Origin of the sequence: Ohessyouella blattaphilus (assembly GCF_024721265.1) — a bacterium.
Classification (GTDB): Bacteria; Bacillota; Clostridia; order Lachnospirales; family Lachnospiraceae; genus Aequitasia; species Aequitasia blattaphilus_A.
Map to the genome: position 1 here is coordinate 1 of NZ_JAMXOC010000023.1, position 52294 is coordinate 52294.

Here is a 52294-nt window from a genome sequence, read left to right on the forward strand (position 1 = left end):
GTTTTCGGCCTAGCATATTTTCCGGCGTTGTATGATTTAGCATCTCCGACATAATATCTTCCATATTGTAAAGACAGAAAGTGTTATGAGCGTGGTTATTTTGAAGCGCGATATTATATACTTCATCAAAGCCTACACCCCATTTTTCTAGTAGAGAATTTGTGACTTTAATCTGTCCGTAATTATCGTTTCTGTCGCTTATAATTAAAGTGCAATAGGCTGCTAAGTCTTCCATTCCTCGGTAAGGAATGTCACTTAACATTTCCAGACTTTTTGTAGCGTTTACAACTCCTAGGCCTAGATTATTCTTAACCTTCTCGAACTCATGAATATTACTGATGTTTAACTTTTTCTGGGCGTCTTTATTGGTTTCGTAGATTTGAATCAACTCCTTTACAATAGATTCTATATCTTTCCCTTTTTGGTAATCATCAAAGTAGGGGTCTAAGTAGATGACAGGTGCAATCTCGCTTTGCGCGTCTCGAATTATTACTCCTTGGCGACTAACATCGTTTCTTTTCAAAACATTATTTAAATGAACAGTTGCTGTTATGCCGTGGTCCGCAATATAGTCCCTTAACTCTTCCTCAATATCTTTCGCAAACTGATTAAACATGCTTCTTTCCTCCTTCCTGCTTTAGTCTCTGGTAATAGGTTTCCAAGTTCGTTTGTTTCTTTTTGCTGTCAATTTCCAACATTATCATTTGACTTCCTCCATCTTTGTGATTAAATTTAGGGCAAAGCGCATATTCTCGGCCGGCAGCTCTGGCCTTGCAATTCTTTTTAGTTGCTTTAAAGGTACGTCTTTCAAAGTAATCTCGCTTAACACTTCCATCTGCTCTTGATTAAAAGCACCACTTATAACATACTCCAACAACTCCTCAGCACTAGCTATACCTGATATCTTTCTTTGCTCTGCTTTTTCTATGGGTTTCTTTTTACCTTTTTCCTCGTATGCGGATTTTAAAAACAGAAGCATCTGAGCTTCTGTCTCACTTTTACTCTTTGAAAAATCAAAACTTAGAAATGACGCTCTGCTCATCTGATAAATCTCTAACTTTTCTCCGTCCCGTTTACAAGCCTCGTAATACTCTCGACTCTTATCATTTAGGGGCGTGAAGCCTTCGTATAGCTCCTTTGTTACTAAACGGTTATCTTCCCGCTCAATCCAAACATCTTGATTATACTTACCAAAGGACATAACCTTTTCTCGTATCTTTTTATGTTTGCCATAGTAGTCCCACTTTTTGTCCTTGACGGAATACTCTCCTTTTATCCGAACCAGGCACTCGTCTTTAAGCATAGATACTTCTTCTGGTAAGATTAACCGTCGACCCATCACATCGTAGTTAGCATTACTTGATCCATGGCCGCCTTTACTTTCTCCTTGGCTTCTTTTCTCAATGGTCTTTTCACCTGCCTGTTCGCTCATATGCTTATGGGAGGAGGGCTCGTTGCCACCTAAAAAAACCACCGTATCGCAGTTCCCGTACACACCTTCCCACTTATCTTCTCGGTACGCCACCTTCAGCTGAGCTAAGGATTGTAAGAGAATGGCACAATAGATGTCCCGGCTCCGGCAAGTGGCTAGAATCTTTTCAAAGGCGGCGGGCATCTTGATATTGGCAAACTCGTCTAACCACAGGCCCACCGGTATTGGACACTTGCCCCCATTTAGCCTAGCTTGCCGGTAGAGCTCTTGAAAGAGCTGGGTATAAAGAAGCCCAGGGATAAAGTTATAGGTATCGTCATCGTCTGGGATGCAGCAAAACAGACTTGTCTTAATGTCGGTGTTTCCGTGAAGCCCTGCTGCTAGTGACGGCAAATCAATATCATCCCCATCAAGAATCCGCAATAGTTCTTCATTATCAAAGGGATCAAATCTTGCATTAGCGGACACGATAATACTGCGAACAGTGTCCCCAGCACCTCTAATACAACGTCTGTAACTACGAACTGCGGGATGGTTCTCCCCCTTTTCTCTGGCTAGTTTGTTCATTCGCACGTCAAGGGGCGACTTAACCTCGGGATCATGGTGTACCCTCGCTTCGTCTAGTAAGTGAAGAACGCTACGGAAGGTTTTCTCTAGATACACATCTTCAATGACTCCGTTTTCTAGGCGTCGTTGTTCTTTTCGTGGACACTCCGTCCACACATAAAAAAAGATGCTAGAAAGGTACATTTTTTCAGCTTTTTCCCAAAATGGGTCTGAATGATTAGCATTCTCCTGGGTAGTATTGGCCATTAGATTGGTTACTAACTTATTCACGTCACTGGCCTTCCTTAAATATCGAAAAGGATTATACCGACAAGACTTGTTCATCTCCACAAGATTTAGCGATAGCACCCGGCGTCCTATGGCCATAAGATAGTTCCCACACTCTTCTGCTAAAGTTCCCTTGGGATCTGTATACACGTTACTTCCATAATTCGTTAACAGGTTGGGAATTACCACATAGGCGGTTTTGCCAGAACCTGAACCACCGATAACTAGCAGGTTATTATTTAGTTTTGTGTGTCTAGTATCATAAGAGACTCTTAAGGCCTCCGAGAGGACACGATTTTCTTCTCCTGGTCTTTTGTAGGAAAAGCACAAAAAATGACAAGTCACAAGACTTGCCAAACTTCGATTTATTTTCTTTATACTCCCCCACTTACTGGTGCCGTGCTCTTCTCCAATGCGCAAATCATGAAGGGTGGTATAGTGCCAAATCGCTACTAGAAACCAGATAAATACTGCCACCAGTATGCAGTACCCGCTTTTATCGTTCCAGTATAGCCGTTCCAGTGGGTGAGTTAATACATGCAGGGCTATCCTATCGTAGGTGCTTAAATTCACACCAGGAACGATAAATAACCCCGATAGACAATAGGCAACATAAAAAAATAGTAGTAAAATAATTCCCCAGCTAATCCCCCAGCCTATCTTTTGTCGTTTACTTGGTGGCATTTATCTCACTCCCTTCCCCTTTAATATCACCTCCTTTCATGAACATTCTCATAACTTGTTCCATGCGACGAACTTCCATCTCTGGACTAGCTAGCTTTAATAAAATGCTCCTTTTTAGTCCGGCTTGATAAGCTTCCGTCAAGATGCCAATCTGCTCTAAGGAAAATCTTGGGTTTACTAGAACCTCTAAAAACCAATCCGGGATGGACTCCCGCTTCCTGTGAAAGGAAAGGCTCTGCCGCTTTCTTCTGGGCGTATCCTCCCTTGCTCTTTCAAGGACTTGGTTTCTGGACTCCAACGCGCTTAGCTGTTCTTTTAAATGATTACATTTTCTTTCATAGTCCTGTACTTTTAGGCTCTCCTCTCCCTTTTGCCGGTCACTGACTAATAGCTGCTCTTTCAAGGATTTATTCTCAGTAGCGACAACTTGCAGCTCTTCTTTTAACTGAGTATTCTCTATCTCCAACCGCTGGGATATCTGGTCGAAGAAGTTCTGCTGGGTCTCGATTCTGGTTTCTAAAAGGGATAATTGGGCATGAATCTTCTGGATATAAGCACCATTAACAACCTCTGGATTTTTAACACCTGCCTTACTGTTAAAATATTGAATCTTAGCTTCTAGCATGGCTTCCGGGCTTTTACTTTTTAAGGCAATCTTTTCTAGAATATAAGGCTTAGGAATCCCTTCTTCGATGGCTACACGAATTGCCTGCATCTGCAACGAGCTATAGTCACTGGTAGCATAAAGTAATATCTGCTCTTCACTTAGCCCGTGCTCAAAACCGGTACGGATTTCTCGTTTAATAGCTTCTCGCTCTTCCTCAGACTTTCCTTTAAAAAGGTTACCCTTAGTTTTAAGAAACCGTCCGGCTTCCGTTTTCACTTCTATCATAGGCTAATTCCCTGGCGGAAGTTGCGATTCGGTAACTCAATATCCTTTTCTCTTTTCGTTGCCCTTTCTACTTCTTTTACCTGATCCCTAAGTGCTTCTTTCTTTGCCGAGAGCTCTTCTACGTATTTTATGTACTCCGAAGTGAGCCCTCGTTCCTCAATAAACTTCTCCATATATACAATTCTGTCTTGTATCCTTCTGATTAAATCTTCTAATTCTTTCGTTGTTGCCATAACTTCTCCTTTCACCTAACAAGTTCCTTTTCCACCTTCCACTCCTTAAATAGACTTTCTTCGCTTACCGAGTAGGTGTCACTAATAAACTGGATGGTCCGAAGCTCCTTTCTCACTTCTTTTAATTTTTGCAGGCGCTCTTTCCTTTGCTCCTCACCTCCTTTCTTCTTAAGCTGCCGGCAATCTGCATTCAGCATTTTCTTTTTTAATTCAAAGCTTTCCTTTAGCTGTATAAGTTGCTCTAGTGTTTGGATTTTATATTTATCAGTTAATTGCAGACTGTCCATGTGCTTATCCAGTTCCTTTATGTCCTGCCGGTACTTCCAAGGCTTTATCTTTGGGTAGGTAGCAAAGAGACGATTATTCCATGTACATAAAAAGATGCACTTTCGGTAATAGTAGCTCGCTAACCTTGGCATACGCTTTCGATAATACCGGGAATGCAAAAGCTCCCGGTACGTAGTAACGTCCGAGAGCATCTCTTCAATATCCTTTAATAATTCCTTGTCAGCAATTTGCTTCTTTATATCCTCTACGCTGTAGCCTGCACCTAACCGGTAGTTCCGTCTAGCTTTCCCCATTCCTTCACACTGGATAGAAAAGTAGGGACCATACCGGCTACTATTTCCTTCCCGGATTTGGTAGCCATTATCCCTTAATATCTTTAAAAACTCATTATAATCCCCTGCTGCCTGCATCGCCTCTTGAAGGTTTTGGCGGATTAAATTATCCCAACTCTTATGTCCTTGTTTCTTCTGCCACTTTTCTTTTCCCGTAGTGCGCCTATTTAATCGTCCCTCTTTATCTTGAAGAGTAATGTAACTTAAACCGTTCGCGATACAGATATCATTAAGAATCGGCAGAATATCCTTTTCCCAGTCGCCGGCTTTATAATGGTATTTATAGCCATTCCTAGAAAGGCTGTTAAATAGGATATGGCTATGCTTGTGCTCCTGGTCGTCATGAGTGGTAAAGACTACATCGTAACGATCGCCAATGTAACGGTCTACAAACTGGCCCGTTAGCTCATGAGCTTCTTCCGCCGTTACTTCTCCTGGAGGAAAAGAAAGGACAAAGTGATAAGCCACTCTGCCCCAGTTCTTTCCATAAAATTCTTTTGTTTCTATCATTAATTCATAAATTTCATCAGCGGTGATTCCCGCGTTGCCGCCGATGAGTAATCCGCCTTTGGTCTTTTCGCCATTGTGTCCCGGCTGCATATCCAAGATGTAGAGAATGGCACCATAGAGACCGGCGGATGGGTTTCGACCTTTTCCTTCTTTAAGGTGGTCTAGTTTGATGATTGCCATATGTCACCTCCATGTCATGAGTTTCGATTATAAACCACGAGTATAATATAATACTAAGACTTCTATACAATTTGCATCTTGGCCCTAACAGATAGTACCTAAATATGAAATTCTCACCTAATCATCTATGTCTGTTCCTATATTAACTACTGCTTTGATTTGCTGACCCCTTCCAATTACGTAAGGCTACTACATTGCCTTATGGCATTAGTTTTCCTCCTTTTGGAACAAGTTAATAGCCGCTCCTTAATAGGAACGGCTATGTAAAACAATTTATAAAATTCTGTTGTCCTTAATTAATAGGGAATTTCTATTTCCATTGTAGGCGTTGTTCGTGTCTCTATTTTAGTGATAACTGATGTATATAAGTCTGTCTCAACATTTGGAGTCTCGATAGAAACCACTAATGAATATCGTATTTTTTCTTTGTACTTATTGAGATACGATCGTTCACGCCACCAACCAATAACAGGATATACAGCAATCATATTTGCATCACATAGATTTACCGCTAAATCTTCACAAAAGTCAGAATGTATTGAACCAACATCACGATTTTGCACGCCCAAATACCAATCTCTACTACTTCCGTCACCGCTATCTTTTTTATCATCGCCACGCATCTTGACATTAATACGCTTTTTAAAGTCCTCCTCATTTTCATTAGAATTAATAACATCAAAGCGTAACCCACATGAAGGGTATCTATATTTATCCTTCCACCCCACTTCACCTGGTCCCGGCTCCACGAAATAAGAAAGTGTAACTTTAATAATAGCCTTTACTTCACCCAAAGATTCAAGAACCTCTCTTGGCCATGGAATTGTGTGTAAATCCATTTCATTCATACTGTCTTTTGTAAACGGTTGTAATGTCCCTTGAATTACTAAATTCACCGAATTACTCACACACTGTATCGCCTTAGACAAATTGGGAACCCCATATCCACATGCTCTCAACAATTGTCTACGTCCTTTTGTCTTAGTATCTTCTTTACAAAACTGTTTATACATTTTTTCTGTCCAACTCGCCGAATGGACTAGCAAGGCTCTGACTGTTTCAGGCCATATATTAGGATACTCGGCATAAATCTGCGCCGCCATCCATGATGCCTGAGCTGCTGCCGAACTTGTACCCCAGATAGTTGAAAAAGGTCGTGTTAAATGATTATCACCTGTAGTTAACAACGATAAATCTTCACACTCCGTGTAGTCCACACCATTTGTAGCCATATTACCGCCATCTAACAATATCTCTGGCTTAATTGGCCATTTACTATTCCATGATATAGAGGTAGAACTATACGGCGCTAATTCCCCCACGTCTGCAACAGGATAGAACCCTTTATAACTGGACCCTATAATATTTATATCATTTGTCATGGCTCCAACCGTTATTGCATTCCAAGCCTGTCCTGGGTTTTCTATTCCATGAACAATGCTCGCTTCTGGATATTCAAGACTTTCTAATTCATTAGGACAAACATTGCCACCACTAATGATAAACAGCCTCTTTTGTCCATTTTCATTAGCACCTGATGTTATATTGTCTATAGCTGCTGACCACGATGTTGGACTCCCATCTCCAGTATTATAGTATGGTGATGTTACCGCCATACATATAGTTCTTTCTACATGTGGGTTTGACAGTTCCGCAACGGCAACGGCTTGCTCAGTTATTGCACCATATAATTTAATTGGATTTTCTCCATGAGGTGGCAAAATCTTTACAGATTCAATTTTATGATTTATATTTACGTCCGATCCATCAACCAGTGTCTCTTTCAAATCATTATATAGTGCTATCCCGGCCATTTCTGTTCCATGTCCATAATGATCATCACTTCCCCATGATTGAATGACGCTCTGTACAGTGTCTGAATCTTTTATCGCCGGAGCAAGAAGTGGATGTCCCCCATTTAGTCCTGTATCTAGCAAACATATAGATGTATTACTATCTGAATAATGTGTCCTTTTTGCAAGTTCTTCTACCCACTCCCTCTGTTCAGCCGTCTGTAATTCATTAAAGAAATCTGTTGGTTCTGGTGCCCTGCGAAATTCTGCTATATATTCACAAGTACTAATCAAATTCGTAAGTTGCGTTTTATTCGCCCTTATCAAAAAAACTATTCTTTCTGGAAAGTGAAGCTCTTTCTCGTCCCTCTCTATGTCCAAAAGCTCGCAACATTTTACTAAACTTGCTCGTGCATCCTCCATTGATGAAATAACTTTATCTTTTCGAGTTGAAATATCATAACGAATCCATACCTCACACCAGCACGGCTCCAATTCTGGAATATCCGCTTCCAAACCAATCCAAAAGGAGTCCAACATAGCAAGTCTTATATTCTCAATACTGCTAATCAGGTCATTATTCTTAGGCTTACCACTCTTCTTATTAACTTCAGTTAAATATGCTCCAGCTTTATCCAGAAAAAATGCTTCTTTTCCTGCTGGAATATATACTGTCGCCTTAACTATTTCCTTTTCATCATCTAGTTTTACATTTAAAAGACGTATCCCTTGAATTCTATTTTCCAAGCTCTTTATAGCCATGTCATGTTTGGCTGCGCCCGAAAATTCAAGGTAAACGCCTTCTTTATACCGTATAGCTGCTGCCTGCTTTTGAACATCTGATCGCTCATAACAAGCCTTTAGGCTCCTTGTAATAAATGCACCATGTGCCTTAGTGTTATCTCGCTTAGGGTAATTCGCTCCTATTACCGCCGATCTAGAAACATAGGGAATCGATACATTTGTATTATTTAGAAAAATATTCCTTTTTTCGACTGTCAATCACTATGCCTCCTTCTTGTTATATATTCTTAACCTTTCTTCTACCAAACTCAACAATTTAGACTGCGTAATTTCACAATTATCCAGTATTGATTCCTTAATAGCATCTTCACATACCCTAATTATCTCAGCATGACTTAATACTATCGATTTTTCAACCAATTTTTTAGACGGAGCAAAAGTACTCTGAAAAGATGCAATTTTATATTCATATAAATGTTTAACTTCACTTTCCGTTGGCATAGGATAATGCAGCACATCATCAAAACGCCTAAATAATGCTTGATCAAGTAGCTTCTGATTATTTGTAGCTGCAACAATAATACTATCCGACGAATCTTGTTCTATAAATTGGAGAAATGAATTCAAAATTCTTCGCATTTCTCCCACCTCATTATCCAGACTTCTATCAGCACCAATTGCATCAAATTCATCAAACAGATAAACCCCTACGGAATTTTCTACCGAATCAAATATCTGTCTTAATTTTGTACTAGTTTCACCCATGAATTTTGTTACTAGTTTATCCATTTGAACAATATAAAGAGGCAACCTTGTTTCAGATGCTATTATAGAAGCTGTAAAAGTTTTTCCTGTCCCCGGTTTTCCCTCAATGAGAATTTTCCGCCGGTTGCTCATGCCATAGCTTTTCAACTTATTTCTATTTTTATACTCATTTAAAATTCTTTGAATCCGCTCTCTGATATCGTCAGATACAATCAAATCTTCTAGTCGATCATTTGGAAAAGACATCTCCAACATTGGGTTTGCTAGTTGCTGATTAAAATTAAAAATGTTTGCCTTTTTGCTACCTGTTTTATCAGCAAGTTTTTTCAACTCGCGTGCAAAGGAATCATGGTTTAACTTTGCCTCATATGCAGCGATTTGCAATACTACTGTTTTAAATTTCTCATTGTCATTATCGTTGTGTGCTTTAATTAAACTTTTAAGCTGATCTGCTGTAGCCACTTAAACCACCTCCTTACACCACTTATTTGTAAACTTAATTATATCTATTATGCCAAAGAAAGTCAATGAATGTGCGCTTCTCCGCATATTGTATGCTAACCATTTCTCTGCTTTACATTCATATATTTTTCTCTTTTATCATTGGCAAAACTCTTTTTATAAAACATACTGTTAACATTACATATTTAAGATTTTGCACCATAAACCTTGAAAAAACAATATGACAACTTGCATTACATCATAGTCATATAATATTAAGAACTTTGTTAATTCTTTCTAGATTCTGTCTTCGTTATGTTGGATAATATTGATAATCTGGCTCTCTAGCAATCTAATAACTATTAGTAACTGCCCATCCATCGCAAATAGACGCTCTAATTCCGGCTCACAAGTTTGCAAATGCCGATCCAATCTGATTATTATTGCTCTTAACTCATACCGTATTTTCTGCAACACTTCTTTATCTTCTCTTGACAACGAAGTTTGCCTATTTTGACATATCAAATGCCGAATATACTCACTTATATTACCATACTTTTGAGATCTATGTTTGAGCAATTCGTACGTAGCCTCATCTAGTCGAAATACAATACTCTTTTTTTTCCGATTCATTTTATGATAAATTGGCTTTTCCTCCTTCTTCTCTCAATGATAAATTCTTTGCGCCCTAACTTGTTATGCTCGCCTCAAGCAAATGAAGCGCTTGACCTAAGTAAAACAGAATAGATTTAAACAAGATACGCATTATGTAATACAAATGCATCTTGCTAGGGGAGTTCCCCTAATACCCCCAGAGCGAGCTCGTCTCAATTTTTCCTTGATAATCTCCACAAACTTCAATATTCATATAACATGATAACAGGCCTTCCTTGTATCTACATCTTGAGGTACACCATCATATCTACTGATTATATTCTGAATTCCATCTGTGATTCATTTAAATCAAATCCATTTAATCCCTGTTTGACTTCAATAATTTTTCGATATCGATTCGATAAAATATCATCATATTCTATGTATATATCAAATTCTTTTCCTGGTTTAGATTTAAGCAAACTCAAAGCATATAGGCTCTGGTCATCTTTAGCTATTTGCTGAACTCTCCCCCTTCTATCGTAATTTGAACTTTCTATTTGTACACTTCTTTCCATTAGTGAAACTTCAATATTTCTAGCAATTCCCAACCCATCATTCTTCATTAGCAATGGTAAGGATAATGGCAATTCTTTATAATCCCCTAATGTCTTCGAGCTTTTAAAATCAAAATCAATCATTGCGTTCATAAGATATTCTGAGTCAAGGTATGATAAATCTGTGCTAACTGATAATATTGGCAATACGCTTAATCGCCTTTCCTCTCCGTTCCTTCTGGCCTCATATTTTAATGTAACTGCTAATGCTCCAAATGTTACAGCTCCGCCAATAATAGAACCATAAAATTCTAATGCACTTCCCGCTTCCCATTCGGCTCTTAATAGAGGATGTGGTGCTGGTATTATGAACAACCAGTTAATAAATAATGGAACCGCAAACAATGACACTATGATAATCCCAACCCAAAACAAGATTTTTTTTATCACTCTATCCCTCCTCATATTTTTTCTCCAAAATATAATATCATTCCTACTGCCATTCTACAAATAGTAGCGCACCTCTTCCTCTTGTTATTAATCCTATTTTCCGTGACTTCTAATTCAATTTACTATTCCGCTCCCTCATAATAACCAAAGACATACTCCTTCGTCTCCTCATCATAAAGCCCTTCTATTCTGGATTGTTCCTCATTGTCTATGCGCAGATAAAACCTGTGTGCTTTAATCACCTTGTCGTAGATATCCTTGCCCTCTATGCTAACTTTTGTATACTCGCCGTAATAGTCTGCTAGCTGGATATACCTTTCAAGCTCACTTTTAAATTCTTCCCGGCTGTCACTACTTTCTAGGAAAGACAAAAGACTTAAGCCTTTATAACCTACTTCCATAACCTCTTGTTTATCTACCTCTACAGGATACTCATGTAGCTCTTCGATTCTAACTTTCTGTTCTTGTTGCTCTTCTTGCCTCTTAGCCTGATTGCTTTTTATACGACCTATCATTGCTCCAATAATAAGACCAAATAGTAAGGTGACAATAATCGCGCCGGCTAAGATCTTTAAAATAAATCGTTTCTTCTTTCTTTGAATCTCCCATTCTTTCATCGGCATCGCTCTCCTATCTCTTTAACCCTTTGCTCTGCCACATGAGCCCTTATCTTTCTGGCTTTTAGTTCCTCCACATAATCATCCGCGGCCTCTTTACTCTTAAAGGCCGCCAGCAGTTCCATATGTGCTTCCCTAGTAATCCCCAGATCTATGCCCGCAGTATGTTCTTTATACACAAGATATGGCAAGCTATTTTCTAACACTCTTCCTCACCCACTTTCCTTCCACTATAATCCATCATTTTCACCTGAATCTTATCCTTATTTACTACCTGCCGCATAAAGCGGTCAGCATTACGTTTCTCTAGAAACCCAGCAATCATACGATACCTTGGGTTCTCCGCAACCCCTATATCTACCTCAAAGGTTAGAACCTCGTAGACAACATAGGGAAATAAAAGTTTGCCCATAAGCTCACCTCCTTGTTAAACCTGTTCTTTTTACTGGTTCTTATAACGGTTATAATACTCGTTGTCGTATTTATATCTGTTTTCCATAGCTGGTATGCCCGCTCTTTCAAAGGCCTTCTCGAAAGCTAGTGTCGCCTGATTTACATCCGTCATGGACTTAAGTCCTACTAGTCCCCCGTAGTCCCGATTTAGAATAAATACGGTTGTGGCTTCGCCGCCATTTAGTTCAAAATACAAGTGCTCTAGCTGAGGCTCTATCGTATCCCAAGTAGTACCCATACTCGCGGCACGACTTTCTAGATTCTGAAAGCGATTCGAACCTACTGTCCACTGCGCAATCCCTCTACCTGGTCCGCCGCCGTGCTGATAGCACTTAGGGTCTAGACCTGATTCTTGCCGTAAGTTTCCCATAATCCCGGCGGCACTTTCTGGACTAAAACCTTTCCCTCTTAAAAAGTTCCAAGTAATCTCCTCGTTGGTATTTCCCTCAAAGTCGCTTAATTCTTCAGGATAATTCGGTACGCAATATCCTGAAATGCCACCATAAGACAAAGGGTAGGTTCTCGTCGCGACGATATCACCGGTGTTGCCTTCGATAGTAATTACTTGATTGCCTTTTACGTACTGGACGATACCAATGTGACTCATTCCGTTTTCAAAGATAATCAGGTCGCCGGCTTTTGGTGTGTAGCTATCCTTTTTCATATAAAGATTACGCTTATCATACCAACTACGATACTGAGCTACCGAAGCGCTCTTAGGGAAAATGTCATTCTCTATATAATCGCACTGGTCAGCACACCAGCTTACAAAGCAGGCACACCACTCTTCTCGGCTCTTAAACCCAAACCAGGACCAGTACTTATCTCCACCTCTTTGATCTCCTTCCTTCTCCTGGGCTAAAGCTACCTCCACTAGCTTTTTACCGCCGTCACTTTGACTAGCACTAGCAATCACCATCAAAAGAAGACTAGCAGATAGCATCACCACTACTAGCACTGCCAGTAGTATCGGCACCACCGCGGCCACGGCTAGGCTAGCTTTTGGACCAGCCACCATTGCCACACCCTCTCCTAGACTGCCTCCTGCACTTACTGCCTTTTTGAAGTCATCAGCCATCATTCTTTCAATAACTTCTTCTCTACCTCGTTCTTTTCGGTGCTCTTTCTTTCTGCTATCCATAGTAGCTAGCTTCGTGGCCGATCTAGTAATCTTTGCCTCGGCACCAGAGAAGCTGCTTGTTGTTTGCGAAACAGTGCTAGTATTCTCTTTGGATAATTCTTTACCTGCTTTCTTATTTCCTGCTAGTACCATTTCTGACTTCTGGCGCCTCTCGCCTAGGTAGTTCTCTGTGGCTTTCTCTAAGTAGTGTTGTTTCTGCTGGGGGCTTAGGCGGTTCCACTGACGTCTCTCCTTCTTGTTTAAGTATCTTTGAGGCCGGTAGCCTGTTTGGCCAAAAAGTAGCTTCTGGAAGCTTTCCTCTGTTTGGGTTTTCTTTCCTTTTCCCTTATTAGCATTAAAGCGCTGTTCTTCAAATAACTTCATCAAAGCACCTCTCGTAATTTGGCGATACTGGCTTCTCCGTTTCTCTCCATCCTTTCTAGCTCTTCCTCCTCTTTTAGGCGATGCTCCTCTTCTTTTCTGGCAATTAACTCTTTTAGCTCCTGCATGCGCTTTTGTTTTTGACGACTTTCTTTAGGATCGGTAGTAAAGAGCCAGTAGAGGATATTGTCCGGGTCAATACGAGCATCAAAAATCACTTTCGTATTGCCAAACTTCATTAGCCCCATCCCTTTATGCTTAGCGTCCACATATTGCATTTCGGTGTCGGTTAAGTCAATAATCTCTGGTAAATCTTGCCGATCTGTTTTTGACAGAGAAAGAATTCCGATTACATCGGAGTTAGCCACCATGGTTTTGGCCTGCTTGCTCATAATGGAGTCGCTGATGTTCTGGGTTATTCCCGTGGTAATCCCGCCATCCTTTCTGGCCACCTTCCATAGCTTTTCCCAGGCAAGGGCAAACTCTGGATCATCAAAGACTACGTGTAGTTCATCCCCGTAGACTCTCGTTGCCTTATGATTCTTTTTGTTATAGGTAAGTCTGGTAGTCATTAGTTCAGTGATAATCATCATAGAAGGCTTCTTTAGGGTTTCTCCTAAGTCCCTAATACCAAAGACAACCATCCGGCTATTGATATCTACGTTGCTTTTATGGGCAAAGACATTAGACGAGCCACTTACATATAGCTCGAAGGCATCTAGGATGTCCCCAGCCTTCCCCCTTGGTTCCTCTGCTAAAAATCTTTGGTACTCAAGAAAAGTCGGTTCTGTCGTAATTCCTTGCTCGTCAAAGCTACGAAAGACCTCTTCGTATAAGCGACGTACAGAGCGGTCGATATAAGTGGCTTCATTTCCCTCTAGGCTTTTCTTTTTGATATAGGGAAAAAGACGCTGCATAAACACTCCCTTATCCGAGATAAAACCTTCACGCAGGGTATCGTCTAGGTAAACGTCTTCTGGTATCCATAGCGGATTGATATGCGTTTCTGTACGGTTACTAAAGTTAATCACCTGTCCGCCATAAAATTCGCAGATATCAAAATATTCATTGGCCGGGTCAAGCACCAAGACATCATCGTAGGTGTAGTTAAGCACTTGTACGATTTCTAGTTTGACAAAAAAGGACTTGCCGCTCCCTGGTGGAGCATAGATAAAGCCATTACCGTTCTTTAGGTTTTTCTTATTGGCAAAGATTAGAGTTTTGGAGCCTTGATTAATCCCATAGAACGCGGCTCCTTTCCCCCTGTCATTTAATTCTGCCACGTGATAGGGACAAAAGGCCGTTATACTACTTACCTTCATGGGACGAAGCACCGGTACCAGTCTTGCTGCCGTTGGAAGCATCGTCTGAAAGGCTTCTACTTGTTGCCCTCTTAGAACCTCTAGCTCCACATCTTCCATCGCTGCTTGTTGTTTTACTCGCTCTACTCGGCTATCTAATGCTTCTTGACTCCCAGCCTCAACATATACCAGCAAAGAGGTATAAAAATACACCTCATCATTTAGATGGGCGTTCTCTAATTCATCGGATATTTCTTGTTTTTGCTGACGCTTATCCCAGCTTGGATCTGTTAAAAAGGCGCCTCTTTGATTATTTTGTTGTTGCTGGCGGTCAATACTACCCTCTATATTCATCAGTTTCCTGCTTAGCATTTCCTTTGTATCAGACTTACTAAGCGGCGAAAAATCCATGGTAGCAATCACGGGAAAGCCTAAGCCTTTTACAAACTTCGTTAGAAAACCGCCGGGAAGTGCTTCGGGGTATTCTCTTGCTAAGAGCACGCAGCCATAACGCTCATCTAGGCGTAGCTGTTTCTTCTCAATGTTCATGGTCAGGGGCGCTAGTAAGTGCCTAAAATACTCTCGCTCTCTCCCTAGCTTTTCCCACGTGACGGGAAAACGCTCGTCTTCTGTCGCCCGGTAAATACCATGTAGTATTCGCAAACGACTCACCCCATCAATGGATATAAGCTCACTCTCTAGCTGATAAAAATAAGGCGTAATACTAGTTTCAAGGTTATTAAAAAATAGTACTGCCTCTTCCATGCTTTGTTTTACACAAGAGAGCACTAGATAGTACTGGTAATCGATGCGGTTATTTCCTAGCTTTCGCTTTTTCCCGATCACTTCGTTTAGCGCCTCGTTGGTTAGCGTGTAGATCACGCCTTCATGAAAGGGGTTTAACTGGCTCTCCTTTTTAATGGCTTCATCTGAGCGCTCAGTCCCAGCTACCATCACTTTAAAGGCGACCTTCATACCTCTAAGAATCTCCATCCAGACCTGCAACACTCTTCGCTTGCCCTCATCATCTTCTAAATCAAAGTTGATATCTGTAAAACGATACATCTTATCAAAAATCATCCCCTCTTTTTTATCAGGTTCTATCTGAAACACACCGTTTTCAGAAATCTTCGCAATCGGTATGTAAAAGCCGGTATCTTTTGGGTATTCGTTCTTCCTAATCTGATACACCGGCACACTACACTTTTTATAACTTTTAAATGTCCGCTTTCCCATTATATTTATCTCCTCTTTTCCTGAATCTTTTCTTTTTTGGTTCTATCAGCCCCTCATAGCGAATATCCTTTTCCTGCGAAAACTCTCTAGAAGCGTACTGAATGGTTGGCGTAAACTTTAATCGCCAACTCCTTTTTGCTATTTCAATAAAACCCACGCCCATACGCCTGGCTGGAAAAAAACCGATAAGTCCTACAAATACATCTAGGGGTAGGATAATGTATATCCCCAGCAGGACAGGAATCTCAAAGAGGAATAGACAGCTAAGGACACCTCCTAGATTTAAAACTAGTAATAGCCCTAAGCTTATCGTTTCCCGCTTATTAAGGCCTCTAAAGAAGTCATCTTTATATTGTTCAAAATCGCGATTTATTTCAATTTTCATTTGCTACCTCCGTTAATGCATCCCTAAGAACTTTCTAAATATGGCGCCAGAGCCTCTTACCGCACTGCTCATTAGCACCATCTTAAACGCTGGTTCAATAATAGACATCAAGGTATCTACTACTCCTGAACCTGGAAACAGTGGAATCGCCATGATAGGAACGCAAATCCCAATGGCAAGGATCATAAAGGATGCTTCTAGGATTACTGCTAAAAACTCCTGGAGCCAACTACTAGCCGTCCTAGATAGCTCTCTCCCACCGGCAATCGTCGCAATGGCTAAAGCTCCCGTAGGTGCTGCGAAGACAATCTTAACAATCCGCTGAAACACGGATAAGCAGATGGAAGCTCCGCAGGTTAAGGCGGCTATAAAAAACAGGATGCCGATAATGGTACCTGCAAACATTAGACTTCCGCTTTGTAGATACTCAGAAGATGCCTGCAAATGACCATAGGCGCTTCCTGTCGCAAAACCCATACGATTGATTATCATCCTTGAGAGCGCCTGACCAGACTGAAACATGGCCATAATAAACGGCTTTAGCCCTACAATAACCGCCTGGCAAATACCTAGACGAATTAGGATAAGAATCAAACTTTCTAACTGAATAACCTGGCGGTAGTCACTTACATCTCTATATAGTCCTAAAAAGAAAAAAGTTACTACTAGGGCTGAGCCAACTGCTAGAAAAAGCGGGTATATATTGTCCATTACTACTGTCCATAGGTTCGCGTCTATCTCTTCTGGGGTTTTTACCAGAAAAGCTAAAGAGATATCCACAAAGGCATTCCAGACATCACATCCTAATTGATAGAGTATGTGACCGTTGATTAAGTTTTGGATATGGGTCATTTACTAGCCTCCTTAATACCCCATTAGTGCGAGTAAAGTTGATATGCCTACTAGCAGACCACCGGCAGCAATCTTAAAGGCGGCGGTCTTTAACCCTCCGGTGTTATGGTCCCCCCAGCTGGTTACTAAATCTACTACTCCTAAGATAAGGACAATGGTGCCGATTCCTACCACAACTGCAATGAGCACTGTCTTAATAACATCAATCGGCTTTGTAATTGCGCCTACATCAATCGCGGCAAAGCAAGGGATGCTCATGATGAAAGAAAGCATTATTACTTCCATCACCGCTACTATTCTTTTGGTTTTCTTTCCCAGTTTCTTATGTTTATTTCTCTTCATTACTAATTTCCTCCAATCAAAAAAGCCACCATCTGATGACCTTACACGGAGGGGCGTAAAGCCCCCTCCTCTACTATTTCTTTTTCTTTTTTAAGATAACGATAACAGCGATTGCACTAATAATGGCAAAAAGCACTAGTAAGATAATATTTGAAGCATCTCCTGTCTGTACCACCTCTTGCGGTGGGTTCGCTGGTTTTTCTGGTACCTCTGGTTGTTCCTGTTCCTTTATCTTAATTGTTTGGCCCTTATCTTCAATATCCGCATGGCTTGCAATTAGCTCTCCATCTAAGTACAGCTCTTCAAAGACCACAATATCCTTTCCGCCAAGTTCGCTTCCATCAAATGTAAAAGTCATAACCTCTGCACCATCTGAAAATTTGCTCCTAAAAGTCTTGGTCGCCCTTACCTCTTCGCCGTTAATTAGAAGCGGTTTCTCGGTCTCCTTATCCATTAAGATTCCTCTTAGTTCATACTCTAGTTCTGGATTTAATCCCTCATAACGAACTTCATCCTCAAAAATCATTTCTTTCTCAGCTATTGCTTCCTGCGTTCCTGTCTTCTTATCTCTGGCCTTGGTACCAATGGTTATAGTAGCCTTAATATCATTAGTGATGGTTCCTAGCTCTATCGTCGTTAAGTCTCTACTAATGGTAATCTCAAAGGGCTCTATGAGAACCTTGTCTTCATTGGCCTCGCAAGGTAGCTCTTCTACAAGGTAAGTGTCGTAGATTAATGCTCCTTTTTTATCGTCTAGAGTGGTAAGCTCGCCAAACCAGATACCATCGGTTGGCTCTTCGCCCCGGTTGGTGTAATTCGAGTGAGGATTCCATGCAGATGAGGTGTTAAACTCTCCGTTCTTATCCGTCACTACCACATGGCTTTCCTTGGTAGTTACAGAGGTTATCCGAAATGGCACACACGCTAGTCGCTTCTGCTCTCCATCAGATACTTTGAGTCCTTTTAAATCACCCCTAATAACTTGATCTCCTTGTAAGGGCACATTGTATTCGTACACTGGTCTCCCCTGTTCATCAGGAATAATTCGTCTTACGTGAACTCCTGGAACCTTACCTGATTTATCCTTTAGTAGATAACCAAGAGGCGCTTTTGTTTCCTGTACCGTTAACGTACCAAAAGGAACTGTCGGCATGCCGTTACTTAGGTAGAGATTATCCCCACCGATTTGATAAGCACCGTGGAGGTTAGCAAAGCCATTTTCATTTGTTTTAAACACCCACGTGCGCTTAGGTTCATAGCCTTTCGTTGCCGGGTCTACATCCTTTTCCGCCTCATCTAGAAGGACATCGTAGTACTTTACCGTAAACTCACCGTCAATAAGCTTAGCCGTCCCTTGCGGTTTATTTTTATTGGTTTCTGCATCTATCTTTCCTAGTAGCACCCCTATCGGGTCACTACCTGGAACATTTTCTATTTCTACCGTAACGGTCTTTTCCCGCGTAACGGTGACAGACACCCTATCTGCTTTTGCTAAATAGCCCTTGGGACTCTTCGTCTCCTGAATCTGATAATCACCTTCTAGGACCTCTAGCTCACCGGTGTTTCCGGCAGCATCAGCAATAAGTGTCCCCACAACTTCATTGGTGCCTGCTTTAAAGAGCGTAAACTCGGCTCCTTCAAAGGTATAGCAGCCGTTACCTTCTGTTATCTCTGGGTTTGCCGATACCTTCTTAATCTTTACCTTTCCATTTGGAGTATAAGAGGAGCCTCCCATAACCTGTCCGGCTCCGCCGCCTTCGTTATAGATAAAAGCTTTAAATGTCCACGGTGCGTCGGGTAACTGATCTAAAAGCCCTACTTGATGAATCAAAGCATTGATTAGATCCTGGCTTAAGCCTACAAAGGCCGAACCGCTAGGATCGTAAATATAAGAGAGCATCACGTGAGTCATGGTGTATTCTGAATCCTCGTTATAACCAGCGCCACTTGCTCCGATTGCCCCAAAGCTTTGATACCAAATCTGATATCCTGGTCCCCCATATAAGTAATAAAGTCCCTTTGCATAGCGGCTGTTGTTAGGGACGTAGCGACTTATGCCATAAGCACCTGTAGGCGGGGTCACTACAGCCGGTTGCAGGCAATAGGCAACTCGGTCGCCAGCTGTAAAGTAATTAGTGAACCAGCTCTCATAAAAGATTGTGCGGCCAACTACATGATTTATCGTTTCTGATCGCAACAGCCTAGCTCTATTCTTGGTTTCTGATAACCCTAATCTCTCTTCACTGGGCTTTTCTACCTCCTTTCTCTCTTCACCAATAGAAGCTGCTAGCTCCTTCATAAGCTGAGTTTTCTGCTCATCTGATACAGATGTGCTTTTCATTTGCGCCTGAATGATTACCGGCGAACATAAAAAAATCACTGCAATGATACTTGCAATGACACGATGTAACTTTCTTTTATTCATATATTTTTCCTTTCTTTGCATTAAAAAAGACAGGTGCTTTACCTGCCCTTTATCATTATGCTTTTATCTCTTTGAACGTCACAATATAATTTCTTAGTTAACTATAACCGCCTTTCACTTTCAAACTAATAATATTCCCAGTAACCGAGCTCCATATACTCTTCCGTTTTTGTTCCCCATACCGCTTCATGATGTATCACTTGTTCCTCCCTCACCAGCACATTTCTCGAAGACTGATAGCTACCGCCCCCTTCGCCAGCTAACATATGAGCTTCTGTGTGAGGATTAACATTATCATTGGTAAGTTCTACATGACACACACTGCATGCCATAAAGTATTCCGTGCGATACTCTGCGGTAATTACCTCAGTTCTAGCTTCCTGGACAATCGTTGGTCTCTCTCTTATCTTCGTTTGACTTTCAATCCAACGCCTTTCCGATTGGATTTCTTGGTTTGTGGAAGTGCTCTCTCCTTGTTTATTCGCCGCTAATGTTATCGCTTTCACTGGCGACTGCAAAGTCTCAGCATCTACCTTGGTTACCTCTAGGCTCGCATCCTTCTCTGTATTTGCACTCTGCTTCGCCGATATTTCGTCCTTGCTCATGCTTTTTGCTTTTTCTTGCTCTCCTTGTAGCGCCCTCTTCACTTCTGCCTTATCAGCTGTGCTTCCTACAACCTGTGGTTTTACCTCTGTATACACAATTTCCTCTTTTGAAAATGCCTGAATCCCCAAGATAAGCAAAAACAGAAGCACGAACAATAATTTTAATATCAAGCCTGGGCGCCAGTACCGTTTTGAATATAACATCTCTCTGTCCCCCTTTTCCTTTTCTTTATATATACCATAGCCCATCACTTTTTGTAAAAGGTGCAAATCGCCGCCCATCTAGGAATTTCCGTAAAGGTCAAAATTTGCTTGTTGCTGATAGTAATGATTCATCGTCTTGGGAGCGTTAAACAATGCCGTAAGGAGATAGCTTTTGATGTTATAGATCTTCGTTGTGGTGTTTTTAAGGCAATTGAGCACATAGAGAATATGGGAAAATCTCAACTTCATAAACTGGCCTTTTACCAATGCTGCTGGATAATCTTTTTGGCCAACTCCAATCATGGCTCCTTGCTCACAAAGAACCTCTAGGATTAACTCTACGACTTCCTCAACGCTAGTAGGATCTGACCGCGTTAGCAAAATATCATATTCGATATTTTCGTGAACTATCTTTCTCATCTCATCAATCCCTTCCCTACTACATACGTCTTTTAGGATAGATTGATTGTTACTCTTTTCAGTCTCATTATATTCAGTATTATTACCGTTCCATATCGGAACTTCTAGAAGTTCCACCTCGGAATCTTTAGAAATTCCAAATGGGAATTTCTGGATATCCTGCTTTGTCAAAGAGCCTTCTACTTGTCTTCTTCGCTCATAGGGAATAAAGTTTTTCACATAAATAATATTGGCTTTCCCCTGACCTAGGCGTTTCTTTTCAATTAGACCCACCCCTGATTTCACATCAAGCTCTGCCATGTATTTTGTCACCTTCTGTCTGGAGAACTTTAGCATATTCATTAGTTCATCAACCGGATAGATTATATACACACGGTTATGCTTATCTAGCCATTTATTTTGCACAGATAATTGCATTCGGTCCAATAACACGCCATAAATCAGCTTTGCCTCTGTTGATACCCCTTCCATTTCTGGTTCAGTAAATAAGCACTTGGGTATTCTAAAGAAGCTGAACTGGTCCGCCTCCATCCCGTAAAAATAATCAAATATCACTGGCCCATCACGGATCATGTTTGTCATTCCCATCACCTCGTTCTCTCTTTCGTCCGGTTTTGATAATATTCCAAGGCTTTAATGATCGTGTCCTGGATAACTTCCTTGGTTGTTCCCTCTGGAAAATATCGGCCTATTTTCTCTTTAGGAATCTTAAATTGTTCCTTCTGGTTTGCCTTATCCTCAATAATAATTTTAAAGATAGCTTCATCATCTAGCTCTCCCTGTTTTGACAACTTCTTCATCTTTACAGCCTGAGATAGTGAGGGCGTTTTCTCCTCAAGAATAATATTGTCATAGAGAATCGCTTGCTCTTGTTCGGAAAGGTAGGATACTTCTACCGCCGGACGGAAGGCGATTCTGCCCTCGTCTACTAAATTCAATATGTCAGGTGCTAAATTCGTTAAGCGGATATACCTACGAATCTGTTCTCGACTTTCTCCAACTTCTTCTGCAATAATGTCTCTAGACTTCTTTCCCGCCAACTTATGCTCCACTGGTGCACAAGTTAAATCCACTCTTTTCCCTTGCCGCTTCATCGCCTCCAACCTCATCTTAAAAGCAAAAGCTTTTTCCGATGGGAGAATGTTCTCTCTCTGAATATTGGCATCAACCATGATAATAACCGCTTCGTCATCGGTAAGCTCTTTCTTAATACAGGGAATATCCGAAAGCCCAGCCTCTATGGCTGCAAATTTACGCCTATGACCAGAAATCATCTCAAAGGAGCCATCTTCTTTTTCTCTAACAATTGCCGGAACAAGTATGCCATACTGCTCGATACTATCGATCATATCTTGCATTTCCTTATCCAAACGCACCTTAAACGGATGATTAGGAAAGTCACTGATTTTATCAACAGGTATTTCTATAATCTGCTCCTTCGTCTTTTGGTCTCGCTCCTCTTGGGTGGTAAACAGATCATCGACAGTAGGGAGTGCGAGTTTGATTTCTTTTTTTGCCACCACTTATCACCTCCTCTACAAATGATTCATACGCCTTAGCAACTTTACTGTTTGGTTCATGTAAGAAAATACTTTTCCCAAGAGCTGATGTCTCTGCTGCACTTATACCTACTGGTATGACTGTGTTATAAATGCGAATATGATCACCATAGTTTTCTCGAAGAGTAGTTTCCGTTTCTCTGGATAAATTGGTTCGCATATCAGCTAAAGTTAAAAGTGCACCGTCTATCTGCAACCCCGGGTTTATCTGGCGCTTTACCTTGTTAATGGTACTAATCAGCTGCGTCATTCCTTTAGCTGGCAAATAGTGAGCCTGCACCGGAATAATTACACTGTCGACAGCTGCTAAAGCATTGATGGTAATCATACCTAGACTCGGCATACAATCAATTAAAATATAATCGTATTCACCTTTTAACGGCTCTAAGCAACTTCTCAATGTAAATTCTCGACTCATGGCATTAACTAATGACATCTCTGTCGTTGCCAGCTCTAGGTTTGCAGGAATCACATCCACCCCTTCATAGTGGTGGACTATACCATCGCTGGGTACTGGCATATCTCTTATTGTTGCTTCCATGTAGGTCGCTAGCGTGATATCGATTAAGTCGCTATCATTACAACCTAAGCTTGTTGTGAGATCGCCTTGGGGATCTGCATCCACTAATAAAACCCTCCGTCCTCTTTGAGCCAAGCCAACTCCTAAACTAATCGTTGTGGTTGTTTTGCCAACGCCACCTTTTTGGTTGGCGATGGCAATAATCTTACAGTTATCCATATATCTCCTTTCCGCCAAATAGGCACAAAAAAAGCACCTTCCAACTTAATGAAAAGTGCCCGTTAACATTTTATCTTTTTATTACATTATCCGTGCTAAATTGGTCTAATTCCCTAACGCTTTCAACACTTCCGACAAAATTGGAACTAGGAACATAGAATAACGCTAATTAGCAAGAATTTTTCCGTTTTTTTTCTCCGATTAGCAGGAGAGCATTTTGATTAGCAGAAATCGTCTTTTTCTTGCTAATCGATTAGCAAGAATTGCTCAAATTTCTTGCTTTTGGATTTTCTCATTTTTCATCAAAAAAGTTTTTTATTCGAGATAAAATTTTGCTTTTCCCAATATTGTTCTCTGAAATAAAAAAAGCCGAAAACCCTTTGTTTATAAGGCTTTCGGCATACTTTTCTGGCGTCCATGAGAGGATTTGAACCTCCGACCCCACGCTTAGGAGGCGTGTGCTCTATCCAGCTGAGCTACATGGACTTATATACAATTTTTATGAAATTAACTAACAACTCGGCTCCCGAGTTCTCTGTTACAACAAAGCCTTAGGAGGGATCCGTAATATCCATTTTACTAAGGGAACTTATGTCGGTTCATTTTAGAACCGACTATTATTATATTGGCTTTTTTGCTTTTTGTAAACTACCGAAAATGAATATGTCCTTGAAGCCAGATGTTTCCCTTAAATCTTCGTCCCACTTCGGGCTTGCCGGTAACACCTTTTTCAGGCACGCAGATATCGAAATTTAAGTTATTCACATCTAAGCTCATAATATAGATTTTCTCGTGGCTTTTCTCATTTTCTACTAGTCTCAGGTCGCGGATTTCTCCCATAATACTATAGACATCGCACTCCACACCGTAGGGCATAATATACGTATCCACAATACTCAAGATATCCTCAGTGATTAAGCGTCTAGAGACCTTCGCGTAGATGTCGATATCATCTAGCGTTAAGCTTTCCATCGCCTGAACGTCACCGCCTCTGGCTTCGTGAAGTAGGGTCATCCGATTCTTCGTATCCTCACCTTGTTTCTTCTTTTGCTTCTCGCTTTTCATAATTGGCAAGAGAATCGTGCCTTCATTACACAGTCCCGATAGGGTGACCGAAGTGTATTTAATCGTCTTCTTGCCTTTTTGCCGCTCCCTAATGTATTCAATAGAGTTCTGTAGCTTAAAAATAAGGCTAATATCTACTTTCGGATCTTCGCAGATGCCTACGTAGTCTTCCTTTTCAATTCGCCGCTCTACCGTTATTTCAGAATAGGAGGTAATTCCCGTTCCGTAAAAATACGGGTAGTAGTACTCTCTCGTAAATAACTCTTCCATATCCATATAGCCATTTAAGGCCACACCGATACCAGGCCCAAAATCCCGGCGAAATTCACACAGATCCCAGTCTGTCTCCACACCCACTAGTTCATGGGATGAATAATCCCATTCCAGACGCCCTAGAATATGGTCCAGTTCGCTTTTGCCTTTTAAATGACCAAAACCGACGGCACGTAAGTATTTATGCATGCGCTCCCTTTCTATTTCCTGGTAAGACGCTCTAATCCGCCCATATAAGGACGTAAGGCTTCTGGTATAAGGACACTGCCATCCGCTTGCAAATTGTTCTCTAAAAAGGCAATTAGCATTCTCGGCGGAGCGACAACGGTATTGTTGAGAGTATGGGCAAAATATTTGTCACCATTCTCCGCTTTTACCCGAATTCCTAACCGTCTTGCTTGGGCATCCCCAAGATTAGAACAGCTTCCCACTTCAAAGTATTTTTGTTGTCTCGGCGACCAAGCCTCAACGTCTACTGATTTCACTTTTAAATCCGCTAAGTCTCCAGAACAGCATTCCAGTGTTCTCACAGGAATATCTAAAGTCCGGAAAAATTCTACTGTATTATTCCACAGATTATCGTACCACTTCATGCTCTCTTCGGGCTTACAAACCACGATCATCTCTTGCTTTTCAAATTGGTGAATCCGGTACACCCCACGTTCTTCGATTCCGTGAGCTCCTTTTTCTTTTCTAAAACAAGGTGAATAACTCGTCATGGTCTGGGGCAGTTCGCTTTCATCTAACATCGTATTGATGTATTTACCAATCATCGAATGCTCACTGGTCCCGATTAAATATAAGTCTTCACCTTCAATCTTATACATCATCGCATCCATTTCAGCAAAGCTCATAACACCCGTTACTACCTCGCTGCGAATCATAAATGGTGGAATACAATAAGTAAAGCCTTTATCAATCATAAAGTCTCTGGCATATGATAGAATTCCCGATTGCAAACGAGCCACATCACCCATCAGGTAATAGAAGCCGTTACCGGCCACTTTTCCAGCACTCTTAATATCAATACCGTCAAAGCTTTCCATGATTTCTGTGTGGTAAGGAATCTCAAAATCTGGAACCACTGGTTCACCGAAGCGCTCTAGCTCTACGTTTTCGCTATCATCTTTACCGATAGGAACCGAAGCATCAATAATGTTTGGCAGGGTCATCATAATTTTCTTGATTTTTTCTTCCACTTCCCGTTCTTCGTTTGAAAGGGCTTCAACTGTAGCCGCATTCTTTTCCACTTCCTGCTTAACGCCTTCGGCTTCTTCTTTCTTTCCCTGAGCCATTAAAGCCCCAATTTGCTTAGATATCTTATTTTTCTGGGCTCTAAGAGCTTCTACTTCTTGCTTGATGTCCCGATTGCGCTTATCAAGGTCAAGAACCTCATCTACTAATGGAAGCTTTTGGTCCTGAAATTTTTTCTTTATATTTTCCCGAACCACATCTGGATTCGCTCTTACAAATTTGATGTCTAACATATTCCCTCCTACTTTTCTTCACTATCTGTATTTGCTTCGTAATTCACACTATAGATGGCCTTATCAAGGGCCTGTGCCTCTTCTTCTGCCAATTCCGCATAACTACGGCCCTTAACGATTTCCTTAATATAGGTATAGCAGCCCTCCCGGCTATGCATAGCATTAATAATCCAGCCATTATCTTTTTCATCTAACATTGCTAAGGCAAAACTAAGCTTCCCACCCATTTCATTAAAAGCATCGTACTTAATAATTCCTAGCTTCTGATAGTTATTAGCATTTCTTACCATCAGGGTGCGAATATCCTGCTTATTTTGTTTAACCACTTTGACAATCGTATCAACCTCATTAAACTTCGCCTTAAATAGTTCCTCTAAGTTTTTCCCATCGTTACCTCGCATAAAAAACAAATAACTCCGGCGTAAACGTCTAAAGCTCATATGTAATCGTAGAACGTAGATTATGAGTATAACCACTATTGCTAAAAGAATCAAGAATAGGATTCCAGGATCAACGTTCTTAAATATCTTACTTTCCATACCTATTCTCCTCTTCTTAAACTTACTATCATATCGAACATATGTTCTAATTCCTCTTCGGAATAATATTCAATCTCGATTTTTCCCTTACCCTTTCCTTTAGAAGCCACCTTTACTTTCGTTCCCAGAACCTCTTGCATCTTTACTTCTAAGTCCTGATAGACTAAGGCATTTACTTCCTTCTTCTTTTCTTTCACTTTCTTAGGGTTTTTTAGCTCTTTGACGATTTTTTCAATATCCCGAACGCTAAGTTTCTCGTCAAATATCCGATTCGCCAAGATATACTGTTGTTCGCCATCATCCAGTGCTAAAAGCGCTCTGGCATGACCCGTAGTTAGCATATCATCGATAATCATCTGTTGCACACGTTCATCTAGCTTTAGAAGACGCATGGCATTGGTAATGGTCGTTCTGCTTTTCGATAAGCGTTCCGCTACCTCATCTTGCTTTAAGTCATGCTCTTCTATCAGCTGCTTATACGCTCTCGCTTCTTCAATAGGGTTTAAGTCTTCACGCTGAATATTTTCAATAATTGCGTATTGAAGCGTTTCTAAATCCGATAATTCCTTTATTACTGCAGGAATTTCCTTAAGTCCAGCAGCTTTCGAGGCCCGCCAGCGACGTTCTCCCGCCACAATCTGGTAATAATCATCCTTACGGTTTACCATAATGGGGAAAATTACGCCATTTTGTTTAATAGACTCCGTCAACTCGATAATAGAATCTTCATTAAAATATTTACGCGGTTGATCTCTGTTCGGTTCAATTTTATTTACATTTAGCATTACATATTCTTGTCCCGGCGTTTCCTCTAGCTTTTTTGCTTTTGCTGCCGGTTTATTATCAGGAATTAGACTATCAAGTCCTTTTCCTAGTCCCGTTCTCTTTACTGCCATATTTTCCTCCTATGCACTTCTGCTGATTACTTCCTCTGCCAGTTTACGATAACTATTGGCTCCTGTTGACGAACTATCGTATTGATTAATAGGAATTCCATAGCTAGGCGCTTCCGCTAAGCGTATATTTCTGGGAATTACCGTATCGTATATGTTTTGATCAAGATTTTCTCTCACATTTTCCACTACCTGCAGTGAAAGATTTGTACGAGCATCAAACATGGTGAAAACCACGCCTTCTATTTCTAATTCTGAATTTAGACGATCTCTTACTAGCTCTACTGTATGAATCAGTTGGCTTAATCCCTCTAAAGCGTAGTACTCGCACTGAATTGGCACTAATACTGAACTAGCTGTAGTCATAGCATTGATTGTAAGCATACTAAGTGATGGCGGACAATCGATAATTACGTAGTCGTAATTGTCTTTTACTCCGTCTATATGTGTTTTTAGAATATATTCCTTGTTAGGGACATCAATTAATTCAATTTCCGCTGCCGACAAATCGATATTTGTCGGTAATACATCCAGGTTTTCTATAGCTTCTATCTGAATCACTTCGTCTAGATTCGCATTTCCGATAATAAGGTCATAAACCGTATTATTTACCGTTTCCTTCTCAATTCCCAAACCACTCGTCATGTTTCCTTGTGGATCCATGTCTATAGCGAGAACCTTTTTGCCTTTTTCCGCTAAAGAAGCTGCTAAATTAATGGCTGTCGTGGTCTTTCCAACGCCTCCTTTTTGGTTGGCAATGGCTATTATTCTTCCCATTTATAATCACCTTTCTTTTGAATAAATACAGATTCAGTATATCACTTTTCATAAACTTTATCTATATCTATATATGAATGTTTCACGTGAAACATTCGCTTTTCCTTTTCTAAATTGTTTCACGTGAAACATTCTGTATTATTTCTTTATCTTACAAGCAGATTGTAGTATAATTAGAGCCATAAAGTAACGATAATGAAAGGGGATATATTAATGAATTGGAAAAAGAAACTTGCTATTGTCACTGCTTTTACTGGTGCTACAATCACCACTATTCATATAATAAATAAAGTAATTTCTTTAAATGCAACCAAAGAACATATTTTAATGCGTTCTTCCGGAACCTTCTATGAATGGCGCTTTGGAAAGGTTTTTTACAAAAAAATAGGTATTGGTTCTCCGATTTTACTTATTCATGACTTCAAATCCTTTAGCTCATCTGATGAATGGAATCAAACTATCAATTCTTTAGCTAAAGATCACACAGTGTATGCTCTTGACTTATTAGGTTGTGGACGCTCTGATAAACCAAATATGACCTATACCAATTACCTATACGTGCAGCTGATTACTGATTTTATTAAGCATGTTATCGGTCAACCAACCGATGTTATCGCTACTGGCGCTTCATCAAGCTTTGTCCTAGCTGCGTGTCATAATGAACAGGATATAATCAACAAAATAATCATGGTAAATCCTGTCTCGATGAAATCTATCTCATTGCCACCAAGTAAACGCACAAAAAGCGCCGCTTGGGTATTAAATGTGCCGATTATTGGTACCTTACTGTACCATGTTTTAAGTAGTAAGTATCGCCTACGCAAATATATAAATAGAGAATACTTTTCTCTCCCTGATTCATATAGTAAAACACTTCTAGATACCTATTATGAATCAGTTAACGAAACATCAGCGAAATCTAAACACCTATATGCAAGTATGGTTGGAAAATATACTACTTTACAGTTAAGCCTATTTTTAAAGAACTTAAATAATAGTATCTATATAATTGATGGTAATATCGATCCAGAGGCTCATCTCATTGCTTCTGAATATCAAGAAATCTTACCATCGATTGAAAGCGTCTTTATTAAGGGATCTGGTGGTATGCCTCAACTTGATGCCCCTAGCGAATTTTTAGAAAATACAAAATTATTTCTCTCCTAAATAATCTATAGACAAAAAAGAGAGGGAAAAAGTGAATCATTCACTTTTTCCCTCTCTTTTTATCTTTATAATGGTTTTTTTGAAGGTAATGGTGCCTTCCGTGGATATTTTCCGGGCAACTTATCCACTTTTTCTACTATTACTAGAGATCTATTAATCTCTGTCTCTGGTAGGACAAATTCTTCTACTTTTAGTAACTTTGCTTTTAAGATACTAAGGGCAAGTTTACTGGCAGATAACTCATCCCCAATCTCTCCTGACTTATAAGAGATAAATATACCCCCCACCCGTATATATGGTATACAGTATTCACTGAGCGTCGAAAGGTTAGCCACCGCTCTAGAAACACATAAATCATACTGCTCCCTATGTGCAGGTTCTTTAGCAAAATCTTCCGCTCTTCCGTGAAGGCAGGTTACCTTCTCTAACTTTAACTCTTCACTTACCAGTTTAAGAAAATTGATACGTTTATTTAATGAATCTAAAAGGGCCACCTCCAAATGAGGGAAAACTATCTTTAAGGGAATTCCTGGAAAGCCTGCTCCAGTACCAATATCGATAAGCGAATTTACCGTGCTCATATCCATCCCTTTTACAATACTTAGGCTATCTACAAAATGCTTATCGATCACTTCATTTTTTTCAGTAATCGCCGTCAAATTAATCTTTTGATTCCACTCTATTAAAAGCTCATAATACCTATCGAATTGATCTAACTGGTAATCCGTTAATTTAATTCCCAGTTCTGATAATTTACTCTTTAGTTTCTGCATCATTACCTCCTGCCGTTAAGTACACCAGCAGCATCGAAATATCTGCCGGCGAAACTCCCGAAATACGGCTGGCCTGACCTATGGATTCTGGACGATGTTCTTTCAGTTTTTGGACGGCTTCTATCCGTAAGCTTTTTACTTTGTCATAGTTAATATCGAAAGGAATTAGTTTCTTTTCCATTTTTTTAAACTGTTCCACCTGCTTTTGTTGTCTGGCTAAATAGCCTGCATATTTAATATCAATATTAATCTGCTCGATTATTTCCTCTGAAAGCTCTAAAGGAAACTTTTTTCTTTCTTTATCGAGAGGCTCCAAGATTTCATAAGAAAGCTCCGGACGACGAATTAAATCCGCAAGCGATGCTCCTGAAGTAAGAAGAGTACTACCATGCTCTTCTAAGAGGGCTTGTACCTCACTCGTATTGCCAATATGAGTATTTTCCAGTCTTTTTATTTCTTCGGAGACATATTTTAGTTTACAATTAAGCTTATCAATACGCTCATTACTGATTAAGCCTATCTCATGACCAATAAGTGAAAGGCGCTGATCGGCATTATCTTGTCGTAGAAGCAGGCGATACTCCGCCCTTGAAGTCATCATGCGATATGGTTCCCGGCTTTCTTTCGTTACCAAGTCGTCAATTAAAACCCCGATATATCCCTGAGAACGGTCAAGAACTACAGGATCCTTTCCTAATAGCTTCCTAGCAGCATTTATCCCCGCCACGAGACCCTGGGCAGCGGCTTCTTCGTATCCAGAACTGCCATTAAACTGCCCTCCACTAAATAAACCTTCTATCTCTTTAAACTCTAGAGACGCTTTTAACTGCCTGGCATCAATACAATCGTATTCAATTGCATAAGCATTTTTGACTAGTTTAACGTTTTCAAATCCTGGTATCGTCCGGTAAAAAGCGTACTGAACATCTTCTGGTAAAGAACTCGACATACCAGCTAGATACATTTCATTGGTCTCAAGACCTTCTGGTTCTACGAAAAGTTGATGACGATTCTTATCAGCAAACTTAACCACTTTATCCTCTATGGAAGGGCAATACCTGGGTCCTGTCCCCTCAATCGCTCCTGAAAAAAGCGGGGAACGGTCTAAATTATCTTTAATTATCTGATGAGTCTTTTCATTGGTATAGGTTAGCCAACAAGATACTTGATCGATCTGGACATCTTCTGGATTGGTGGCAAAAGAAAAAGGTACTACCCGGTCATCCCCTTTTTGCTCTTCCATTTTGGAAAAATCAAGACTTCTTTTATCCACCCTAGGGGGAGTTCCTGTTTTAAAACGATACATTTTAATTCCCAGGCTCTTTAAGGAGTCCGTTAAGTAATTTGCCGCTTGGAGCCCGTCTGGCCCCGTATAGCTCTCTATTTCCCCGTAAATGCAGCGAGCCTTAAGATAGGTCCCGGTGCATAGAATGACGGCCTTACAGGCGTATTTTGCCCCTGAGTAGGTCATTACACCGGTCACTTTGCCGTTCTCTGTTAGAATTTCCGTCACTTCCATCTGCTTAATATCCAAATTGTCCTGGTTTTCTAGAACCATCCGCATATTCTTACTATAAAGGGCTTTATCGGCCTGGGCTCTAAGAGAATGAACCGCTGGCCCTTTAGAGCGATTAAGCATCTTAGACTGGATAAAAGAACGGTCGATAACCTTCCCCATCTCGCCACCAAGAGCGTCTATTTCACGGACTAGATGACCTTTAGAGGTACCGCCGATATTAGGATTACAAGGCATTAAGGCAATACTGCCCACACTTACGGTAAAAACTATCGTTTTAAGTCCCAATCTTGCCGTTGCTAAAGCGGCTTCGCAACCGGCGTGACCGGCACCGACAACCACTACATCATAACCATCTTTATTTTCCCATACAGAATTTGCTGAATATTTCATTTACTAAATCTTCTCCTATCGATTCACCGGTGATTTTGCCGAGACTTTCATATGCATCCATCAAATCAATGGTATAAAAATCTTCAGGCATATTTGCCTCCAGACTTGTCTTAACGCTGCTTAGTGACTGACTGGCTTCTAAAAGTGCTGACTGTTGTCTTGCATTTGTAATGTAAATTTCGTTATTAAATGAAATTTTTCCGTCATAAAACATTGCGGTTATGGTTTCTTCTAGCTTTGTGATACCTTCGTTTTCTTTAGCGGAAATCTGAATCACTTTAATATCGCTTTTATTACTATTAATAGTGGATAAGACTTCTTCCTCGGTAACGTTAAGGGCCAAATCCGTCTTATTTAAAAGGACAATCGTCTTTTTATCACCAATTAACTTCATAATATCTAGGTCTTCTTCACTAAGCTTATCAGAAGCGTCGATGACGTAAAGAATTAAGTCTGCCTTATCTACGTATTGCTTCGCTTTTTCCACCCCTATTTTTTCTATAGCATCCTTAGTATTGCGAATACCTGCCGTATCAATTACCTGCAGCATAATCCCTTTAAGGTTAATGGTCTCTTCTAAAATATCTCTCGTGGTTCCAGCAATATCCGTAACAATTGCTCGTTCTTCCCCTAATAATACATTAAGAAGAGAGGATTTTCCGGCATTTGGTCTACCGATAATTACCGTCTTAATTCCTTCTTTAAGTATTTTACCGCTCTCGGCATTATCTAACAAGGATTTTAACGTCGCTAACCAGATATCAACATCCATTTCCAGCTTTTCTGGATAGCCATCAAGACTAATATGCTCTGGATCATCGAGAGCTGACTCAATAAAAGCCGTATTATAAATAACCGCTTTTCTTATGGTCTCTATTTTTTCTCGTAGATTTCCCCGGAGCTGTCCCACTGAGCTCTTTAAAGCGTAATCATTCTGGGAATAAATCAAATCAGAAACCGCTTCTGCCTGTGATAAATCCAAGCGCCCATTAAGAAAAGCTTTCTTCGTAAATTCACCAGGCTCGGCCGGTCTTGCGCCGGCTTCGATCAAAAGAGATAGTACTTTACGAACGATATGAATACCACCGTGACAGTTGAATTCTACCGTATCCTCTTTTGTATAGCTATGAGGCGCTTTCATCAGCATCGCTAAGACCTCATCCACCACTTCATCTTGGTCTTTAATAAAGCCGTAGTGAATAGTATGGGTCTTTTGATCTTCTAGTTTTTTATTTTTTGGTGAAACAAAGACTTTATCGGCCACCTGAATCGCTCCTGGACCGCTAAGTCTTACAATACCGATACCGGCATAATTAACAGCTGTAGAAATCGCAACAATTGGCTTTTCCATAAACTTCCTTTCCGAATAATGATAAAAGGGAGGAACTAAGCCCCCCCCTTTCATTATCTAACGTATGTGATAACCACTTTACGATATGGTTCATTTCCCTCACTATGGGTTGCCACCCGGTCATCCCCTTGTAAGTAAGAATGAATGATTCTTCTTTCATAAGGATTCATCGGTTCTAGTGAAAATGGCTTTCTCGTCTTTTTAACCTTGCTAGCGATATTTCTTGCCAAATTCTCTAATGTCTCTTTCCGGCGACGACGGTAATCTTCTGTATCAAGTTTTACACGTACGTATCCTTCTTGAGCCTTATTAGCAACACGGTTCGCCAGATACTGAAGAGAATCTAGAGTTTGACCTCTTTTGCCAATTAAGATACCCATGTTCTTTCCCGCCATATCAATACACAGGATATTGTCGCTATCAACTGTATAAGTGACTTCTACATCATCCATATTCATAGAAGCTAAAACATCTTTAACAAACTTAGCCGTTACTTCTTTCGTAGGTTCGAGAATTTCGATTACCTCTACCTCTTTTGCCGGCTCTGTCTCCGTTACAGCTGATTCACTTTTTTCTTGCTTAGGCTCTTCTTTATCTTCTTGCTTTATTTCTTGTTTGACTTCTTTCTTTGGTTCAGGCTTTGGCTCAGGACGTTTTTTCCTGGCTCTGATAACGGCTTGTTTCATCCCAATTCCTAAGAAACCAGCGCTGCCTTTTTCTACAACTTCGTAATCTAATTGATCACTGGTAATGCCTAATTCTACTAATGCTTCGGTGATGGCATCATCCACAGTTTTTGCTGATAAAGTGATATAATCCATTCTCATTACCTCCTATTTGTTTTCGTTAAACTTTTTAACCATATTAGCTTTACTAGCCAAACTTCCAGGCTCCGCATTTTCTGAAGCTGCTTTTGCTTCTTTAATAGCCGCGTCTTTTTCTTCAGGAGTCATTCCTGAGGTATCTTTGGTGGCTACATCTTTAATGCTGCGAGTGCTAGTTTGTGCCATGGCGTTGATTTTTTCCGCCTTTTCGCCGCGCTTTTCCTGCTTCTTAGCAGCTTTTTCTCTATTTTTTTCAATAATATCTTCCACTGATAACTTTTTCAAGTTATGGTTGATAACTAACTGCTGAATGGTACGTACAACTGCTGATACTACCCAGTAAATACCGATTGCTGCAGGTGATGAAATAACGAACATCACTGACATAAGCGGCATTAATAAGTTCATCGTCTTCATCGAACTAGCCATAGGATTATCTTTATCATCTACTTTATTAACACTAGATAATAGTTTTGTACTGATATATTGGCTAAGAGCCGATAAAACAGGGATAAGTAGAGCACTAATAAAAACAAGAGCCGCCGCATACCCTTCATAGGAACCACTGTTACGCATCATGTGCATCGGTGAATCCGAAATATTTGGTAACGATAAAAACTTATAAGCGGCATCTGAAGCGTTCTTAAGTGCCGGCACGTATCTTTCCATGTTATAGACAACAGGGAAAAGAGCAAATAAGAACGGCATTTGAATCAACAGTGGCAAACAAGAACTCATCATCGAGGTTCCATATTTATCGTATACTTGTTGAATTTCTTCCTGCTGCTTCATCATTGAAGCTTGGTCTTTTTTACTGCTGTATTTCTTCTGAATTGCTTGAATTTCCGGCTGCATAACCGAATTCATCTTTTGTGACTTTTGCTGGCTAATGGTCATTGGTAGCATGGCCATATAGACGATAATCGTATAGATAATCATCGACATACCAACGAGCCCAGTATCGGTACTCATGATGCTATCTAAGAAGTTATAGATAAAAGCCATCAGCTTACCCATTACCCAAGCTATTTGACCAACAATTGGCCAATCTGCTGCTTGTAAAAGCGTATAAATCATCCTTAAATCCTCCATTTTTTTCTACGGTACCGGGTCAACGCCGCCTTTTGAAAAGGGATTACAGCGCAAAATCCGCCATATTGCCAGTCCCCCGCCTTTTAATGCTCCGTGTTTCGTCACTGCTTCCAAAGCATACTGAGAGCAGGTAGGATAGTAACGACACGTTGATCCCCCTTTAGCACCTGAGAGATATTTCTGATAAAATCTAATTAGGCCGATGAGTATTTTCTTCACCGCGTCACCTCAATCTATAAGCAAATGATGAAGACTTCCAAGATGAACTACTGCTTTTTCCACCTCTTGCGCACTCTTTCCCACAACGGAGTTTCGTGCAATCACAACAATATCATATCCATACTTGAAACTATCTTCTTGTAGTCGATACCCTTCTTTAATCAACCGCTTTACCCGGTGTCTGACCACGCTATTTCCTACTTTTTTACTAACGGAAATACCTAAGCGATTAATCTTTAAATCATTCTTTTTAACGTACATTACCAAATATTTATTGGCATAGCTTTTCTTATTATCATAAACCTTTTTAAAATCAGTTCTTTTCTTTAAAGATTCCGTATTCTCCATGGTTTACCTACTTTTAATTATGTGTATATAAGAAGAAAGACCACAAACGTGGCCTATGCTGATAATACTTTTCTTCCTTTTGCTCTTCTGCTTGCAAGAACTTTACGTCCACCTGCAGAACTCATTCTAGCACGAAAACCGTGAACCTTAGATCTTTGTCTCTTCTTTGGTTGGAATGTCATCTTCATGTGAAATCCACCTCCTTATATCATTGCTGAACATGCTTAGCAAATTTTCTAATCACGAACACCTTACTTATTTCTTCGGACATCAACCAATATTATATTAAAAAAGAATGGCTACGTCAAGTGAAACATTGAATTAGCGACTATTTTTTACATTGCTTAAATCGCCAAATTATTGTAAAATAGTAAAAGTGAGTGAATACACATATATAATAAGGAAAGGTCGCAAATAAAAATGAGTATCGTTGAAGAAAAATGGCCGGAAATAATCGAGCATCTACGAACTGAACACGAAATTATGAGCGTATCTTTTAATACATGGATAAAACCTTTAACAATCTATAACGTCCTTGAGGATACCATTTACATCCTTGTAGGCTCTAATGCCAGCGTTGAGTATATAGAAAAGAAATATTCATTACCATTAAAAGTATGCGTAGCCGAAATTTTAAATCAGGAATATGAAATTGTCTTTGTTTCAAAAGACGATGAACGGATAAAACCATCAGAAACTACAATTGAAGAAATTAACTACAAGAAGCAAATTCAATCTTTAGCAGACAAAGCGAATCTTAAAAAGAAATATACCTTTGATACTTTCGTTGTCGGTAAGAATAACGAATTTGCTCATTCTTCCTCTTTAGCTGTTGCTGAGTCGCCTGGAGAAGTCTATAACCCTCTTTTCTTATACGGAGGCGTGGGACTAGGAAAAACCCACTTAATGCATTCTATCGGTAACTTTATCTTAGAAAAAAATCCCGACGCTAAAGTTCTCTATGTTACCAGTGAAGCTTTTACAAATGAGGTTATTGAAGCATTAAGAGCAGGACGCACCTCTCCTGAAGAGACGGCAATGTCAAGGTTTCGTGAAAAATATCGGACCATCGATGTCCTTCTAATTGATGATATTCAATTTATCATTGGGAAAACTTCTACCCAAGAAGAGTTTTTTCACACTTTTAATGAGTTATACGATGCTGAAAAGCAAATTATCATTTCTTCTGATAAACCACCGAAAGAAATCGAAACTTTAGAAGCCAGACTGAAAAGCCGCTTTGAGATGGGTCTAATTGCTGATATTAGTTCTCCTGATTATGAGACGAGAATGGCTATTCTAAAAAAGAAAATAGAGATTGATAACTTAGAAAGATATCACATTCAAAACGATGTCTTAAGCTATATTGCTTCTAATGTTAAATCCAATATTAGGGAATTAGAAGGATCTCTTAACAAATTGATTGCCTTATACAGATTAGGTAACAATGAAGGAGAAATCGATATTGAACTGGCCTCTAAGGCACTTAAGGATTATATCTCCCCGGAAAATAAGCGAGAAGTAACGCCAGAGCTTATTATAGATATTATTTGTGAACACTATAATATCACGGTAGAAAATCTAAAAAGTAATAAAAGAAACGTAGAAATTTCTTTTCCTAGACAAATAGCTATGTATTTAATTAGAGAAGAAACTTCTATGCCCTTTAAAGGAATTGGTGTCTTACTTGGAGGCAAAGATCATTCCACCGTTAAACACGGTGCTGATAAAATAGCGAAAGATTTAAAAGAGGATGAAACCCTTAGAAATACTATTGAAATCCTTCTTAAAAAAATAGATCCTTCTTAATTGTTGATTACCTGTTGATAAGTCGTGGATAAGTAAATAATAACTTTATTAAGAGCATTTTTAGGAAAAAAAGTTATCCTTTTTCTTCCACAGTTAGAATTTTTTTAATCCCCACACTTATAAAAGCCTGTAAGCTTTGTATATAGAGGGGTAAAACCACTTATCAACATATCCACAGCCCCTATTACTAATAAGACTATTAATTTTATATATATATTTATATATTTAGAGCTCGAAAGGAGTTATACACAAATGAAGATTTTATGTAATAAAGCTGATTTGTTAAAAGGAGTTAGTACCGTTTCCAAAGCTGTTCCTTCAAAAACAACTATGCCTATCTTAGAATGTATCTTAATTGATGCTACAAGTGCTGTTATTAAGTTAACGGCTAATGATATGGATTTGGGAATTCAAACAGAAATAAAAGGAACGATTGTGGAAAAGGGTATGATTGCCATTGATGCTAAGATTTTTTCAGAAATTGTTCGTAAGCTTCCTGATAGCGAAATTAGTATTGAGACAAATGATAATCTCCAGACGACAATTACCTGTGAAAAAGCCAAATTTGATTTAGCTGGTAAATCAGCAGATGAGTTTTCCTTCTTACCTAAGATAGAAAAAGATGTATCAATTAACATATCGGAATTTACTTTGAAAGAAGTTATTAGACAAACACTCTTTTCCATCGCTGATAATGAGACGAATAAATTAATGACCGGTGAGCTCTTTGAATTTAGTGGCAGTACACTAAGAGTAGTATCGCTAGATGGACACCGTATTTCTATTAGAAAAATTGAATTAAAAGAAGATGTAGAAAGTAAGAAGTTAGTTGTGCCAGGAAAGACCCTTAGTGATATTACAAAGATAGTTTCTGGAGAAATCGATAAGGATGTAGTGTTATCTTACACAAATAACCACATTGTCTTTGAATTTGATAATACTACCGTAGTTTCCCGTTTGATAGAAGGTGATTATTTTAAAATTGATCAGATGCTATCAAATGACTATGAGACGAAAGTTAAAATTAATAAAAGGGAATTTTTAAATTCAATTGATAGAGCTACCTTATTTGTTAAAGAAGGAGATAAGAAGCCAATTATTTTAGATATTGGTGAAGAAGCGATAGAGCTTAAAATAAAATCGCAAATCGGTTCCATGGATGAAAGTATCAACATCGAAAAAGAAGGAAAAGATTTGATGATTGGTTTTAATCCTAAGTTTTTAATCGATGCTCTTCGCGTGATTGATGAAGATGAGGTAACGCTATATCTGATGAATGCGAAAGCACCATGCTTTATTAAAGATGAGAAAGAAAATTATATCTATTTAATCCTACCGGTTAATTTTAATGTAGGTGCATAAAGAAGGAAAAAATTATGGAAATTATTCATTTACGAGATGAGTTTATCAAACTAGGCCAAGCTCTAAAAGCAGCTGGCTTAGTTTCTTCGGGTGTAGAGGCAAAGGATGTCATAATTGATGGCCAGGTAAAGGTAAACGGCGAGGTGGAAATGCGCAGGGGTAAAAAACTTTACCCAGGAGACCTGGTAGAATATGACGGAGAACAAATAAAAATTGAAGATTAAACAGCTTAAATTAAAGAATTTCCGTAATTATCATTTTTTAGAGCTTGCATTTGATGAGCATATTAATATTTTTTATGGAGATAATGCCCAAGGAAAAACCAATATCCTAGAGGCCGTTTATTTGGCTGGAACTACCAAATCTCATCGTTCCACCAAGGACCGAGATATGATTGGTTTTGGTAGTGATGAAGCCCATCTGGAATTACTGGTTAATAAAAATGATGTGGACTATTTGATTGATATGCATTTAAAAAAGAATAGTCCTAAAGGAATTGCCATTAATAAAATTCCTATTAGTAAAGCGAGAGAATTATTTGGAATAGTAAACTTTGTTTTCTTTTCTCCGGAGGATTTGAATATTATTAAGAATGGACCGGGAGAGCGGCGGCGATTTATCGATTTTGAACTATCCCAATTAGATAGGGTTTACCTTAGTGATTTAACAAGTTACAACAAGGTCATTAATCAGCGGAATCATCTGTTAAAGGATTTGAAATATAACGAGTCCTTGATTGATACATTAGATATCTGGGATGAGCAGTTGGCTGAATACGGTGAACGCATCATAAGTGCGAGAGATAAATTACTTAAGCGCTTGGGAAAAATTGCCGGAGCGATTCATTATAAGTTAACGGGTGAAAAGGAAAGTCTAAAAATCTATTATGAGCCCAGTAATCACAAGGTTCCTCTTAAAGAGGTTTTAAAGAAAAATAGAGAAAGAGATATCTATCATAAAAGTACTACTGTTGGACCTCACAGAGACGATATTTGTTTTGAAATAGAGGGTATTGATGCTAGGGTATATGGATCCCAGGGTCAACAAAGAACAGTAGCTCTTTCTTTGAAATTAGCGGAAATTGAATTGATTAAGAGTTATACTAATCAAAATCCAATTTTGCTTTTAGACGATGTGCTTTCAGAGCTAGATGAGAAAAGACAAAATTATTTATTAGATAATATAAAAAATATTCAAACTCTGATTACATGTACAGGGTTAGATGAATTTGTAAATCATCGTTTTGCTGTTAATAAGGTGTTTATGGTAGATGATGGCAATGTGGTGAAGGAAAACTAGGAGGAGTAACATGGGTACAGACAAAGTGCAACATGAATATGGTGCAGACGAAATTCAAATACTTGAAGGGTTAGAGGCGGTTAGAAAGCGTCCAGGTATGTATATTGGAACCACCTCATCACGAGGTTTACATCATCTTGTATACGAGATTGTGGATAATTCGGTGGATGAGGCTTTAGCCGGCTACTGTGATGAGATTAAGGTAACGCTTAATAAAGATAATTCCGTGACTGTAGAAGATAATGGTCGTGGGATTCCCATCGGTATTAATAAAAAAGCTGGAATACCTGCAGTAGAGGTGGTCTTTACCGTACTTCACGCCGGCGGTAAGTTTGGCGGTGGCGGCTATAAAGTATCCGGCGGTCTTCACGGAGTTGGTGCGTCTGTTGTTAATGCTCTTTCTAATTGGTTGGAAGTAGAGATTTTCCATGAGGGAAAAATCTACAAGCAAAGATATGAAATCGGAAAAGTAGTTAAAAAATTAGAAGTAGTAGGAGAGTGTGATCCTAGTCGCACCGGTACAAGGGTAACCTTCTTACCGGATGGTTCTATTTTTGAAGAGACTATTTTTGATTTTGATACTTTAAAACAGCGTTTCCGGGAAATGGCCTTTTTAACAAGAGGCTTACGAATCACCCTAACCGATAACAGAGGGGATGAGGTTGTCGAGAAAAGCTTTCACTACGAAGGCGGTATTAAAGAGTTCGTTACGTACTTAAACCGCAGTAAAACAGAACTTTATAACGATGTAATTTATTGTGAGGGAATCGTCAATGGTGTGGCTGTAGAGGTAGCTATGCAGCATAATGATTCTTATCTTGATAATACGTATGGATTTGTCAATAATATTACCACTCCGGAAGGCGGAACCCATGTAGTTGGTTTTCGTAATGCTTTGACGAAAACTTTTAATGACTATGCTAGAAAGAATAAATTATTAAAGGAAAACGAACCAAATTTATCTGGTGAAGATATTAGAGAAGGTTTGACAGCGATTATCAGCGTTAAGATTGAGGATCCGCAGTTTGAAGGACAAACGAAGCAAAAGCTTGGAAATAGTGAAGCCAGAGGTGCAGTTGATAGTGTTGTTAGCAATCAGTTACAGATTTATCTAGAGCAAAATCCGGCTGTTGCGAAAATGACGGTGGAAAAATCAGTGATGGCGCAGCGGGCGCGAGAAGCTGCTCGTAAAGCGCGAGATTTAACCAGAAGAAAGTCTGCTTTAGATGGTTTAAGCTTACCTGGTAAACTAGCGGATTGCTCAGATAAAAACCCAGAAAACTGCGAAATCTACATTGTCGAGGGAGATTCGGCTGGTGGTTCGGCAAAGACAGCTAGAGATAGGGCAACTCAGGCTATTTTACCTCTGCGTGGTAAAATCCTCAATGTGGAAAAAGCTCGTCTTGATCGAATTTATGCCAATGCTGAGATTAAGGCGATGATAACGGCTTTTGGTACTGGTATTCACGATGATTTCGAAATTGAAAAGTTGCGTTATCATAAAATAATTATTATGACCGATGCGGATGTTGATGGTTCTCACATTAGTACCTTGCTGTTAACCTTCTTATATCGTTTTATGCCAAACTTAATTAAAGAGGGTTACGTCTACTTAGCACAACCACCGCTTTATAAATTGGAAAAGAACAAGAAGGCTTGGTATGCCTATAGCGATGCTGAGCTAGACGAGATTTTACAAGAAGTAGGCCGAGATGGTAATAATAAAATTCAGCGTTATAAAGGTCTAGGAGAGATGGATGCAGAACAGCTTTGGGAAACGACCATGGATCCTGAGCATCGGGTGCTTCTGCGAGTAACGATGAATGAAGAGGCTTCTTCGGAATTAGACTTAACGTTTACGACGCTAATGGGTGATAAAGTAGAGCCTCGTCGTGAATTTATCGAAGAAAATGCAAAATACGTTAGAAACTTGGATGTATAGGAGGAAAAAAGATAAATGGAAGAGAATATATTTGACAAAGTCCATGATATAGACTTAAAAAAGACGATGGAAACCTCCTATATCGATTACGCTATGAGCGTTATCGCTTCAAGAGCGCTACCAGATGTTAGAGATGGCTTGAAACCAGTACAAAGAAGAATCCTGTATTCGATGATCGAGCTTAATAATGGTCCGGATAAGCCTCATCGTAAATGTGCGCGTATTGTCGGTGATACCATGGGTAAATATCACCCTCATGGTGATAGCTCTATTTACGGCGCTTTGGTTAACCTAGCACAGGAGTGGTCTACCAGATATCCTTTGGTTGACGGTCATGGAAATTTTGGTTCTGTGGATGGTGACGGGGCTGCGGCCATGCGTTATACAGAAGCGAGAATGAGCAAGATATCCACAGAGTTAACGGCAGATATCAATAAGGATACCGTAGATTTTACCCCTAACTTTGATGAAACGGAAAAAGAACCAGCGGTTTTACCAGCTCGTTATCCGAATCTCTTAGTAAATGGTACTTCGGGTATTGCGGTAGGTATGGCTACGAATATTCCACCTCATAATTTAACAGAGATTATTAATGCCGTTGTTAAAATTATCGATGACCATATTGAAGAAAATGGTGAGACGGATTTAGAAGATATTTTACAGATTGTAAAGGGACCTGATTTTCCAACTGGTGGTGAAATCCTCGGTAATAGGGGATATGAAGAGGCGTATCGGACTGGTCGCGGTAAGGTAAGAGTTCGTGGTATTACGAATATTGAAACTCTAGCAAATGGTAAGAGCCGTATTATTATTACAGAACTTCCCTACATGGTTAATAAAGCTCGCTTAATCGAGAAAATTGCTGAGTTAGTTAGGGATAAGAAAATAGACGGTATTACGGAACTTTCTGATCAGAGTAGCCGGGAAGGCATGCGAGTTAGTATTGAGCTTAGAAGAGATGCTAATGCCAATGTAATTCTCAATCAGCTTTATAAGCATACTCAGCTTCAAGATACGTTTGGCGTGATTATGCTGGCTTTAGTAAATAACGAGCCGCGGGTTATGAATCTACTAGAGATGCTTAACCACTATTTAGCTCATCAAGAAGAAGTCGTAACGAGAAGAACTCAATATGAGCTTAATAAGGCAGAAGAAAGAGCTCATATTTTACAAGGGTTATTAATTGCTCTTGACAATATCGATGAAGTTATCAAAATCATCAGAGGTTCAAAGAACGTTGCCATCGCTAAAGAAGAGTTGATGAAACGCTTTGAGCTTTCTGAAGTGCAAGCCCAAGCAATTGTGGATATGCGTCTTCGCGCCTTAACAGGTTTGGAGAGAGAAAAGCTAGAAGGCGAATACAATGAATTGATGGCAAGAATTGAAGAATTAAAAGCTATCTTAGGGGATCGCAAATTACTTCTAGGCGTAATTAGAGAAGAAATTATCGTTATTCGCGATAAATATGGTGATGCCAGAAGAACATCTGTCGGCTTTGATGTATACGATATCGAAATGGAAGACCTTATTCCTCGTTCAGATGTGGTTATTACCAAGACGAAATTAGGTTATATCAAGCGGATGTCAAATGATACTTTTAAAGCCCAAAACCGTGGTGGTAAGGGGATTAAGGGCATGCAGACCATTGATGACGATTACGTAGAAGACTTGTTTATGACCAGTACCCATGATTATATTATGTTCTTTACGAATAGAGGACGGGTTTATCGTTTGAAGGGCTATGAGATTCCGGAAGCAGGAAGAACCGCTAGGGGAACAGCTATTATTAACCTGCTGCAATTGCAGCCAGAAGAGAAGATAACGGCAATTATTCCGATAACCGATTACCGCGAAGGCTGGTATCTATTTATGGCTACCAAGAAGGGTCTAGTTAAGAAAACCTCCATTACCGATTATGCAAATGTGCGTAAGACAGGGTTGGCAGCGATAACCCTTCGGGATGAAGATGAACTGATTGAAGTGAAGTTTACTGATAATGAGAAAGACGTTTTATTAGTAACTAAGTACGGTCAGTGTATTCGTTTTAATGAAAAGGATGTTCGTTCTACCGGTAGAACCTCGATGGGTGTAAGAGGTATTAACCTCTCTGATGGCGATGAAGTTGTGGGTATGCAACTATCGGTTCAGGGTGAATACTTACTAATTGTTTCCGAAAAGGGTATGGGAAAACGTACACGGGTAGATGAATTTACTTCACAAAATCGTGGTGGTAAAGGCGTTAAGTGTTACAGAATTATGGAAAAAACTGGAAATGTGGTAAGCTTTAAGGCTGTAGACGATGATGATGAAGTAATGATTATCAATACAGATGGAATAATTATACGGATGCGCTGTGGCGATATTTCTACCTTAGGCAGAATTACCTCAGGCGTTAAGTTGATTAACTTAGGCGACACCACAAAAGTGGCAAGTGTTGCTAAGGTAAGATTAAAAGAAGAAGAATCTGATGATGAATTACAAGCACCAGTAGAGACAGATAGTGAAGAGGGACAGGTTTAAAACCAATTTGGGACGGAGTTTTTCGAAAGAAAACTCCGTCCCAAATTGAAAAAAAGTGTGTCCCCTATAGTAAAGTGGCCACATATTCTACTGTATCAGCGACCATAGTCGTGCAATGAGCCTTTCTTTCGGGAGAGGCTTTTTCCATGCCCTTTGTGAGGACGCGGCAACAGGTAGAACCATGGGTTTCTTTAAAGTGCTGGTGCAGTTTATTTGTAAGTTCGAAGACTTTAGAGTTGTCCTCACCAGGTTTTCTGCGACCGTAAACGTAGCCGAGACACATGGTGCCGCCAGCGAGGGCGCCACAGATACAACCTCCGCCTCCTAGACCCCAAGGAAATCCTGAACTCATAGCGATTGCATCGTCAGGAATAGCCAAATCAAAGTGTTTGCGAATAGCATAGATTACGGCCTCAGAACAAGCAAAGCCGTTATTGAAAATATCTATAGCATCAGCCTTTAAGGCTTTCATATCAACATCTTTATTCATAGTAAAATACCTCCTAATCTGAAGACAGTGTACTCCCTTTTCTCAGTTTTTTCCACTTTTTGAAAAAAAATCGACATTTTACAACATGTAAAAAGCATTTTATGACAATTTAAACTACTAAAGTGCTTTCTATTGTACTATATAAAAAGAAATATTAGCTATGATGGTTCAAAAGATAAAGTCCTAGGGCGCACATTCTCTGGATAAAGGGAATAGCCTCATAGTTTTTAGATGACCATTTGAGAGATGGAATGAGGGAGCCGCGTTGATGGACACCTTTTGGAAAAAAGGTACCATGTGCGCCCGACAACCGGCCGTAGAAAAACAAATAGGTATAAGTTGACATAACTACCTCCTGAATACAAAGCGTGAGGACTCTTTAGTAGATTACTACCGAAGAGTCCTTTAGCTTTGCATTAAAGAATGCTTGTGTTAAAATTGAGGTACTAAATGTAATTAAGGAGCGTAAAGATGAAAAGAATTATCTTAATGGTTTTCAAAAATATATTAATCCTACCATATATTTGGATTAAACTCTGTTATTATGCCAGTCATGTGGATAAGTATACGGAGGAGCAGCGGTATAACTATTTAGACTATATTGTAAAACACGCAAATAAAGGTGGAAACGTAACTATTGCCGCGTTTGGACAAGAAAACATTCCTAAAAAAAGTGGATTTATGTTTTATCCAAACCATCAAGGACTATATGATGTATTGGCGATTATTGAAGCGTGTCCAATTCCCTTTTCTGTGGTGGCAAAAAAAGAGGTGGAAAATATTCCTTTATTAAAACAGACTTTTAAGTGTATGCAGGCGTTTATGATCGATCGGGATAATCCACGTCAAGGTTTAGAAGTCATCTTAAACGTTGTTAAGGAAGTAAAAAAGGGACGTAATTATTTGATTTTTGCTGAAGGAACTCGTTCAAAGGAAGGAAATAAAGTACAAGATTTTAAAGGTGGGAGCTTTAAAGCAGCCACGAAAGCAAAGTGCCCCATTGTTCCGATTGCTCTAATCGATTCGTTCAAGCCTTTTGACCGAAGTACTACGAAACCTGTAACTGTTCAGGTTCACTTCTTAGAACCGATACCTTATGAAGAATATAAAGACTTGCATACAAATGATATTGCGAGAATGGTTAAGGAACGAATTGAAGCAGTGATTGCTGAATATGAAAGCAGGTAGGAGATAATATTATGACTCGCGAAGAGATTATTGAGTACTGTCTTACCTTTCCTCTGGCATATGAGGACTATCCCTTTGCTAAAACAGCGACGGATAAAGAAAGTACCGTAATGCGGCATCAGGAAAATAAAAAGACGTTTGCGATTATAATGATACACGATGATAAATTGTATTTAAATTTAAAATGTGATCCGCTTGAAGCTGATTTTCTGAGACAGAGCTTTAAAGCACTAGTACCAGGATGGCATATGAATAAGGAGCACTGGAATTCGGTGATTCTCGATGAATTTTGTGATGTGCCAGTTGAAGAAATAAAGAGGATGATTGGCAATAGCTATGATCTAATAAAACCGCGTTTAAGGAAGTCCAGGATAAAATAATAAAAAGCGATTGACAAGGAGTGATTTACTTTAGTATAATTACCCTTGCTGGAGAAGTACTCAAGAGGCCGAAGAGGCGCCCCTGCTAAGGGTGTAGGTCGGGTGACCGGCGCGAGGGTTCAAATCCCTCCTTCTCCGTTTTCAAAAGTCCGTTTTTACGGGCTTTTTCTTTTTCTCTAGTTGAATTGAAGCTATAATTGGATAATGTTGTTCGTTTATCAGAGTGCCCAACCTGAGCTCTTATGTAATTAAGGAAACTCCTTGGTCTAAGAGCTTTAGGCGGCAAGTAAACCGACCATGTTGGTATAATGAGATAAATGTGCATTTTTAGGAGGCGGATATGAGATATAAAATCAGAACCATATTAGAGGGAGAAGATCGCTTGCTTGAAGATTTTTTGTATGAAGCAATTTTCGTGCCAGAGGGGGCTGCTGCACCACCCAAATCAATTATCAATCAGCCAGAATTGCAGATATATATAAACGACTTTGGGAAGAAAAAAGACGATATAGGTTTATTTGCAGAAGTTGATGAAAATGCTGTCGGTGCTGTTTGGGTACGCATTATGAATGACTATGGGCACATAGATAATGATACGCCATCTTTTGCAATTTCCCTATATGAAAATTATCGGGGATTGGGAATAGGCACTGCTTTGATGAAAGAGATGCTTCGTATTCTAAAAGACAGAGGGTATAAACAAGCATCACTTGCCGTGCAAAAGGCAAACTATGCTGTGAAAATGTATAAAAAAACAGGTTTTGAAATTGTGGATGAAAATGAGCAAGAATATATCATGATTTGTCGATTGTGATAATTTAAATCCCAGCTTATAAACCCCTGCCAGCCGCAAAGGTCAGCAGGGGTTCGTTGTATCAATTCGCTTATCACGTGGTATTAATACACCCTTTCGGAGTTTTTTTATATACCTAGAAGAAAAAAAGGTCTTCAAACTTCTTGTCCAAGGCAATGCAAAGAACAAGTGCTAGCTTTGCTGTTGGATTGAATTGACCGGTTTCAATGGAGCTAATTGTGTTACGTGAAACACCGACAATTTCCGCAAGTTGTGCCTGTGACAATCCTTTTTCTGCCCGAACTTCTTTCAGATTGTTTTTCAAGATTAATGTATCTTTCATATCGTTATCCTACATCACCTACTTGCAATTTGGAAAAGCCATACGCTTAGCCATGCAGACGAGCCAATAAACCAGCAGATTGCCTTCTGTGCATTATCGTTATAATAGTGCCTTTATTTAGGCTTCTCTTAATGATATAATTAGACAAATTTGAATTTGTAAAAGAAAGGGTGTTTTGTTATGGAAGATATATTTTTCGCCATTATTATGGGGGTAGTGGCTTTAATATTCATAGTTCTCGGATATTTGTTATGGGTTAAGCAAAAGATAAGTATTCTACATGATTATCATTATACCAAGGTTAAAGAAAATGATAAAAGAGCATATACGAGAGTTATGGGAATTGGAATGATTGTTATTGGTATCGGATGCTTGTTGTCTGGGATATATAGTTTATTTATTTCAGGAGCGAAGAGTGGTATTTTATTTTTTGTTTTCTTTTTAGGAATTGGTTTATTAATAATGTTATATGGACAAATAAAGTATAATCATGGATTATTTTAGGGAGAACTTGTAATTTGAAGGGAGTGAATGTGGACAAAAAAATAATAATGGAGAGAGGGATAAAGATATGACAAGAATAAAGAGAGTTAATAGTTTAAAAAGAACTTTGTTTAATATGATTTTTTTATATTTGCTCCCAACCACTACAATCATGATAACGGCAGCCAGTTGGAATAAGTCATATGAATCTTTAACCATAAGTATAATTCCTATAATGTTGATAATTTGGTTTGTATCGTTAATGATCAGTGTTCTCTATTCTATAATAGGTAATTCAGGAAAAAGTGAGCGAATGAGCGTAGGAAGAATTGTTTTCTACTGCACTTCAACAGCATTTTGGATGATGTGTTGCTTTGTGGTTCTATTTTCAAGAAGTATTCTGTTGGGAGGATTTCACGCATCGTAACAAAAAAGTCTGGGAAACCCCAGACTTTTACTTTTAGTCATTCCTATTAAATTTTTTGCCATTTCCCCATTCCCAACTTCCACTAGCACCGAGTGCGAAGTGAGCTTTAGCGATTCCTAAATCAATTGCCATAGCGTGAGCTGAGATATCACTGACAGAAGCGGTAACAAGGTCATCCCGATAAGTAAAAGTTACGGGTTGGCGATTCATTGCTGATGGAGCCAGTTGCACAGCTTCTATTCCTTTTACAAACCATTCCGGTGGCTTCTTTTCTATAAAGTAAAGCAGAGTACCACGTCCATAAAACTTGCATGGGCGCGGGTGAATGCTACTGATTTTTAATATATTCTTGTACTAGAGAGAGGCTTTGCTCGCTAACAGTAGCAACAAAATAACTACTCGACCAAAAGTAAGGTTTCCAGTAAAACCTCCCTACTTCTGTAGGATAATCTCGCCTGGCAAATCTTGCTGTCTTGGTTTTTAGCACATTTACAAATTCTGTAGGCGCCATTCCTGGAGTCGCTTCAAAAAGTAGATGTAGATGGTCTGCCTCTCCGTTTAATTCTAAGATATTGTAACCTCGCTCCGTGCAGATATCTTCAATCAACTTGTAGACATAGTTTTTTACTGGACCAGTCAAGACTGGTTTTCGGTATTTTGTAACCAGAACAAGATGATATTGAAGAAGAAAACACGAGTGCCGATACGTGTAATAAGGTTGATTATCTTTCTCGAACATTTGTTCTGTTTCTTCTTTACGTCCGCCTTTGTTAATGGTACAATTACACTATAGAAACAAAGGGGTATCAAGAGGTTTAGCCATATGTATAAATCAAAGCAAATATTAATATCTAAGAGGAAAGAACCAGAACTATATACTTACCTTGAAGACTTAGGATTTCTTGCTAAGAGTCTTTACAATGCGTCTTTGTTTCGTATACGACAAAACTTCACCGGCAGAAGGAAAGAAGTTCTTTCAGAAAATGAAGAGTTTGTAGCAGAAGAAATCAGGCAAGTCTTAAGTCGTTATCCCCATCTGCAAAAGCCTAAGTCTGTACTTACTTATACCTTCCTTGAGAAGTTAATGCGAGTAACCGAGAATCCAGATTTCTTTGCAGGACTTCCCATGCAAAGTGCACAAGCGGTAGTTAAGCAAGCCGTTACGGATTTTAATAACTGGTTAGCAGCTAAGAAGGACTACTGGAATCATCCCCATAAATACTTAGGGGAGCCGCAGATGCCAAGCTATAAGAAGGGAGAGTTCTGCTCCTTTCTTTTTACAAATCAAGACTGTGTTCTTTACGCCAGGGAAGATTGCACCGAAGGCGCTAACCTTAAGTTCCCTAAGAAGAAGGGATATTATCTTCTAGCAAGCTTGCCACTAGATGCCAAGCTAAAGATGGTTCAGGTTTCTCGGTGCTACGATTCTTATAAGCTCGGCATTGTACTAGAATTTCCAGAACTAGAAGTCTGTACTGGCGAAAGAGTGGCCGCCATTGATTTTGGGATTAACAATCTTGCAACCATAGTATCCACAGGTGATATTTGCCAAGTATACAAGGGCGGGATTATCAAATCAAAGAATCAATGGTTTAATAAAGAACGAGCTAGGCTTACATCCATTATGACAAAAGGACATCAAGTAAAGCAAAGAGTGTCCTCAAGGCGACTTACGAGGTTAAGTAAAGATCGCCATTTATTTATCCAAGACTACTTTCACAAAGTAAGTAGGGATATCGTCAACGCCTGTGTAAAGGATGGCGTAGGAACGCTAATTCTTGGAGTTAATCAGGGATGGAAGCAAGAAGCAAATCTAGGAAAGGCAATGAATCAGTCCTTTACCCAGATTCCTCTAGGCATACTTAAAGAAATGATACGCTACAAAGCCGAGTGGGCAGGAATCTCTGTGTACGAACAGGAAGAATCTTATACTTCAAAAGCAGATTTTCTGTCGAGTGATGCCATGCCAGTGTATTCCAAAAAGCAAATGAGTGATCCTTTGCCAATTTTTAGCGGTAAACGAATCAAAAGAGGTTTATATGCTTCTGGATCAGGTGTCGTTTTAAATGCGGATGTAAACGCAGCGGCTAACATAATGATAAAAGCGATTCCAACATCTTCTCTAGAGATAAAACGAGAAACATTAGAATCGCCTAAGGTTAGTAATCTTCGAGATTTAAACTGTAAAAGTATTCCGGTCAAACGGATAGTGGCGGCATGAGACCGCCTTCATGGCACGAACAGCCTGTACAATACAGGTTCGAAAGACGAAAGTGTTACGGCTAGTAAAGTAAGTCGAAGACTTACATCCTTGTTTGCACTTCGGTGCACAAGATACCACTTCCAAGCATAGGCATTGGGAGTTGGTTATTCATATAAGTAAGTTCCTCTATGGATTTTGTCTTTCTGTGTGCGACTTTACGAATCAATCTTTCCTTCATTTTAGGCCCTTCAACATATCCGATGGTAATTGCAAGAGCAATGTATTCATCTTCAGCTAAGGGGATGGGTGCAGATTTTGTATCGTACATTCCCATCCAACAGGTTCCTAGTCCAAGAACCGTAGCTTCTAATACAACAAGTTCTCCATAATATCCCAGCTTTTCTTCAGAATATGAATCCTTTTTATCGGCAATCATCAGAATTACATTTTTCACACCACTAAATAGACCATAGTGTGACTTTAAGTTACCTTCATAAATTTGCATACGATATCCTGGGCCAGAATAACGTTCAATAATCATCTGTAGTGATGATTGATCTTCATCTGTCAGCGGAGTAGGTTGATATGTTCTGCGTGATATACGCCTTTCTACTATTGGTAATAAATCTATAACGGGTCTCCTTATTTTTTGTATTTCAATTGTAACATACCAAATAATAAAAAAATGTATAAAAGAGTATCTACATGTTGTAAATAATAAATCTAAAACCACAATTTATAGCGCTATTCAAGTATTACTTGATAAAAGCAAAAAAACTTTCAAAAAACCCTTGACACTTAGCGATTGAAAATGATACTATGTCTAGGCTGACTCGTGAGAGACAGTCGCTCGCAAGAGCAAAACAGAACCTTGATAATTGAACAATAGACAACAAACCTGAAAATTTTTAAGAGAAAATTTTTAAGAACACGAGAGAAATGATTTATCATTTTTCTCACCCAAAATTAA

General features: G+C 39.5%; 52 protein-coding genes and 2 tRNA genes. 13 read left to right on the plus strand and 41 right to left on the minus strand.

All coding sequences use genetic code 11. From position 1 onward, the window contains the following. The 28 genes from NHH16_RS12570 to NHH16_RS12705 form a co-directional block, all read right to left on the minus strand. Positions 1-616, minus strand: a 616-nt coding sequence (locus tag NHH16_RS12570; protein ID WP_262069958.1) for a DUF5688 family protein, incomplete at its 3' end; no start/stop codon positions are given. Positions 617-700: 84 nt separating this feature from the next. Next, positions 701-2950, minus strand: coding sequence for a VirD4-like conjugal transfer protein, CD1115 family (locus NHH16_RS12575; RefSeq protein WP_262069959.1), 2250 nt, complete (start codon positions 2948-2950; stop codon positions 701-703). Further along, positions 2937-3842, minus strand: a complete 906-nt coding sequence (locus tag NHH16_RS12580; RefSeq protein WP_262069960.1) for a hypothetical protein — start codon at positions 3840-3842, stop codon at positions 2937-2939. Before NHH16_RS12580 ends, NHH16_RS12575 begins: the two co-directional genes overlap by 14 nt. Continuing rightward, complete coding sequence (locus NHH16_RS12585; protein WP_262069961.1) at positions 3839-4075, minus strand: hypothetical protein; 237 nt, start codon at positions 4073-4075, stop codon at positions 3839-3841. Before NHH16_RS12585 ends, NHH16_RS12580 begins: the two co-directional genes overlap by 4 nt. Positions 4076-4086: 11 nt before the next feature. Continuing rightward, positions 4087-5385 carry a relaxase/mobilization nuclease domain-containing protein gene (locus NHH16_RS12590; RefSeq protein WP_262069962.1) on the minus strand — a complete coding sequence of 433 codons (1299 nt, stop codon included), beginning with the start codon at positions 5383-5385 and terminating at the stop codon, positions 4087-4089. A gap of 296 nt (positions 5386-5681) precedes the next feature. Further along, entirely contained in the window at positions 5682-8180 is a 2499-nt protein-coding gene (locus NHH16_RS12595) for a S8 family peptidase (RefSeq protein ID WP_262069963.1), read from the minus strand. A gap of 3 nt (positions 8181-8183) precedes the next feature. After that, positions 8184-9149 (minus strand): AAA family ATPase, encoded by a 966-nt coding sequence (locus tag NHH16_RS12600; RefSeq protein ID WP_262069964.1) that lies wholly within the window; start codon positions 9147-9149, stop codon positions 8184-8186. Between the two features lie 276 nt (positions 9150-9425). Continuing rightward, positions 9426-9605 carry a hypothetical protein gene (locus NHH16_RS12605; protein ID WP_262069965.1) on the minus strand — a complete coding sequence of 60 codons (180 nt, stop codon included), beginning with the start codon at positions 9603-9605 and terminating at the stop codon, positions 9426-9428. 452 nt (positions 9606-10057) lie between these two features. Further along, positions 10058-10729, minus strand: a complete 672-nt coding sequence (locus tag NHH16_RS12610; RefSeq protein WP_262069966.1) for a hypothetical protein — start codon at positions 10727-10729, stop codon at positions 10058-10060. 122 nt (positions 10730-10851) lie between these two features. Beyond that, the gene (locus tag NHH16_RS12615; protein ID WP_262069967.1) at positions 10852-11346 is read right to left on the minus strand and encodes a YhcB family protein; all 495 of its coding nucleotides are present in this window, start codon (positions 11344-11346) and stop codon (positions 10852-10854) included. Continuing rightward, positions 11343-11552: a hypothetical protein gene (locus NHH16_RS12620; protein WP_262069968.1), complete on the minus strand. Its 210-nt coding sequence runs from the start codon at positions 11550-11552 to the stop codon at positions 11343-11345. Before NHH16_RS12620 ends, NHH16_RS12615 begins: the two co-directional genes overlap by 4 nt. Beyond that, positions 11546-11758 carry a hypothetical protein gene (locus NHH16_RS12625; protein ID WP_262069969.1) on the minus strand — a complete coding sequence of 71 codons (213 nt, stop codon included), beginning with the start codon at positions 11756-11758 and terminating at the stop codon, positions 11546-11548. Before NHH16_RS12625 ends, NHH16_RS12620 begins: the two co-directional genes overlap by 7 nt. Positions 11759-11788: 30 nt before the next feature. Beyond that, complete coding sequence (locus NHH16_RS12630; RefSeq protein ID WP_262069970.1) at positions 11789-13303, minus strand: phage tail tip lysozyme; 1515 nt, start codon at positions 13301-13303, stop codon at positions 11789-11791. Beyond that, the gene (locus NHH16_RS12635) at positions 13303-15837 is read right to left on the minus strand and encodes a VirB4-like conjugal transfer ATPase, CD1110 family (RefSeq protein ID WP_262069971.1); all 2535 of its coding nucleotides are present in this window, start codon (positions 15835-15837) and stop codon (positions 13303-13305) included. Before NHH16_RS12635 ends, NHH16_RS12630 begins: the two co-directional genes overlap by 1 nt. Next, the gene (locus NHH16_RS12640) at positions 15818-16222 is read right to left on the minus strand and encodes a PrgI family mobile element protein (protein WP_262069972.1); all 405 of its coding nucleotides are present in this window, start codon (positions 16220-16222) and stop codon (positions 15818-15820) included. Before NHH16_RS12640 ends, NHH16_RS12635 begins: the two co-directional genes overlap by 20 nt. Positions 16223-16234: 12 nt before the next feature. After that, the gene (locus tag NHH16_RS12645) at positions 16235-17074 is read right to left on the minus strand and encodes a hypothetical protein (RefSeq protein WP_262069973.1); all 840 of its coding nucleotides are present in this window, start codon (positions 17072-17074) and stop codon (positions 16235-16237) included. Between the two features lie 12 nt (positions 17075-17086). Next, positions 17087-17416: a hypothetical protein gene (locus NHH16_RS12650; RefSeq protein ID WP_262069974.1), complete on the minus strand. Its 330-nt coding sequence runs from the start codon at positions 17414-17416 to the stop codon at positions 17087-17089. Positions 17417-17489: 73 nt separating this feature from the next. After that, positions 17490-19841 carry a VaFE repeat-containing surface-anchored protein gene (locus NHH16_RS12655; RefSeq protein WP_262069975.1) on the minus strand — a complete coding sequence of 784 codons (2352 nt, stop codon included), beginning with the start codon at positions 19839-19841 and terminating at the stop codon, positions 17490-17492. Positions 19842-19966: 125 nt separating this feature from the next. Continuing rightward, positions 19967-20650: a hypothetical protein gene (locus NHH16_RS12660; protein WP_262069976.1), complete on the minus strand. Its 684-nt coding sequence runs from the start codon at positions 20648-20650 to the stop codon at positions 19967-19969. Positions 20651-20728: 78 nt separating this feature from the next. Then, a complete protein-coding gene (locus tag NHH16_RS12665; RefSeq protein WP_262069977.1) occupies positions 20729-21652 on the minus strand; it encodes a replication initiator protein A in 924 nt (307 codons plus the stop codon). A 5-nt stretch (positions 21653-21657) separates the two neighbouring features. Next, a complete protein-coding gene (locus NHH16_RS12670; RefSeq protein WP_330643533.1) occupies positions 21658-22590 on the minus strand; it encodes a ParB/RepB/Spo0J family partition protein in 933 nt (310 codons plus the stop codon). Further along, on the minus strand, positions 22547-23368 hold the full coding sequence (locus NHH16_RS12675) for a ParA family protein (RefSeq protein ID WP_262069979.1): 822 nt from the start codon (positions 23366-23368) through the stop codon (positions 22547-22549). Before NHH16_RS12675 ends, NHH16_RS12670 begins: the two co-directional genes overlap by 44 nt. Positions 23369-23777: 409 nt before the next feature. Beyond that, positions 23778-23854 (minus strand) — tRNA-Arg (locus NHH16_RS12680). Between the two features lie 162 nt (positions 23855-24016). Beyond that, on the minus strand, positions 24017-24895 hold the full coding sequence (locus tag NHH16_RS12685) for a DUF3881 family protein (RefSeq protein ID WP_262069980.1): 879 nt from the start codon (positions 24893-24895) through the stop codon (positions 24017-24019). Between the two features lie 11 nt (positions 24896-24906). Beyond that, a complete protein-coding gene (gene serS, locus NHH16_RS12690; RefSeq protein WP_262069981.1) occupies positions 24907-26193 on the minus strand; it encodes a serine--tRNA ligase in 1287 nt (428 codons plus the stop codon). Between the two features lie 8 nt (positions 26194-26201). Then, a complete protein-coding gene (locus NHH16_RS12695) occupies positions 26202-26732 on the minus strand; it encodes a DUF4446 family protein (RefSeq protein WP_262069982.1) in 531 nt (176 codons plus the stop codon). 2 nt (positions 26733-26734) lie between these two features. Next, on the minus strand, positions 26735-27628 hold the full coding sequence (locus NHH16_RS12700) for a ParB/RepB/Spo0J family partition protein (RefSeq protein ID WP_262069983.1): 894 nt from the start codon (positions 27626-27628) through the stop codon (positions 26735-26737). A gap of 9 nt (positions 27629-27637) precedes the next feature. Continuing rightward, a complete protein-coding gene (locus tag NHH16_RS12705; protein ID WP_262069984.1) occupies positions 27638-28402 on the minus strand; it encodes a ParA family protein in 765 nt (254 codons plus the stop codon). A gap of 213 nt (positions 28403-28615) precedes the next feature. Here NHH16_RS12705 and NHH16_RS12710 point away from each other — a divergent pair, with 213 nt between their 5' ends. Beyond that, positions 28616-29569, plus strand: coding sequence for an alpha/beta fold hydrolase (locus tag NHH16_RS12710; RefSeq protein ID WP_262069985.1), 954 nt, complete (start codon positions 28616-28618; stop codon positions 29567-29569). Between the two features lie 65 nt (positions 29570-29634). Here NHH16_RS12710 and rsmG read toward each other — a convergent pair whose 3' ends face one another. From rsmG to rpmH, 8 genes are read right to left on the minus strand one after another with little or no spacing between them, the layout of a single operon-like run. After that, the gene (gene rsmG / locus NHH16_RS12715; RefSeq protein ID WP_262069986.1) at positions 29635-30345 is read right to left on the minus strand and encodes a 16S rRNA (guanine(527)-N(7))-methyltransferase RsmG; all 711 of its coding nucleotides are present in this window, start codon (positions 30343-30345) and stop codon (positions 29635-29637) included. Then, complete coding sequence (mnmG, locus tag NHH16_RS12720) at positions 30323-32251, minus strand: tRNA uridine-5-carboxymethylaminomethyl(34) synthesis enzyme MnmG (protein ID WP_262069987.1); 1929 nt, start codon at positions 32249-32251, stop codon at positions 30323-30325. The genes rsmG and mnmG overlap by 23 nt, the downstream gene beginning before the upstream one ends. Continuing rightward, a complete protein-coding gene (gene mnmE, locus NHH16_RS12725) occupies positions 32217-33602 on the minus strand; it encodes a tRNA uridine-5-carboxymethylaminomethyl(34) synthesis GTPase MnmE (RefSeq protein WP_262069988.1) in 1386 nt (461 codons plus the stop codon). The genes mnmG and mnmE overlap by 35 nt, the downstream gene beginning before the upstream one ends. Before the next feature lie 53 nt (positions 33603-33655). Further along, positions 33656-34423 carry an RNA-binding cell elongation regulator Jag/EloR gene (gene jag / locus NHH16_RS12730; protein ID WP_262069989.1) on the minus strand — a complete coding sequence of 256 codons (768 nt, stop codon included), beginning with the start codon at positions 34421-34423 and terminating at the stop codon, positions 33656-33658. 12 nt (positions 34424-34435) lie between these two features. Further along, the gene (locus tag NHH16_RS12735) at positions 34436-35503 is read right to left on the minus strand and encodes a YidC/Oxa1 family membrane protein insertase (RefSeq protein ID WP_262069990.1); all 1068 of its coding nucleotides are present in this window, start codon (positions 35501-35503) and stop codon (positions 34436-34438) included. Between the two features lie 21 nt (positions 35504-35524). Beyond that, a complete protein-coding gene (yidD, locus tag NHH16_RS12740) occupies positions 35525-35737 on the minus strand; it encodes a membrane protein insertion efficiency factor YidD (protein WP_262069991.1) in 213 nt (70 codons plus the stop codon). 9 nt (positions 35738-35746) lie between these two features. Then, entirely contained in the window at positions 35747-36085 is a 339-nt protein-coding gene (gene rnpA, locus NHH16_RS12745) for a ribonuclease P protein component (RefSeq protein WP_262069992.1), read from the minus strand. Positions 36086-36138: 53 nt separating this feature from the next. Continuing rightward, on the minus strand, positions 36139-36273 hold the full coding sequence (rpmH, locus tag NHH16_RS12750; RefSeq protein WP_262069993.1) for a 50S ribosomal protein L34: 135 nt from the start codon (positions 36271-36273) through the stop codon (positions 36139-36141). A gap of 232 nt (positions 36274-36505) precedes the next feature. Between rpmH and dnaA the strand changes: the two genes are divergently transcribed. From dnaA to gyrA, 6 genes are all read left to right on the plus strand, one after another. After that, on the plus strand, positions 36506-37894 hold the full coding sequence (dnaA, locus tag NHH16_RS12755; protein WP_262069994.1) for a chromosomal replication initiator protein DnaA: 1389 nt from the start codon (positions 36506-36508) through the stop codon (positions 37892-37894). A gap of 252 nt (positions 37895-38146) precedes the next feature. After that, positions 38147-39256 (plus strand): DNA polymerase III subunit beta, encoded by a 1110-nt coding sequence (gene dnaN / locus NHH16_RS12760; RefSeq protein ID WP_262069995.1) that lies wholly within the window; start codon positions 38147-38149, stop codon positions 39254-39256. 14 nt (positions 39257-39270) lie between these two features. Continuing rightward, on the plus strand, positions 39271-39480 hold the full coding sequence (locus NHH16_RS12765; RefSeq protein WP_262069996.1) for an RNA-binding S4 domain-containing protein: 210 nt from the start codon (positions 39271-39273) through the stop codon (positions 39478-39480). Beyond that, complete coding sequence (gene recF, locus NHH16_RS12770) at positions 39470-40555, plus strand: DNA replication/repair protein RecF (RefSeq protein WP_262069997.1); 1086 nt, start codon at positions 39470-39472, stop codon at positions 40553-40555. Before NHH16_RS12765 ends, recF begins: the two co-directional genes overlap by 11 nt. A 10-nt stretch (positions 40556-40565) precedes the next feature. Then, positions 40566-42497 carry a DNA topoisomerase (ATP-hydrolyzing) subunit B gene (gene gyrB / locus NHH16_RS12775; RefSeq protein WP_262069998.1) on the plus strand — a complete coding sequence of 644 codons (1932 nt, stop codon included), beginning with the start codon at positions 40566-40568 and terminating at the stop codon, positions 42495-42497. Between the two features lie 15 nt (positions 42498-42512). Continuing rightward, the gene (gyrA, locus tag NHH16_RS12780; protein WP_262069999.1) at positions 42513-45017 is read left to right on the plus strand and encodes a DNA gyrase subunit A; all 2505 of its coding nucleotides are present in this window, start codon (positions 42513-42515) and stop codon (positions 45015-45017) included. A gap of 64 nt (positions 45018-45081) precedes the next feature. Here the strand turns inward: gyrA and NHH16_RS12785 are convergent, their stop codons facing one another. Beyond that, positions 45082-45507, minus strand: coding sequence for a C-GCAxxG-C-C family (seleno)protein (locus NHH16_RS12785; protein ID WP_262070000.1), 426 nt, complete (start codon positions 45505-45507; stop codon positions 45082-45084). Positions 45508-45978: 471 nt separating this feature from the next. On the opposite strand from NHH16_RS12785, the gene NHH16_RS12790 reads away from it, so the two are divergent. The 4 genes from NHH16_RS12790 (at position 45979) to NHH16_RS12805 (ending at position 47889) form a co-directional block, all read left to right on the plus strand. Next, positions 45979-46695 carry a lysophospholipid acyltransferase family protein gene (locus NHH16_RS12790; RefSeq protein WP_262070001.1) on the plus strand — a complete coding sequence of 239 codons (717 nt, stop codon included), beginning with the start codon at positions 45979-45981 and terminating at the stop codon, positions 46693-46695. 11 nt (positions 46696-46706) lie between these two features. Next, a complete protein-coding gene (locus tag NHH16_RS12795; protein ID WP_275982236.1) occupies positions 46707-47075 on the plus strand; it encodes an MmcQ/YjbR family DNA-binding protein in 369 nt (122 codons plus the stop codon). Positions 47076-47125: 50 nt separating this feature from the next. After that, positions 47126-47213 (plus strand) — tRNA-Ser (locus tag NHH16_RS12800). 202 nt (positions 47214-47415) lie between these two features. Further along, a complete protein-coding gene (locus NHH16_RS12805; protein ID WP_262070002.1) occupies positions 47416-47889 on the plus strand; it encodes a GNAT family N-acetyltransferase in 474 nt (157 codons plus the stop codon). Between the two features lie 115 nt (positions 47890-48004). Here NHH16_RS12805 and NHH16_RS12810 read toward each other — a convergent pair whose 3' ends face one another. Further along, positions 48005-48211, minus strand: coding sequence for a helix-turn-helix transcriptional regulator (locus NHH16_RS12810; protein WP_262070003.1), 207 nt, complete (start codon positions 48209-48211; stop codon positions 48005-48007). Between the two features lie 180 nt (positions 48212-48391). On the opposite strand from NHH16_RS12810, the gene NHH16_RS12815 reads away from it, so the two are divergent. Then, positions 48392-48715, plus strand: a complete 324-nt coding sequence (locus NHH16_RS12815; RefSeq protein WP_262070004.1) for a DUF3784 domain-containing protein — start codon at positions 48392-48394, stop codon at positions 48713-48715. A 439-nt stretch (positions 48716-49154) separates the two neighbouring features. On the opposite strand, the gene NHH16_RS15780 is transcribed toward NHH16_RS12815, so the two are convergent. After that, entirely contained in the window at positions 49155-49466 is a 312-nt protein-coding gene (locus NHH16_RS15780) for a nitroreductase family protein (protein WP_316043939.1), read from the minus strand. Continuing rightward, positions 49450-49860: an IS200/IS605 family transposase gene (gene tnpA, locus NHH16_RS12825; RefSeq protein WP_262070005.1), complete on the minus strand. Its 411-nt coding sequence runs from the start codon at positions 49858-49860 to the stop codon at positions 49450-49452. The genes NHH16_RS15780 and tnpA overlap by 17 nt, the downstream gene beginning before the upstream one ends. Before the next feature lie 84 nt (positions 49861-49944). Between tnpA and NHH16_RS12830 the strand changes: the two genes are divergently transcribed. Next, positions 49945-51342 (plus strand): RNA-guided endonuclease InsQ/TnpB family protein, encoded by a 1398-nt coding sequence (locus NHH16_RS12830; protein ID WP_262070006.1) that lies wholly within the window; start codon positions 49945-49947, stop codon positions 51340-51342. 82 nt (positions 51343-51424) lie between these two features. Here NHH16_RS12830 and NHH16_RS12835 read toward each other — a convergent pair whose 3' ends face one another. Continuing rightward, complete coding sequence (locus tag NHH16_RS12835) at positions 51425-52057, minus strand: nitroreductase family protein (RefSeq protein WP_262070007.1); 633 nt, start codon at positions 52055-52057, stop codon at positions 51425-51427. Positions 52058-52294: the final 237 nt, after the last annotated feature.

What these genes read in the sequence shown, in the direction of transcription:
- NHH16_RS12710 (WP_262069985.1), top strand. Translation starts at nt 28,616, where the DNA reads ATGAATTGGAAAAAGAAACTTGCTATTGTCACTGCTTTTACTGGTGCT.
- NHH16_RS12640 (WP_262069972.1), bottom strand. Translation starts at nt 16,222, where the DNA reads ATGAAAATTGAAATAAATCGCGATTTTGAACAATATAAAGATGACTTC.
- rnpA (WP_262069992.1), bottom strand. Translation starts at nt 36,085, where the DNA reads ATGGAGAATACGGAATCTTTAAAGAAAAGAACTGATTTTAAAAAGGTT.
- NHH16_RS12705 (WP_262069984.1), bottom strand. Translation starts at nt 28,402, where the DNA reads ATGGGAAGAATAATAGCCATTGCCAACCAAAAAGGAGGCGTTGGAAAG.
- gyrA (WP_262069999.1), top strand. Translation starts at nt 42,513, where the DNA reads ATGGAAGAGAATATATTTGACAAAGTCCATGATATAGACTTAAAAAAG.
- NHH16_RS12815 (WP_262070004.1), top strand. Translation starts at nt 48,392, where the DNA reads ATGGAAGATATATTTTTCGCCATTATTATGGGGGTAGTGGCTTTAATA.
- NHH16_RS12625 (WP_262069969.1), bottom strand. Translation starts at nt 11,758, where the DNA reads ATGGGCAAACTTTTATTTCCCTATGTTGTCTACGAGGTTCTAACCTTT.
- NHH16_RS12590 (WP_262069962.1), bottom strand. Translation starts at nt 5,385, where the DNA reads ATGGCAATCATCAAACTAGACCACCTTAAAGAAGGAAAAGGTCGAAAC.
- rpmH (WP_262069993.1), bottom strand. Translation starts at nt 36,273, where the DNA reads ATGAAGATGACATTCCAACCAAAGAAGAGACAAAGATCTAAGGTTCAC.
- NHH16_RS12655 (WP_262069975.1), bottom strand. Translation starts at nt 19,841, where the DNA reads ATGAATAAAAGAAAGTTACATCGTGTCATTGCAAGTATCATTGCAGTG.
- gyrB (WP_262069998.1), top strand. Translation starts at nt 40,566, where the DNA reads ATGGGTACAGACAAAGTGCAACATGAATATGGTGCAGACGAAATTCAA.
- NHH16_RS12810 (WP_262070003.1), bottom strand. Translation starts at nt 48,211, where the DNA reads ATGAAAGATACATTAATCTTGAAAAACAATCTGAAAGAAGTTCGGGCA.
- mnmG (WP_262069987.1), bottom strand. Translation starts at nt 32,251, where the DNA reads ATGAAATATTCAGCAAATTCTGTATGGGAAAATAAAGATGGTTATGAT.
- NHH16_RS12635 (WP_262069971.1), bottom strand. Translation starts at nt 15,837, where the DNA reads ATGGGAAAGCGGACATTTAAAAGTTATAAAAAGTGTAGTGTGCCGGTG.
- NHH16_RS12630 (WP_262069970.1), bottom strand. Translation starts at nt 13,303, where the DNA reads ATGAAGTTATTTGAAGAACAGCGCTTTAATGCTAATAAGGGAAAAGGA.
- NHH16_RS12765 (WP_262069996.1), top strand. Translation starts at nt 39,271, where the DNA reads ATGGAAATTATTCATTTACGAGATGAGTTTATCAAACTAGGCCAAGCT.
- NHH16_RS12580 (WP_262069960.1), bottom strand. Translation starts at nt 3,842, where the DNA reads ATGATAGAAGTGAAAACGGAAGCCGGACGGTTTCTTAAAACTAAGGGT.
- rsmG (WP_262069986.1), bottom strand. Translation starts at nt 30,345, where the DNA reads ATGATGCAGAAACTAAAGAGTAAATTATCAGAACTGGGAATTAAATTA.
- NHH16_RS12695 (WP_262069982.1), bottom strand. Translation starts at nt 26,732, where the DNA reads ATGGAAAGTAAGATATTTAAGAACGTTGATCCTGGAATCCTATTCTTG.
- NHH16_RS12735 (WP_262069990.1), bottom strand. Translation starts at nt 35,503, where the DNA reads ATGATTTATACGCTTTTACAAGCAGCAGATTGGCCAATTGTTGGTCAA.
- NHH16_RS12675 (WP_262069979.1), bottom strand. Translation starts at nt 23,368, where the DNA reads ATGGATAACTGTAAGATTATTGCCATCGCCAACCAAAAAGGTGGCGTT.
- NHH16_RS12805 (WP_262070002.1), top strand. Translation starts at nt 47,416, where the DNA reads ATGAGATATAAAATCAGAACCATATTAGAGGGAGAAGATCGCTTGCTT.
- NHH16_RS12785 (WP_262070000.1), bottom strand. Translation starts at nt 45,507, where the DNA reads ATGAATAAAGATGTTGATATGAAAGCCTTAAAGGCTGATGCTATAGAT.
- dnaN (WP_262069995.1), top strand. Translation starts at nt 38,147, where the DNA reads ATGAAGATTTTATGTAATAAAGCTGATTTGTTAAAAGGAGTTAGTACC.
- NHH16_RS12790 (WP_262070001.1), top strand. Translation starts at nt 45,979, where the DNA reads ATGAAAAGAATTATCTTAATGGTTTTCAAAAATATATTAATCCTACCA.
- NHH16_RS12615 (WP_262069967.1), bottom strand. Translation starts at nt 11,346, where the DNA reads ATGAAAGAATGGGAGATTCAAAGAAAGAAGAAACGATTTATTTTAAAG.
- NHH16_RS12585 (WP_262069961.1), bottom strand. Translation starts at nt 4,075, where the DNA reads ATGGCAACAACGAAAGAATTAGAAGATTTAATCAGAAGGATACAAGAC.
- tnpA (WP_262070005.1), bottom strand. Translation starts at nt 49,860, where the DNA reads ATGTTCGAGAAAGATAATCAACCTTATTACACGTATCGGCACTCGTGT.
- serS (WP_262069981.1), bottom strand. Translation starts at nt 26,193, where the DNA reads ATGTTAGACATCAAATTTGTAAGAGCGAATCCAGATGTGGTTCGGGAA.
- NHH16_RS12645 (WP_262069973.1), bottom strand. Translation starts at nt 17,074, where the DNA reads ATGACCCATATCCAAAACTTAATCAACGGTCACATACTCTATCAATTA.
- NHH16_RS12685 (WP_262069980.1), bottom strand. Translation starts at nt 24,895, where the DNA reads ATGCATAAATACTTACGTGCCGTCGGTTTTGGTCATTTAAAAGGCAAA.
- dnaA (WP_262069994.1), top strand. Translation starts at nt 36,506, where the DNA reads ATGAGTATCGTTGAAGAAAAATGGCCGGAAATAATCGAGCATCTACGA.
- NHH16_RS12830 (WP_262070006.1), top strand. Translation starts at nt 49,945, where the DNA reads ATGTATAAATCAAAGCAAATATTAATATCTAAGAGGAAAGAACCAGAA.
- jag (WP_262069989.1), bottom strand. Translation starts at nt 34,423, where the DNA reads ATGGATTATATCACTTTATCAGCAAAAACTGTGGATGATGCCATCACC.
- NHH16_RS12795 (WP_275982236.1), top strand. Translation starts at nt 46,707, where the DNA reads ATGACTCGCGAAGAGATTATTGAGTACTGTCTTACCTTTCCTCTGGCA.
- NHH16_RS12665 (WP_262069977.1), bottom strand. Translation starts at nt 21,652, where the DNA reads ATGACAAACATGATCCGTGATGGGCCAGTGATATTTGATTATTTTTAC.
- NHH16_RS12650 (WP_262069974.1), bottom strand. Translation starts at nt 17,416, where the DNA reads ATGAAGAGAAATAAACATAAGAAACTGGGAAAGAAAACCAAAAGAATA.
- NHH16_RS12660 (WP_262069976.1), bottom strand. Translation starts at nt 20,650, where the DNA reads ATGTTATATTCAAAACGGTACTGGCGCCCAGGCTTGATATTAAAATTA.
- mnmE (WP_262069988.1), bottom strand. Translation starts at nt 33,602, where the DNA reads ATGGAAAAGCCAATTGTTGCGATTTCTACAGCTGTTAATTATGCCGGT.
- NHH16_RS12575 (WP_262069959.1), bottom strand. Translation starts at nt 2,950, where the DNA reads ATGCCACCAAGTAAACGACAAAAGATAGGCTGGGGGATTAGCTGGGGA.
- NHH16_RS12700 (WP_262069983.1), bottom strand. Translation starts at nt 27,628, where the DNA reads ATGGCAGTAAAGAGAACGGGACTAGGAAAAGGACTTGATAGTCTAATT.